Here is a 57,671-nt window from a genome sequence, read left to right on the forward strand (position 1 = left end):
ACAGGTGATCCTGAAAAGCACTATATATCGAATACGCCGCCAAAGAGGCCGCAAACAGTAAGTGAGGTCCCGTCTGTTCGCGAAATGCGGCATATGCTCGGATTTTCGCCTTTATAGAAAGTATATAGTGCCTAGCAGAAAAAAGGGGCGGAGCCTGAGATATCCGTCGAATGACGCTAGTTTTTCCAGTGAGTTAAATAGTATTTTCGGCGCAGCCTCGATCCGTTGCTGCAGTCCATTCACCGCACACGTCTCGCGACATAGGTCACCGCGATGGCGGCCTGCGTGAGCGGGCCGGCGTTGTCGCTGACCGATGTTGAACGACGCTTCGGAGGCACCATCGCGCTGCGTCACAGGATCAAGCGCGCCGATCGCCTGTTGGGCAATCGGCATCTGCACCGGGAGGCCAAGTCGATCTATCAGGTGTTGTGCCGCGTGACGCTGGCGCGCGTGCGCGAACCGCTCATCTTGATCGACTGGTCGGATCTGAAGGCCGACCAGTCGCTGCACCTGCTGAGGGCGTCGCTGCCTGCGGGCGGGCACAGTCTGACCCACTACGAGGAGGTGCACCTGGAGAAGAACTCAACAACCCGGCAGTGGATGCGCGCTTTCTGTGCCACGTGAGGACCCTGATGCCGCCGGGGGCGGCGCCGATCGTCATCGCCGATGCGGGGTTCAAGATCCCCCTCCATCGCGACGTCGAAGCGCTGGGTCGGGCGGGTGCGCGGACGCGAACTCGTGTGTCTGAAGTCCCGCTGGAGCAGTTGCAAGAGGCTCTTCAAGCGCGCGACGGCCACTCCGACGGCGCTCGGCGAAGGCGAGTGGGTGCGTAGCAATCCGCTGCGCGCCGTCTTCACCTTGGTGCGCCGGCCGCCCAAGGGAAGTCGCGGCAAGACCGCCTTCGGCAAGCGAGCGCGCTCGAAGGCGAGCGAAATCGGTGCCAGACCACGAAATCGCCGGAGGAGTTGCCTCATCCTCCCAGTCCCAATTTCCTGAGCGGCCGCTTCATCTCGTATCACAGTCCCTGGTTCCGGGCGACTGAGCGGTTGCTCCTGGCCGACAACGACCTTTCGGGGCCGCAAGCCAGAGCGGCCGCGACTGACCGCTGATGGGGCAAGCCGGAAAGTACTGCCAGGAGCGAGAGTGATTGCAACGGGTCAAGAACGAACTCTTCCAGCACCTCTCGTCCGGTGCCGCAGTGCGGAAAGATCGGCGGAAGTCAGGAAAGCGAGTCTTCGAAATCCGTGACGAGGTGATGTTGGAAACAACACACGGTTTCGTCGTCGTGCAGATTGCCATGTGTTACCGAGATGCATGTCGGGTCGCCGATGGCTCACAAGGCCCTCAGAATCGCCTCTCGGGTTCCGGGCGGACTGTTTAGCAAGTGCGCCAGCAAGGGTGCAACGGTGCCTATTGATCTTGGGTCGCCGAAAATGTAGGCGAACCATCGGAGCGTCTCGCAGGCAGGCATCATCCGGTTTGGCCGCCGTTGCAAGCAGCCGATCCAATTGCTCTGCATCCGGTCGCCAGACTCCATCTTCATGACGCTCATGGCTCGTCCAACCGCGCGCCCAGGCTGCCGCATGGCTCATCAGGGCGCTGCCGGACAGGCGCTGGAGAGGGCGCGGGCCTGGGTTTCTGGACCCGCCGGCGGCCTATTGTAGGGGCCAGGGTAAGGGGACCAAGGTCGCCGGGCTACTCAGGCTCGCCGCATCGGGCTCTTCGGTCTTGGGAGACACGCGACGCCCGACCGGCCGGTATCCTGCGGCAAGCTGGGGTCGGCCGCGGGATCGGTCGAACGGCTTTGTTCGTGACTCCGGCAACCGTCTCTCGTGGCGCAAAGCGTTACGGGGCATGCGTGACACCGCAGAGCGGATGTCACGAGTTCATTCAGGAACGACTGTTGACGATTGCACCGGACCACGACCGGACATCCAGGCAGAAATGACGCCCGTGCTTCAGCGGTGCGGTCCCGCGCAGGCGACGGCATTCGGATCCCGGCCGATGCCGTTGGTGTAACCACGCGCCGGGACGAGCGCGTCGTAGTCGGATTCGAAGCCGGCACGCAGGAGGGCCTCGCGCAGCGGTGACTCAAGTGCCGGGAGGCCGTCGATCTGTTGGATGGCAAGCCGCTTACGCCCGCGCTGCGGTACGCGATGCAGGGCGGCGAGCGCAAGCGCCAACTCGCCGCCGTCTTCGCTGATCGAGCTTGGAAACCGCGTCAACTGGCGCCCGGCCGAGCCGAGATAGAGCACCGGTTTGCCCGCGACCAAGATCACGTAAGCACCGCTGATGCGTTTGGGCACCGGACCGCAGCCCGGGTCGGGCCAGGGCAGGAGCGTGCCGTACGGGTTGGCCGGGTCGATCGCGGCGAGGATCCGGACCGCGTCGGCGCCGAAACCCTCGATCGGGGTCTCCTCGATTCGGGCGCTGCGCAGCCGATCGATCGCGCCGTTCAGCGCGAACTGGGCGCCGGAGAGCCCCTCGACGAAATAGCCTCGGCGCACTTGTCCGCCCTCCTCCATCTGTTTGAAGACCCGATAGAGCGGACCGAAGCCTCCCGGGATGCCCTCGGCCTGCACCGCCTCGCGGCTGACCACGCCGTAGCGCTCTAGCAGGATGCGCGCGCGGGCGAGCAGGCGCTCGGTGTCGCTCGCCTCGATGCGCAGATCGGCCACACGCGACCAGCGTCCGCCGGCCAGTGCGGTGCCGCGACCGCGCTTGGGTGCGCGCGTGCCGCCGAGCGCGCGAAGGGGCGCGAAGGTGTCGTTGGTGATCTCGCCGGCCCAGACCAGATCCCAAAGCGCGGACTCGAAGGCGTCCTTGCCGAGCTTCAGCCCGGCGCGTTCGAGGGCCTGCATCAGCTCCATCAGGAAGGAGGCCCCGCGGGTGCGCAGGTGGTCGAGCAGGATCCGGCGGACGTGGGAGGCATCCGCAGCGGTGACCCGAGTTGGCGTATCGTCGACGGGGGTGGTGGATGCGCTTGGCTGGTCCAACGGACTTGGCTCCTCGTCGGAGACACCCAGATCGGGACTCCCCCGCCGATAAAGCGCGATCCGCCCGTCCTTCGGCCCTGCCGCACCGCGTCCGACCCAGACGATCTGCCCGGTAGCCGCGAGAATGTCCAGATCCTCCGATCGGTAGCCCGGCACCCGGGCCGGCAGGAGCACGCGATCGAGCTGGGACCAGGTGACCGTCAGGCCTTCGAGCTGGAGTAGTGCCTCCATCAGGCGATCCGGCCCCTTGATGTTCTCGCCGATCCCGTGCCAGGCGGGCAGAAATCGCCCGAGGGTCGCCGCGTCGACCGGGGCGACCGCATCGCGCGCCTTTGCCAGGGTGCGGCGGCGCAGGCGGCGCAGGACCTCGGGGTCGCACCATTCAGGCTCGCTGCCGAGCGGTCGGATCTCGCCGCGGATCAGCTCGTCGCGCGTTTCCAGGAGACGCAGGACGGGTTCGAGCTGGGTCGCCCTCAGGCCATACCGTGCTGCGGGATCCCGCGTCGGAAAGGGGCCGTGCGTTCGGGCATAGCGGTGCAGAAGATGCTCCAACGGCGCATCCGCGGACACCAGAAATGCGTCGGGCAGTCCGGGCGGCGGGACCAGACCCAAGGCGTCGCGATAGAGACCGGCATCCTCGGCCGCGATCCAGCGCGGTCCGTCCATGAACCGCAGCGCGACCGCCCGGCGCTGCTCGGCCAAGGTCGCGAGCCAGGGGACGGGATCGCCCTCGGCGCGCGCAGCCAGCTCGGCGGAGGAGAGGTCGCCGAGACGTCGCAGCAGGTCATGCAGCTCGTCGGCATCGCGCGCCTTGCGCCCGTCGGCGGTGTGCTGAAGCTCGCTCTCCAGGTCATCCAGAACCGCGGGGTCGATCAGCTCGCGCAGCTCCGCCTGACCCAGCAGCTCGGCCAAAAGGCCGCGATCCAGCGTGAGCGCCTGGGCGCGGCGCTCGGCCAGCGGGGCGTCCTGCTCGTAGATGTAGGCGGCCACATAGGCGAAGACCAGCGAGCGCGCAAAGGGCGAGGCGCTGCGGGTCTCGACCTCGTGGACGCGGATCGAGCGGTTGCGGATGCCGGTCAAGACGTCCTTGAGACCGGCGAGGTCGAAGACATCGCCGAGCGCCTGTCGATAGGTCTCGAGCACGATCGGAAAGGCCGGATAGCGACGGACCACCGCGAGCAGATTCTGCGACTTGAGCCGCTGCGCCCAAAGCGGCTGCCGGCCCTTCGCCGAGCGACGCGGCAGGAGCAGCGCGCGGGCGGCGTTCTCGCGGAAGAGCGACGCGAAGAGCGCGGTGTCGGCGAGCTGCTCGGTGACACGCTCGTCCAGCTCCTCGGGTGCAGGCAGGAGGTCCGTCAGCTCCGGCAGCGCCTCGCCGTCCGCGAAGCGCAGCACGATGCCGTCGTCGGTGTACATGACCTGGATCTCGAAACCCTCGCGACGCCCCAGATGCCATTGCAGGGCCATGGCCCAGGGGGCGTGGATGCGGGCGCCGAACGGGGTGAGGATGCAGATGCGCCAGTCGCCCAGCTCGTCGCGGAAGCGCTCGATGAGGATGGTGCGGTCGCTCGGCACCTGGCCGGTCGCGGTGCGTTGATCCTGGATGTAGGCGGCCAGGTTCGACGCCGCGAGCGCGTCCAACGGAGTCTGCTCCCGAATCCAAGCGGCGGCACGCTCCGCGGGGATGGCCGCGACCGCGCGCGTGAAGGCACCGACCGCCCGACCCAGCTCGACCGGCCGGCCCGGTCCGTCGCCGCGCCAGAAGGGCAGCTTGCCGGGCTCGCCCGGCGCCGGCGAGACCAGCACCCGATCGCGCGTGATCGCCTCGACACGCCAGGTCGAGGCGCCGAGCAGGACGCAGTCGCCCGCCTTGGTCTCGAAGACCATCTCCTCGTCCAGCTCGCCGATGCGCGGCCCTTCCTCGCCGAGATGCACCGAATAGTTGCCGCGATCCGGAATGGTGCCGGCGTTCAGGCGGGTGATCATGGCGGTACCCTTGCGCACGCCGAGCGTATCGGCGGTCCGATCCCACACCAGAAGAGGCTTGAGGTCGGCGAAGTCGCTCGACGGATAGCGGCCCGAGAGCATATCCAGCACCGCCTCCAGTGCGGAGCGCGACAGCTCGCGATAGGGACCGGCACGAGTCACCAGGTGATGGAGATCCGCGACCGTGCGCTCGGTCTCGACACAGTGGGCGGCGATCTGCTGGGCCAGCACGTCCAGTGCATTGCGCGGCATCCGAAAGGGCTCGAGCTCCCCGGCGAGCATGCGTGCACCGATGACGGCGCATTCCAGCAGATCGCCCCGGAACTTGGGGAAGATGCGCCCGGTGCTGACCTGCCCGACCCCGTGCCCGGCACGCCCGACGCGCTGCAGCCCGCGCGCCACCGAGCCGGGCGACTCGACCAGCAGCACCTGATCGACACCGCCCATGTCGATGCCCATCTCGAGCGAGCTGGTGGCGACGATGGCCTTGAGGTCGCCGCGCTTGAGCCCCTCCTCGATCCGGGTGCGCTGCTCGAGACTGACGCTGCCGTGGTGGGCGCGGACCAGCTCGGGACGGTCGGTCGAGACCGACTCGTCCGGATCGAGGTCCGCATCGGCCAGCGCGTTCAGCCGCTGACAGAGGCGCTCGCAGAGCCCGCGGCTGTTGACGAAGACGATGGTCGAGCGATGCGAGCGGATCTCGGCGAGGATGGCCGGATGGATGGCCGACCACAGGCCCTTCTCGGCGGATGCTTGGGGTTTTGCTTGGCGATAGAGCTCGCCGAGGATGGAGCCGCCTTCGGGTTGGGGCACGAGGATCTCGGGCGGGCGCTCCATATCGGGGACCGGGACCTGAACGCGCAGATCGAGATTCGGCGGGGCGGCGGCATCGACGATCTCGACCGGCCGATCGCCTCCGAGATAGAGCGCGGCCTCCGCCAGCGGACGCACGGTGGCGGAGAGCCCGATGCGCTGCGGGTCCCTCGCGCAGCGCTCGGCCAGACGCTCCAGCGACAGCGCCAGATGGGCGCCCCGCTTGGTCGGGGCGAGCGCGTGCACCTCGTCGATGATGAGTGTATGCACCCATGCGAGGTTGGCCGCCGCCTTGGAGCCGAGCAACAGGTAGAGCGACTCGGGCGTGGTCACCAGGATCTCGGGCGGCTCCTTGAGCTGCTGCTGCCGCTCCTTCGCCGGCGTATCGCCGGTGCGGATGCCGACCCGCGGCAAACGCACCGGCACGCCCATCGCCTCCGCGGCGCGGGCGATCCCGGCGAGCGGGGCGCGCAGGTTGCGCTCGATGTCGTAGACCAGGGCCTTGAGCGGCGAGACGTAGAGCACCTGGATACCGGCGGGAGCCGACTCGGTGTCGGCGATCGGCGCGCCCTGCATCAGCCGATCGATCGCCCAGAGGAAGGCCGCCAGGGTCTTGCCGCTGCCGGTCGGGGCCGTGATCAGCGCGTGCCGACCCGAGGCGATCACCGCCCAGCCCCGGAGCTGGACCTCGGTCGGTGCGTCGAAGTTCTGTGCGAACCAGCGGCGGGTGGCGGGGCTGAAGGCATCCATGGGAGGCAGATGGGGGAGATTGGCCCGGTCTTCGAGTCGCCGACCATGGTCAGGCCAAGGTTATACGCGATGCCCGATCGGCTCGGAGTGAGACTAGAATAGCCACGCAGCGTGCAGCACGCCGATTGAATCCGGCCCGCGACCGCTCGGAGCACCGCGGAAGCCGCTTGGGACAGGGAGCAGATGGGGAGATTCAGATCCAGATCGACGAGCATGGCACGGAAGAACCCGATGAAGACATTGACTCAAGGTCTCGGCTGGCTGCTCTGGGTCTGTGTGGCGGCGGCCGGCGCTGCTCCCGGCCCGGACGACATCGAGATCCCGGTGCTCCCCTATCTCAGCACAGAGCGCCTTCTGACCCTTTACGAACCGCTGCGCCGACATCTCCAAGAGACGCTGGATCGGCCGGTCCGGATCGTCACATCCCCCGATTATCGGAGCTTCGTCGCGGACACGGCGCAAGGCGACTATCCGCTCGTCCTGAACGCGGCCCATATGGCACGACTCGCGGAGGTGGATTCCGGTTACCGGTCGATCGTTCAGACCACCAATCCTCTCTACGCGCTGGTGATGGTCCGAGCCGAAGATCCCGTTGCCGAGGTCGCGGATCTGCGGGGCACCAAGATTGTGACCCCGGATCCTCTGGCGCTCATCACCCTGATGGGCCATCGGATGCTCAGGGAGGCGGGCCTGAGGCCGTGGACGGATGTCGAGATGCCGACGACCGACACCCACAACAATGCCTTGATGCTCTTGCTCGGCGACGAGTCGATCCGTGCGGCCATCGTCTCCAACCGGGCCTTTACGACCCTCGACGAGGACATGCGCGCACGCCTGCGAATCCTCGCCGACGGCGCAGATTTCGGCGGGATTCCCTCGATCGTCTATCAGATCGGCCCCGGCCACGAGGGCGCGGACCACGCCTTATTGACACGCGAGCTACTTCACTTCGCCAACGACACCCCGGCAGGGCGCGCCATGATGCTGACCCTGGGACATGTGGGGTTGCGCGAGGTCGCGGAGGCGGACCGACAGGTGATCGACCTCTTCCTGCCGGCAACACGAGAGGTCTTGGCTGCGCCATGAGGAGTCTTCTCGCGCGTGTCCCGATCGGCTTGCGATTCGGGTTGGTGATCCTGATGACCCAGGCCGCCTTGATCGCCTGGGTTGTCCACGACAACCAGCGTCTGAGCAATGCCGCCCTGACTCAGCTGCACGAGACGCGACTGACCGTCCTGACCGCGCTCCTGAGCGAGTCCTTGACCCCTTTGCTCGTGCAGCGCGACATCGCGGCCCTGCAGGAGTCGCTCGACCGGTTCGGCGATCTGCCGGAGGTGCGTTATCTCGAGGTCGACGACGCACGGGGAAGGCGCCTGGCCGAGTTCACCCATCCGCATCCATCGAGGTTTCCCGCCGGCGGAGACCTCGACCCTCCTCCGATTTCGCAGGACGCGGCCCAGTGGGAGACGGCCATCCCGCTGCAGCTCGTCGGCCAAACCTACGGCACCCTCCATGTCGGTATCTCCACCGATATCTTCGCCGAAACGCGACAGGGCTTGATCGAGCAGAGCCTGCGCAACGGCATGATCGGGCTGGGGGGGCTCCTACTCGTCATCGTCCCGCTCGCCTTCTGGGCCAGCCGTCGACTCGGGCACCTGGATGCCGCTGCGCGGGCGATCGCGGAAGGTAATCTCGGTCGCCGTCTCGACGAGACCGGCGACGACGAGATCGGCCGCCTGGCCGTCTCCTTCAACCGCATGGCCGACGCGCTCGGGCAACGCGAGTCCGCCTTGCGTGATGCGAAGGCCGACCTCGAGCGCATCGCGACATCGAAGTACCGGATCCTGTTCGAGGCGACCACGGATGCGGTGATGCTGTTCGATCGCGACCATGGGCTGTTCGACTGCAATCCCGCCGCGCTGCGCCTGCTCGGCTGCGATCGCGAAGCGCTGCTCGGCTCACGGCCGAGCGACCTGTCGACGACACCCTTGCCCGTCGGTGCCCATGTCCTCGCGCCCGCTGCGCGGGCGGGACATACGGGGGAGAACAGCGGCTTCGACTGGTGCTTGCGCCGTCGAGATACCTGCGATCCGGTCGAGGTCGAGGTGCTGCTCACCTCGGTGCAGCTCGACGGCTCGACGCTCCTGCAGATGGTGGCCCGCGATATCGGCGCACGCAAAGGGGCCGAGGCGGCGATCAAGCGCTCCGAGGAGAAGTACCGGTTCCTGCTCGAGTACAGCTACGACATCATCTACCTCTTCGCAACCGACGGCAGTTTCATCTTTGTCTCGCCGAGCTGGTCGCGACTGATGGGGTATTCGGTCGAGGAGACCCTCGCCACTCACTTCTCGGTGTATGTCCATCCAGAGGACCTGCACATCTGCAACGAGGCATTCAGCGCCGTCGTCGAGACCGGCGAGATGCGTCGAAATATCGAATATCGCGTCCGGCACGGTGACGGCACCTGGCGCTGGCACAGCTCAAGCGCCATGCCGTTTCGCGACGAGAACGGCACGATCGTCGGCTTCCAGGGGATCGCGCGCGACGTCACCGAGCAGAGAGAGACCCAAGAGCAGCTGCGCATCGCCGCAATCGCCTTCGAGGCCCAGGAGGGCATGGTCGTCACCGACGCCTCAGGGGTCATCCTGCGGGTCAACGGCACCTTCACGCGGATCACCGGCTACAGCGCCGAGGAGGCGGTCGGGCAGACCCCCCGACTGCTCAAGTCCGCACGCCACGACGCCGCGTTCTACAAGGCGATGTGGTCAAGCATTCTGGAGACCGGCTCCTGGGAAGGCGAGGTCTGGAACCGTCGTAAATGCGGCGAGATCTATCCCCAACGGCTCACGGTCACGGCCGTTCCCGGCCCCGACGGCAGGATCACACACTACGTCGGAACCCTGTCGGACATCACTCAACGAAAGGCCGCCGAGGAGGAAATCCGCGAGCTGGCCTTCTTCGACCCCCTCACGCGTCTGCCCAACCGTCGTCTCCTGCTCGACCGACTGAATCTCGCCCTCGCGAGCAGCCGCCGCCACGGCGACTGCGGCGCGCTCTTCTACATCGACCTGGACGACTTCAAGACACTCAACGACACCCTGGGTCACGACCAAGGCGATCGCCTGCTGCAGCAGGTGGCGCTGCGTCTGACGGAGCGAATTCGCGAGTCCGACACGCTTGCCCGTCTCGGCGGCGACGAGTTCGTGGTGATGATCGAGCATTTGAGCCCGAACCCGCTGGAGGCGGCGCAGCAAGCCGAAACGCTCGGCAACGGGCTTCTCGGCGTGCTGCGCCAGCCCTACGACCTGGACGGGCAGACCCACTACAGCGCGGCCAGCATCGGGATCACACTCTTCGATCCGCAGCCGATGCGTGTGGAAGAGCTGATGAAGCAAGGCGACATGGCGATGTACCGGGCCAAGGCCGCCGGGCGCAACACCATGCGCTTCTTCGACCCGAGCATGCAGTCGGAGATCAGCGCCCGTGCAACCCTCGAGGCACAGCTGCGCTGCGGTCTGCGCGACGAGCGGTTCATGCTTTACTACCAGGTTCAGGTCGATCGCGACGGGGGAATCATCGGTGCCGAATGTCTGCTGCGCTGGCAGGACCAGCAGGGCTGCTTGATCTCGCCGGCGGTGTTCATTCCGCTCGCCGAGCAGAGCGGCCTGATTCTACCGATCGGGCACTGGGTTCTGCAGACCGCCTGCACGCAGTTGGCGGCGTGGTCCGTTCGGACCGAGACCGCGCAACTCACCCTCGCCGTAAACATCAGCGCACGTCAATTTCGCCGGACGGACTTCGTCGACCAGGTCTTGGCCTGCATCGAAGGCACGGGCGCGAATCCGTCCCGACTCAAGCTCGAGATCACCGAGAGCCTCCTGCTCGACGACGTTGAGGACACCGTCGGCAAGATGATCGCCCTGAAGGCCCGAGGTGTGGGTTTCGCGCTGGACGACTTCGGCACCGGCTACTCATCCCTGTCCTACCTGAAACGCCTGCCCTTCGATCAGCTCAAGATCGATCGTTCCTTCGTCCTGGACGTCCTGACGGACGCCAACGCCGCCGCGATTGCCCGAACCATCATCGCGCTCGGCCGAACGTTGGAGCTGGCCGTGATTGCCGAAGGCGTGGAGACCGAAGAGCAGCGCGACTGGCTGGCCGCTCATGGCTGCCATGCGTATCAGGGCTATTTCTTCGGGCGGCCGGAGCCGTTGGAACGTCTGTCGCTGGAGACGCAGAAACCCCTCCTCTAACCCGCTGCGCGGGCTTTGATCCACCGAGCGCGAAGCGCAAACCATGCCGTCGCCTCGGCGCCGAAAGGCCCGGGCCTTGGGTTGAACCGAGACCCGGAGCCCTGTAGGGTAAAAAAGCTGTCGTCGACGTTCGGGTCTCCACCTGGATGATCCGGCGCGATTCATCGTCCCCATGCCCGCCGGATTCTCAGGCTCGCCCTGCCGGTCGATCGGGACACGCGGCGTCTTTTGCCGCAAATCCAGTTGCGAGGCCGACCCCGGGCTTCGCACATCAAGCTTCCGTCAGGACCATCAGGGCCATGCCCGCAGAACAATCCGTCAAGATCGCCGTGCGCGGTCTCACCAAGGTCTTCGGCGACGAGCCGAAGGACGCCCTGGCCCTTTTGCGCCAAGGCGAAACCAAGCAGGCCATCTTCGAGAAGACGGGGCTGGCCGTCGGCGTGGCCGATGCCGACTTCGATGTCCTCGAAGGCGAGATCCTGGTCGTCATGGGCCTGTCGGGCAGCGGCAAGTCCAGCCTCATCCGCTGCCTGAACAGACTCAACGAGCCGACCTCCGGGCAAATCCTGCTCGACGGCCGGGATATCGTCCCGCTCGGGCACCGGGAGCTTCTCGAGGTGCGTCGGAACAAGTACGGCATGGTCTTCCAGCATTTCGCACTCTTCCCGCATCGCAGTATTCGCGAGAACGTCGAATTCGGTTTGGAGATCCAAGGCTGTGGCGTCGAGGAGCGCGCCGAGAAGGCGTTGATCGCCTTGAAGCAGGTCGGTCTTGAAGGCTGGGAGGACGCCTCTCCCGCGCAACTCTCGGGCGGGATGCAGCAGCGCGTCGGCTTGGCGCGCGCCCTGGCGGTCGACCCGGACGTCCTGCTGATGGACGAGGCATTCTCCGCCCTCGATCCCCTGATTCGCCGCGACATGCAGCAGGAGCTCGTCGCACTGCAGAGCCGTGTCCGCAAGACCATCGTGTTCATCACGCATGACCTGGACGAGGCGCTGTTTCTCGGCAACCGGATCGTCCTGATGAAGGACGCCCGGATCGAGCAGGTCGGCACCGCCGAGGAGATCCTCTCCAACCCCGCCACGCCATACGTAGAGCGATTCGTCGCGGAGGTCGACAAGACCAAGGTGCTGACCGCGAGCGCCGTCATGCGACGCGCGCGCAGCGTCGCCTTCGTCAGCGACGGACCGCGCACCGTCTTGCGCAAGATGGAAGACGAGGACCTCAGTTTTCTCTGCGTCGTGGAGACCGACTTTCGGCTGCGCGGCATCGTCCGGGACGATGCCGCGTTGGACGCAGCCAAGCGCGGAGAGAAATCGATTACCTCGATCATGGAACCGGGCGTCCAACCGGTCGGTCCGGACACCCCGGTCCGCGACCTGTTCGGCCTGCTGGCCGAGACGACCATGCCCGCCCCCGTCGTCGACGAGGCGGGGCGCCTGCTCGGTGTCGTCGTGCGTGCGTCGCTGCTGCAGGGGTTGGCTGAATCCATCGGCGGCAACGGCAACGCAAGCACATCCGACATCGCATCCGAGATCGCGGAGGCGGCAGCATGATCGAGATCCCGCGACTTCCCCTGGCGGAATGGATCGACGACGGTCTGGATGCCCTGACGGGGCAGTTCGCCGGCGCGACCAAGGTGGTCTCGGACCTGATGGAGACCGGGATCGAGGGCACCGTGGAGGCGCTCATGTGGCTCCCGCCGGGTGTGACGATCCTTCTGGCGGGCCTACTCGTGTGGCGACTGACCGGGATCCGCACCGCGCTCTTCGCCTTGGCTGGCTTGGCGTTGCTGTGGAACCTCGGACTCTGGGAGGCGACCCTGCAGACCCTGGTGATGGTCCTGATCGCGACCCTGATCGCCGTGTCCGTCGGCGGGCCGCTCGGCATCCTCGCCGCCCTCTCTCCGAGTGCCTACCGGATCATCTTCCCGGTCTTGGACTTCATGCAGACCATGCCGGCCTTCGTCTATCTCATCCCGGCGATCCCCTTTTTCGGTCTCGGGCCGGTCGCGGCGATCTTCTCGACCGTGATCTTCGCGATGCCGCCGGCCATTCGGCTCACGACACTCGGGATCCGTCAGGTTCCGGCCGATCTGGTCGAGGCGGCCGATGCCTTCGGGGCCACCCGACGTCAGAAACTCTGGAAGGTCCAGCTCCCCTTGGCCGTCCCGACCATCATGGCCGGGATCAACCAGACCATCATGCTTGCCCTCTCGATGGTGGTGATCGCCGCCATGATCGGCGCACAAGGCCTGGGCGGCGAGGTCTGGCGAGCGATCCAACGCAACGAGGCCGGGATGGGCTTCGAGGCCGGGATCGCCGTGGTCATTTTGGCCATGCTCCTGGATCGGATCACCCAGGGGATCGGGCGACGCGGCAAGGATCAGCCGAGCACCTGAACCCCGCAACACATCAAAAAGAGGTAAGACACCATGATCAACAGATACGCTGTCGCCGTGCTTGCGGCACTCGCCGCCGTCGCGACCCCGGCGCTCGGCGCGGACAAAGGCAAGGTCGAGCTGGCCTATGTCGAGTGGTCAAGCGAGGTGGCCAGCACCAACCTCATAAAGGCCGTACTCGAGGACATGGGATACGACGTGAAGATCACCCCGGTGTCGGCCGCCGCCATGTGGCAGGCCGTGGGCAGCGGCGATGTCGACGGCCTCGTCGCCGCCTGGCTGCCGACCACCCATAACCATTACCTCGAGCAGGTCTCGGACACAGTCGAGGACCTCGGCCCCAACCTCGTCGGGACTCGGATCGGATTGGTCGTGCCGGCCTATGTCGAGATCGACTCGATCGTGGATCTCAACGGTGCCGCCGAGCGTTTCGACGGCAAGATCATCGGGATCGATCCCGGCGCCGGACTGATGAGCAAGACCGAGCAGGTACTGGAGGACTACGGGATCACCGATCTGAAACTCGTCGAAGGCACCGGCCCCATCATGACCGCCGTACTGGGTGACGCCATCGACAAGAACGAGTGGGTCGTGGTGACCGGCTGGACGCCCCATTGGAAGTTCGCCGAGTACGACCTGAAGTATCTCGACGACCCAAAGGGCGTCTACGGCGGCGAAGAGGAGATCCACACCGTCGTCCGCGCCGGCTTGAAGGAAGACATGCCGGAAGTCTACGCGGTCCTGGACAACTTCAACTGGACGCCGGATCAGATGGCCGAGCTGATGGTGTTGAATCAAGAACGACGCGCCGACCCGCTGAAGAACGCGAAGCTGTGGATCGCGGAGCATCCGGACGTCGTCGCGTCCTGGATGCCGAGCGCCGAGAGCGAGTGAACGAGGTAGCGCGATGAGACGGAACGAACTGTATACGCGCGCCGGGACCGCTCGGCATCGGGCGATCGGGACGCTGCTGCTCGGGATGCTGTGTGCGCTCCCGGCGGCGGCCTCGGCCGATGTCGATGCGCTCGAGCAGCGTGTCGCGGAGCTCACACGCCAGCTCGAGGAGGCTCGGCGCGCACTCGCCGCAGCGAAGGACGAGCCGATCGGCACGGGCGCGCTCGATACCGGAGCAGACGACGCGACGGTTGTCTCGCAGAAGATGATCGCCCCGGGCGTCGTCGCCGAGACGGATGAGGCCCCGGACGAATCCGCCCCGGAAAGCACGGTGCTCAAGATCGGACCCGTGACCGTCGGCGGCGCCATGCGCGTCAACTATGTCCTCGGCAGCTACAAGGTGCAGGAGGCCGTCGCCGGGCCGAACCGCGGCGGCAACGGCGGCAACATCGAGCTGGACACCTTTCGGATCAATCTCGCGCTCGACTATGAAAACATCATCGGTCGGCTCGAGTACCGCTGGTATCCGGCCGGGACAGGCAAGAGCTACAACTTCCTCCATACCGGCTGGCTCGGCTATCGGTTTGCGGACGACAGCGAGGTCCAGGTCGGTGTCAATCGCGTGCCGTTCGGACCCGGTCCGTACGGCGTCTCGCAAAGCTGGTTCTTCGATCAGCACTACTATGTCGGCCTGGCCGACGACATGGATCTCGGCATCAAATACAGCACCGCCATCGGTCAATGGAAGCTGGACGCGGCCTACTATCCGTCGAGCGAGGGAAGCTATTTCGGTCGTAGCTTGAACAGCACGCGCTACAGCTACGACGCGGTACGTTGGGAGGAGTCGGTCGATGCCGACGGCAATGTGTCGTACGGCGGCGAGCACAACGGTTTCGACGAGCGCAATCAGCTCAACCTGCGCGCCGTCTACAGCCTTGCCGACACCGCCATCCCGACCGATGTAGGCGTCTCGCTCCAATACGGGCAGCTCAAGGGGCAGAGGACCGACGACGGCAGTCATTGGGCCGCTTCAGCCCACATGGTCAACCGGATGGGTCCGCTCACGATCGCCTCGCAACTGACCCGCTACGAATACGCTATCGACAGCGACAATCCCTGGGGCACGGATCAACTGATCCCGATGGGCGCGTACGACTTTGCGTGGCCGGTCGCGACCAAGGCCTGGATTCCGGCTGTCTCCATCAGTTACTTGGTGGAAACGCCGCAGATCTCCTGGCTTGACTCCGTGCTGCCCTACGTCGAGTACAGCAGCATCGTGAAGGACGAAAGCGACTTCAACGACAGCCAGATGTGGGTCGCCGGTGCCGCGTGGGCCAGGGGCGGCTGGTACATCTACAGCGATCTCGCCTATTCCAACGGCAATTACTTCGTCGGGAACGAGGCCAGCGGAGGCGGCATGGATGATTACGGACGAATCGACGGCGTCGGGGACTTCGGCGTGAACGGCAACGACAAATGGAACTATCGCTTCAACCTCAATCTCGGGTATTACTTCTAAACGGCGTGCGGCGCGGCATTTAGGTTTCGGATCGATGTCCAAGACGTCGGTCCGTCAGGTCGTGCGGTTCACGCACTCATTGGTTTATCGCCCGAATCGGGCGGCTCCGCTCACGCAGCGGTGAGGCGCTTGCTCAGATCCGACGGCGTCTTCAGCCACCAACATCACTCCCGCTCAGGGAGCCAGGAGGTGACATGAAGCTCGAACGCACCAAGCAAGACTACGGGACCAATCCCTTAAAGGTCCGCGACACCAATCATTATCAAGCCGAATATATCCAATCGTTCGTGGAGAAATGGGACGAACTGATCGACTGGGACGGACGCGCCCAAAGCGAAGGCGATTTCTTCATACGACTCCTCGAGGAGCATGGCGCGCGCAAGGTGCTCGATGTGGCCACCGGGACCGGCTTTCATTCGGTGCAACTCCTGCGGGCCGGTTTCGAGGTGACCAGCGCAGACGGCAATCCCGTCATGCTGGCGAAAGCCTTCGAGAATGCACGACGCAACGAGAAGATCCTGCGGACCGTACAAGCCGACTGGCGATGGCTCAATCGCGACGTCCACGATTATTACGACGCCGTCATCTGTCTGGGCAATTCATTCACCCATCTGCACGACGAGAACGATCGCCGCAAGGCCTTGGCAGAATTCTATGCCACGCTGCGCCACGACGGCATCCTGATCCTCGATCAGCGCAACTACGACGCCATCCTGGATCATCAGATTCCCCCGACGCACAACTACTATTACTGCGGCGAAAATGTCCGTGCTCAGCCCGAGCATGTCGACGACACGCTCGCGCGCTTTCGCTACGAGTTTCCCGGCGACCACGTCTTCCATCTCAACATGTTCCCCTTGCGCAAGGATTACACGCGCCGACTGCTCCACGAGGTCGGATTCCAGCGCGTCACGACCTATGGCGACTTCAAGGAGACCTATCGCGACGACGAGCCGGACTTCTTCATCCACGTCGCCGAGAAGAGCTACGTGGAAGGAGGTGACGACGCATGAGCGACACCTACTCCGCTGTCGTCGAAACCGCGCGCACCTATTACAACAGCGACGATGCCGACAACTTCTACTTCCACGTCTGGGGCGGAGAAGACATCCATATCGGGATCTACGACACGGCGGACGAGGCGATTGCCGATGCGAGCCGTCGCACCGTCGAGCGGATGGCGGCGCTGGTGCCCGGTCTGGGACCAGACACCCGGGTGCTCGACATGGGCGCCGGTTACGGCGGGGCAGCACGCTGGCTCGCCGGACGGTTCGGCTGTCGCATCACGGCCCTGAACCTGAGCGAGCGCGAGAACGCGCGCCACCGAGAGATGAACCGTGAACAGGGTCTCGACCACCTGATCGAGGTGGTGGACGGGAGCTTCGAGACCGTCCCCTCACCCGACGCGCGCTACGATCTAGTCTGGTCGCAGGACGCCATCCTGCACAGCGGGCGGCGCGAGCAGGTCATCGCGGAGGTCGCGCGCGTGCTGCGACCGGGCGGACGCTTCGTGTTCACGGATCCGATGCAGGCCGACGACTGCCCGCTCGGCGTACTCGAGCCGGTGCTCGCGCGGATCCATCTGGACAGCTTGGGTTCCATCGCGACCTACCGCGCGGCGGCCGCCCGTTACGGACTCGCGCCGATCGAGGTGATCGAGATGACGGACAACCTGGTCACCCACTACAGCCGCGTGCGCGAGGATCTGATTCAGGCGCGCGAGACGCTCGGCGGCAAGGTCTCCGATGCCTATATCGATCGCATGATCGCCGGTCTCGGGCATTGGGTCGACGCGGGAACCTCCGGCTATCTTCGGTGGGGAATCCTACACTTCAAGAAGGCCGCCGACTGAGGGTCATCGGTGCCGGACGTCATCGCGCCGGGAGACGCCGATCGTCCGGCCTCGCACCCGAGAAAACAGCGCGCACCTCGACCTCGGGCGACCCAGGTCGCCGCGTCCGGAGACGGACCTGATACCGAAGGATCACGACCATGAACGACACCAACGAATCGGCCCCTGCAACGGGAACCAAACCCTGGATTCAATGGAATCCCCCGGTCTTCATCATCTCGGCGGTGTTGACGCTGGCCTTGGTGCTCTTCGCCGCCCTCGCCACGGAGACCGCCGAACCCCTGTTCAAATCCATTCAGGATTGGGTGATCGAATCGGCCGGTTGGTTTTACGTGATGGCCGTGGCCGGTTTTGTCGTCTTCGTGATCGCGCTCGCCGTCTCGAGTCTCGGGCACATCAAGCTCGGACCCGATCACTCCGAGCCGGACTACAGCTACGTGTCCTGGTTCGCGATGCTGTTCTCCGCCGGCATGGGGATCGGTCTGATGTTCTTCGGCGTGGCCGAGCCGGTGATGCACTTCGTCGCCCCGCCGGTCGGCGACCCGGAGGTCGCCGAGGCCGCACGTCAGGCCATGCGGATCACCTTTTTCCACTGGGGTGTGCATGCCTGGGCCATCTATGCCGTCGTCGCGCTTTCGCTGGCCTATTTCGCGTTCAGGCACGGCCTGCCCCTGACCATTCGCTCCTCGCTCTACCCGCTCATCGGCGATCGTATCTACGGCCCGATCGGCCATACGGTCGACATCTTCGCCGTCTTGGGGACCATCTTCGGCGTGGCGACCTCGCTCGGATTCGGGGTGATTCAGATTAACTCCGGGCTCAACTATCTCTTCGATGTGCCGACATCGATCGGCGTTCAGGTGATATTGATCGCCGGCATCACCGCCATTGCCACCCTCTCGGTGGGGCTCGGACTCGACGCGGGGATCCGGCGTATCTCGGAGTTGAACATGATCCTGGCCGTGGCATTGATGGCCTTCGTCCTGATCGCCGGGCCGACCGTCTTTCTGCTGCAGACCCTTGTTCAGAACACCGGGATGTATCTGTCGAATCTGTTCGAGATGACCTTCAATCTCTATGCCTACGAGCCGACCGACTGGATCGGTGGCTGGACGCTCTTCTATTGGGGCTGGTGGATCGCCTGGGCGCCCTTCGTCGGCATGTTCATCGCGCGTGTCTCGCGTGGGCGCACCATCCGTGAATTCGTCACCGGCGTGCTGCTGGTACCGCTGGGCTTTACCTTCATGTGGATGACCTTCTTCGGCGACACAGCCATCCACATGATCATGGTCCAAGGGATCACCTCGCTCGCCGCCGCGGTGGCGGCCGATACCTCGGTGGCGCTCTTTCAGTTCTTCGAGCATCTGCCGTTTTCGAGCGTATCCGCGCTGCTCGCGACCCTCTTGGTCGTCACCTTCTTCGTGACCTCCTCGGACTCCGGATCCCTGGTGGTGGACATCCTGACCTCGGGCGGCAAAGAGGAATCACCGCTCTGGCAGCGCATCTTCTGGGCGGTCGTCGAGGGCGTAGTCGCCGCGGCCTTGTTGGTCGCAGGCGGGCTGGCCGCACTGCAGACCGCGACCATCGCCAGCGCACTGCCCTTTACGATCGTGATGATCCTCATGTGCTGGGGCTTGCTCAAGGCGCTGCGCATCGACGCGATCAAGCATCTGAGCCTGCGCGAGGCACGGGTGACACCGGGCGGTCCGCAGAGCCCGGTCAACTGGCGGCGCCGACTGCGCGCACTCGTGCACCAGCCGACCCAAGCCGAGGTGTTGCGTTTCATCAGCGACATCGTCAAACCCGCCTTGAGCGAGGTCGTCGAGGAATTGGGGAAAATGAGCCTAGATGCCGGGCTCGTGGAAGGCGAAGACGGCCGTGTCTGGGTCGAGGTCCGCCATGGGAGCGAGATCGATTTCTTCTACTCGGTCCGCCCGCGCCCCTATGAGTCGCCCAGCTTCGTGCTGCGCGACACCCGCGCCAGCCGGGCGAAGGCGCTCGAGTATTTCCGCGCCGAGGTCCACCTGCGCGAAGGCGGTCAAGACTACGACCTCATGGGGTGGAGCACCCAGGACATCATCGGCGACGTCCTCGACCAGTACGAGCGGCACATGCACTTTCTGCAGACGGTGCGTTGAGGTCTCGGCAGTCCCCGGCCGGGAAGGCCTGTTCGCAAGCGCGAAGCTGGACGCATTTAGCCCGGTAGCCCGGTAGCGCGGTGGCTTGCGGGTTGGCATCTGATGCACCAGCATCACCGCATCAACTGCTCGAGAAGGTCATGCGCACGACACTGGATATCGACGATCAGGTTCTGAATGCCGCAAAGGAGATTGCTCCGCGCCAGCGCAAGACGGCCGGTGCGGTCATCTCGGAGCTCGCGCGTCGTGCCTTGACACAACCCTTACCGGAGCAGCAGGCCCCATTGTTCGAGCCGCAACCGTTTTGCGGTTTCCGTCCCTTGGCATCCGAGGGCCGGGTCGTGACCGACGACCTCGTCGAGCGCCTGCGCGAGCAGGACGAGGGCTGATGCGCGCATTGCTCGACGTGAACCTGCTGATCGCGCTGCTTGATGCGGCGCATATCCGCCACGACCGCGCCCGGGCCTGGCTCGAGGCCAACATCGAGCAGGGGTGGCATCCTGCCCGCTGACTCGGAACGGCTGCATTCGCATCCTGTCCCAATCCGCCTACCCAGGTGCACAGCCGCCCGCGGCGATCGCGACGCGACTCGCGCAAGCCGCAGCGACACCCTGGCACTCGTTTGGCAACATGGCCTGCGTCTACTCGAACCTCGGCACCTGGATCGGCGGCACGTGCTCGACTCACGCCAGTTGCCCGATGTCTATCTGCTGGCACTGGCGGTGCACCATGGCGGTCGCTTGGTGACTTTCGATCGTGCGGTGCCGCTCGCCGCCGTGCCTGAGGCCACCAAGGCGCATCTGGAATTGCTTTAAACCGCACCGGCTCCAATAGTCGTCAAATCCGGCGGGGCCAATCCCATCCAAAAACATCGCATACCTCGCTGGGCGCGGTTTAGGGTCGCCGCGTAAAGCGCGATGGGCGGGCCATGAGCCCTTCGATGCGCTGGCGGATATCGCGCAGGCTCAGGCGCCCGACCGGCTGGCGGCTCGCAGCCCTGGCCGCATCCGCGGCGTCGACGCGCTCCTTCACGATGCGGGCGAGACGCTCGGCCAGTTCCGGGCGTTTGGCCAGCAAAGACCGCAGGCAATCCAGGTCGATCCGGATCAGGTTGACGTCGCTCTTGGCCCGCAGCTCCAGGAAGGAGGGCTCGTCGGTCAACATGGATGTGATCCCCAGATGGTGGCCCGGGCCGAGGACCTCGGTCACCTTGCGGGTGCGATCCGGCAGCGTGATGGCGGCCTCCACGAGTCCGCCGACGATCACGTAAAAGGCATCGCTCGGCGCGCCTTCGGCGAGGATGACATGACCGCTGTCGAAGTGAGAGTAAACACTGCGCGCGGCGACCTGCTCGAGCTCCTCCTGCGTGAGCAAGCCCGCCACATCCAAGCCCTTGAGCGCGAGCAAGATCGTCGGCGGCTCGGCCTGGACCACGGCGGCTCGACGCGTATGCAGCTCATGGACCTCCGGCGCGATGCTGATCCCGGCGCGTTGCATGGCCCAATGAATCTCGCGGAACAGCTCCTCGCGACCGCGAAACACCGCGGGATAGTTCTTCAAATGGACCCACACCATGTACTGGTAAGGAATGGTGGTCGCATCCGCGAGACGAACGATCGGGTGGGGAAACTTGAGGACGCTTTCGCACCGCAAGGCCGCGTCGAGAATAAGTGCCGTGGCAAAGCGCGGATCGACCTCGGCCGGGATCCGAACGAAATACCAGGGCGCAAAGAGATGCTGGTCGTCGTGCAGATTTTTCAGCGGCTCGCCGGCCATCTTTGAATTCGGGATGACATGGGTGGCATTGTCCCAACCACGCAGGCGTGTGGCACGCCAGTTGAGGTCGATGACTTGACCGACGGTGCCGTCGCGCAGCTCGACCCAATCACCCATCTTGAACGGCCGCTCGATGCCGAGCGCGATCCCGGAGAAGAGATCCCCGAGTGTGCGCTGGAGCGCAAGGCCGAGCACCGCGGCGGCGACACCCGTGGAGAGCCAGATCCCGGCAAAGGAATAGCCTCGCTCCCACATCAAGATCGCAATCCCCACGAACATGAGCGCAGCATAGATCAAACCGACGACCAGCTTCGGCACGCGCTCGGGTAGTGCATCGTCGGCCTTGCGCAGGATCATCACCTCGATCAGGCGAGCCAGCAGCCAACTGGCGACCAGATAGCACACGACGAGGGTTGCGGTCCGAACCCCGGCATTGGCATTCTCGAACTCAAGCCACGGCGTGAGCAGCAGAAGCAGACTCCCCGCCACCAATACCAATAGTGGCCACAAGAGCAGATCGCCGACGGCGAGCATGATCGGAGCGCGTTTGCGCAACCAGCGGCCCTGCAGCGGCCCTGTCCCCAGGCGCCAAAGCATGAGCGCGAGCGCCACGCCGAGCAGAATGGGCCAATGCAGTTGAGCGAGTCGTTCAAATAGGATCATCTTCTCTCCGGGCGGTCTGCATCAGGCCGACGGCACGCACCGGGCGGGCAGATTCAACGGCGAGTGCTCGCGGCGTCACCGCGAGCGGATCAGTGTTGGCAGTGCACGCAATAAAAACTCGAGCGCTGCCCGATGCGTCGCTGGCGGATCGGCGCGCCACAGGCGACGCAGGGCTCGCCGGTGCGGCCGTAGACCCGCAGGGACTGGGCGAAATAGCCGGGGTTGCCGTCCTCTTGGACGAAGTCGCGCAGGGTCGTGCCGCCCTGCCTAATGGAGGCTTCGAGCACGCCGCGGATCACCTCGGCGAGACGACGGTAGCGCTCCAGGCCGATCCGATGACAGGCGCGAGCGGGATGAATGCCGGCCAGGAAGAGCGACTCGTTCGCATAGATGTTCCCGACCCCGACGACGACGGAGGCATCCATCAGGAAGATCTTCACGGCGACCCGTCGTTCTCGGCTCAAACGATGGAGATGATCGCCGTCGAACGCCGTCCCCAGCGGCTCGGGACCCAGGTCGCACAGCAGCGGATGATGGGCCTCGGCAAGCTCGGGCGTCTCCGGAAGCCACAAAAAAAGACCGAAGCGGCGCGGGTCGTGAAACCGAAGACAACGCCCGTCGGAGAGCACCAGGTCGAGGTGGTCGTGTTTCTTCGGCGGACTGTCCGCGGGGACCACCCGCAGGCTGCCGGACATCCCCAGATGGATGAGCAAACTGCCCTGGTCCAAGCCGATCAGGAGATATTTGCTGCGTCTCGACAATGAGCGCACCGTCTGACCGGCCACGCGCTCCGCAGTCTCGGGCGGAATCGGTCGACGCAGCCTCGGATCACGCACGATCAGACGCTCGATGCGACTGCCCTCGAGGTAGGGGCGGATGCCGCGGAGCGTGGTCTCGACCTCCGGAAGCTCGGGCATCAGGGTTGCCCCCTCGACGGATCGGGATCCGCATGCACGGGACCCGCATCGGCAGGATCCGGGGCGAAGGGATCCAGACCAAAGCCCTCGGGGAGGTCTCGACCCGCCTCGACCCCGAAACCCTCCTGCTCGACACCGTCCCGAGTCAGCACCTCCTCGCGAAGCACATCATGCGGGCGCAGACGGACCTCCGGCGGCGAGCCGAGCGGGAGCTCACCGGAGAGTGGCGCGTCCGGGTCCATCAGGGAATCCAGCGTACCCGGCGATTCGCGCCACTCGGGGTCCGGGGCGAAGACGTCTGCTTCCGGACTCGACGCGGGCTCGGGCCAGGTGGAGTTCGTCGTCACGGCGTCCTGCTCGGAGATAGGCGCCGCAACCGAGACCGGCGGGGTCGGGTCGATCGCGCTCGGATCCTCGATCAGCTCGGCGGGCTCGCCAAGCACGTAGGTCAGCCTCAGATCCGGTCGCGTCCAACGGCGACCGTCCTCCGACACCCGATAGCGCACCCGCGTCCCGTCCGACGCGCTCAGCTCGAGCAGCGTACCGGTCGGCTTGCCGATCAAGGGCTCGATGCGCTCGGCGACCAGGCTCTCGAGACGGCCCAAGGTCTCGCTGCTCAGCGGGACGGTCTCGTGCGTGGCGAAGACAGGCCCGAGATCGCGCGGGAGCGGCCCGCGCGCCACATAGTCGATCGGCGGCGCGATCAGCAGATGCTGGAAGCGGTCCGGGATGAGGTGGACCAGATCGTCGCTCGCGACATAGCGCCATTGCTCGATCGGGTCCAGCCCGCCCATCGCGATGTCGGTCGTGTCCAGGCGCAGACGCAGCTTGACCGGGTCCAGACCCAGCGCATCGAGCGCGGCGGCCTGCGCCGGGACGCTGCGCAGGAGCGGCGCGTCGCGGATCGTCAACAAGGCAGCGACGCGGTCCGGGTCGGCATCCACGTCCCAGGGCGAGCGTATCCGCCAGCCGGAGGCGAGACGCTCGAGCGCGATGGTCGGCTCGCCCTCGCGGACAATCTCGATCAGGTGCGGCTCGGGCGCACCCGAGCCGGCCAATCTCGCCGGGGCTTGCGTGACGGCGAGCTCGTGACGAATCGCCCAGGCGAGTGCCGAGAGGACGAGGATCAGGACCAGGTTGAGGATCCAGCGCGCCATCATGTCCCTCTCCAGCGCAGCCAGCGGATACCGAGCCCGATCAAAAGGAAGAGCGCGGGGAAGATGACCAGCGACCCCAGCCCGACGCGCAGCCGTTGCTGCTCGTCGAGGACGAGCGCGTCCGGCCCGAGCGGATCGGGCGGGAGCAAGGTGAGATCGCCCGGGTCGCTCAGCCAAGCCAGCAGGGCAAGCGCGAGCGCCCGATTCCCGTAGGCGCCGATCTGGGCGTTGCTCGCGAAGTCGCCGTCGCCGACCACCAGGACGCGCTGCTCGCGGCCATCCTCCGGCACCGGACGACTCAGGGCCAGGAGGACCGGGAGCGGACCGGCCTGTTCCCCGATAATCTCGTCGCGGTCGATGAGCCCATCGAGCCGACCGATCTCGTTCCAGCTCCGCGCGCCGGTCGCCAGATAGGTGTCCAGCATCCATCCGGGAGCGGACTCGGTCGCGAAGGCGATGCTGCCCGGCAGCAGGGCCGGGACGTCGAGATCGGCCGAGAAGGGGTGCTCCGGATACTCGGTGATGACCGCGACGGCCGGGGTTGCGACACCCAAGGCGGCGGCGTCCGCGTCCACGACAGTGCCGGGCAGAATGCTCAGCCCCAGATAATCGACCAGGGGCTCGAGCCCGTTGAGCGTTCCGGGATCCAGTAGCCAGAGCAGATGACCGCCCCGATCCAGATACTGGATCAGGCGCTCGACGACACCCGGAAAGAGCGTGATGCGCGGCGTGGAGAGCACCAAGATCCGAGTGTTGATCGGTACTTCCTCGACCCGGCCGAGATCGAGCGGACGCGCGAGAAATCCGCGCTCCGACAGCTCGCGACCCAGACGCCCGAGGTCCAGCCCCGCCTCGCCCTGGATGGCGCGCTCGCCGTGACCCTCGATCACGGCGACCCAGGGGATGCGGCCGGCACCGAGCCGGGCGATGGCGGCACTGATCGCCCGCTCGCCGACCTTCGCGACGATTTCGCGTCGCCCGCGATAGTCGAGCACGATCTGGCCGATCAGCGTCACCTCCGCATCGCGCGCGCGCTCCGGGAAGAGCTGGGGGTCCACGACCTCGATCAGCATGCCGGGCTGTGCCTGTCGATAGCGCGCCAGCAGCCGCTCGATCCCCTTGCCGAGCGGACTCGCGGGGTCAGCGAAGACGGTGGCGCGCAGCGGGCCGTCGAGTCGGGCAAGGATGGCCAGACTCTCGGGCGTCAGGGTGTTGGCGCCGACGGCGGTCCAGTCCCAATAGCGGTCATGGCGTGCGATCAACCAGCCGCCCGCGATCAGTACGGCGAGCAGAAGCACGAGGAACAGCGCATCCGCGAGCGGGCGCTCGAGGCGTCGCAGCTGCGCCGTCGCGAATGGCAGGATGCGTTTCACCGCAGAACCCGGTTCGCGAGTCGACGGTGGGTCAGGGCCAGAAAGAAACCCGTGAATCCGAGCAGATAGGCCAGATCGCTCAAACGCACGGCCCCGAGCAGAAACCAGAAGAGATGCTCGTTCCAAGAGAGCCAGCCGAAGAGCGAGAGATCATGCGCACCCAGCGTCTCGACCCGGCCGATGACGGAAAAGACCAGCAGGATCGAGAAGGCCGCGATGACGGATGCACCCGTTTGAGCGCTCAGGCTCGAGGCATAGAGCCCCACGGCGCAGAACATCGTGCCGACCAGCCAAAGCCCGAGCGTGGCCGCAGCCATCTGACCCGGCTCCAGCTCGGCATTGCCGGCGAGCAGCGCAATGTTGAGGACCGGCAGCAGACAGAGCGGCGTCATCAGGAGCGTCAGCGCGAGAAACTTCCCCGCCACCAGCTCGCCGGCACGCACCGGCGCGGCGGCCACCAGCTCGAAACTGCCGTCGCGAAACTCCCCGCTGAACATCCGCATGGCCATCAAGGGCACCGCGAGCATGAGGATCACCGCGCCAAATCCGAACAGGTTCAGCGCCAGCTCCACAGTCAGACTCGCGACCCGCTCGTCGGCCCCCAGACCCGTGAAGTCGTCGACCACCTTCAGAAAGATCCAGGCGAGCACGAGCTGAGCGCCGCCGAGCAAGATCCAGGGCAAAGGCGACACCAGCGCGCTGCGCAGCTCGCGACCCGCGATCACGCCGATCATGCCGTCCCTCCCGCGCCGATCAGATCGAAGAAGACGCGCGCCAGGTCCGGGGGCTCCGGACCCAGCTCGCAGAGATCCAACCCGGCGGTCAGGATCTGACGGGCCAGATCGGCGGACTCGGCGCCCTCGGCCAAGATCACCCGAAATCGGTCCTTATCCAGTGCGATCGCGGCCTCGACGCAGGCGATGCGCTCGAGTCGCTCGGCACCCGAACAGACACCGGAATCGCCCCTCGGGCGCAGGCGCACCCGCCAGAGCGCGGTCGGACCGAGCGCGCCGAACCGGTCGCTGCGCAGCATCCGGCCTTGATGGAGCACCAGGACACGATCGCAGACCGCCTGGACCTCCGACAAGATGTGGCTCGAGAGGATGATCCCGCAGTCGCGCGACAGCTCGCGAATCAAGCCGCGGACCTCGCGGATCTGGAACGGATCGAGCCCCTCGGTCGGCTCGTCGAGGATCAGGAGCTTCGGGCGATGCAGGATCGCTTGGGCAATCCCGAGCCGCTGGCGAAAACCCTTGGAGAGCTTGGCGATGAGCGTGCGACCGACCGCGTCGAGCCCGCAACGCTGCTTCGCCCGATCCACCGCATCGGCCACATCGGCGCGCGGAACCCGATGTAACCTGGCGCAGTGGCGCAGATACTCGTCCACGCGCAGCTCGGGATAAAGCGGCGGGCGCTCCGGCAGATAGCCCAGATGCCGCTTTGCCGCGACCGGGTGCCGCGCAAGATCGATGTCCAGGATCTCGACCCGGCCACCGCTCGGCGCAAGTGTCCCGCTCAGCAGGCGCAGACAGGTCGTCTTGCCGGCCCCGTTCGGCCCGAGCAGACCCAGCACCTCGCCCTGCCGCAGCTCGAGATCGAGACCGCACAAGGCCCGACGGGCTCCGAAGCGGCGGCTGAGATCGGTGACGCGGGCGAGTGTGTCCATGACGAGTGAACGATACCCTGTGCGTGCGGCGTTGCCAAACCGCTCCCTATCGGATCGGTGGACGGATCAACGATCACCTTGAATAATGTCGGGGAATCGTCCCGAGCGCCGGCTCCAGCGGTCGTCACGTCTGCCGGGGCCGATCCCATCCAAAAAACATCCCATACCGCGCTGGGCGCGGTTTAGCAGACCCCCGGAACAGAGAATCGCACATGTGGCTGAACCTGGTTTTCCTGTTGTTGCTCGCGCTCGTCATCATGCCTACGGCCGTTCTGCTCTTCGGGGTCACCCGGTGGCAGGCCGGCACGACACGGCTGCAATCACGTCTCGAGGCCGGCCGCGGCAGGATCATCCCCAACACCTATGACTCGAGCGAGCTGGAAGGGCTGCCCGCGCCCGTGCAACGCTACTTTCTCGCGAGCTTGAAGGACGGCCAACCCATCATCTCAGCTGCAGAGCTGGGGCTCGAAGGCGAGATCGACCTCGGGCGTGCTCGGGGCAAATGGTCCCCCGCGATGGCGACCCAATCGGTGGTCATGCAGCGTCCGGGGTTCCATTGGGACGCCCGGGTGCGCATCGCCCCGGCGACCAAGGTCTTCGTGCTCGATGCTTATATTGCCGGCACGGGCGTGTTGCAGGCCGCGCTCTTCGGCCTGTTTCCGGTCATGAAGGTTCCGAGCAGCCCGGAGCTGACACATGCCGAGCTGATGCGCTTCCTCGCCGAGGCCCCCCTGTACCCGACCAAGCTCCTGCCGAGCCAAGGGGTGGTTTGGGAGCCGATCGACGATCGCTCGGCCCGTGCCACGCTCGCCGACGGCGATCTGAGTGTGTCGCTCGTCTTCGACTTCGACGAGGCCGGTCTGATCGGCGGCGTGCGCGCGAGCGGGCGTTACCGCGCGCTGAACGGAAAGATGGTCCAAACGCCCTGGGAGGCCAGCTTCTCGGACTACAAGGAACGCAGCGAGATGCGGATCCCGGTGCAGGCCGAGGTCGCCTGGATCCTGCCGGAGGGGCGCAGGCCCTACTGGCGCGGTCGGGTAACCGAGGTGATGTACAAGTTCTCCGCCTGAACGGCATCGCTTGCGGGCCATCGGTGAGTCCTTCGAGCACCCGAGCGACAACCCGCCGCTGAAGCGAGGGCGAGCAGCCCGTCCGACAGGCCGAGCGGCCGAGGCAATCAACCGGGTCTACGGCACCTCGCCCCCCGATGGCTCCGGTTGCGGCAAACGCTGCTCGAGGGCCTTCGAACGGGCGAAACGCTGATAGGTCCACTGTTTTTCGTACGCGCGCTCAAGGGTGTAGAGCAGCGAATTCACCATCCTCCGAGGCAGGACCAAGGCGTCGGTCCGCAGGACTTCGCGCCCGTTCTCCTCGAAGAAGAGCAGCGCGGGGAGGTGCGACAACCCCGACGCGGCGTACCACGCCGCCGGCGTCGTCCGTGTCCCGTCGGGCGCCAGCACAGATGTCTCGGCGTCTCCGGCATCGAGCCGGACGATCTCGAAACCCTCCAACAGCCGGCGTACCTGGGGCAGCGCCAGTACCTCGGTGTGAAAGACCTCGCACCCGGCGCAACCGTCGGTCTCGAAGATCACGAGCAAGGGTTGCCGGGCCGCGATGCGGCTGCGATCCAAGGCATAGGGGGGAGCACCGAAGCGCGGATCGGGGGCCAAGCGGTAGGTCGATCGCGCCGTCTCGGACTCGCTCGCGCGCTCGGCAAGGAAATCGCGAAAGGACTGCCCCCGATCATAGGCGCCCTCCAGGTAGTCCAGCACCAGCCCGAAGCGCTCCGGGTCTCGATAGCCGATCGCGCGATACAGGAGCTCACCGTTCGTGGCGTAGAAGAGTAGGGTCGGCGCGAACCCGGCTCCCTCGCGCTCGGCGAACTCCTTCACACGCATCGGTTCCCCGCCCGGGCCGACCATCTCCGCATCGCTGAACATCTCCAATCCGATCACATCGAACCGGGATCTGACCTCGGCGGCGATGGCCTCGTCGCCGAGGGTCCTGCGGATGAACTGCGCGCAGTAGGAACAGCCCTCGGTCGTAAACAGCACCATGATCCCCTCTTTACCCTCCGCCTGTGCATCTGCAAGGTCGTCGCGCAGATCCAGGAAACTCTCCTTGAACCAGCCCGGATAGGCGACGTGCGCGAGCACCGAATCATCGAAGTCACTCGCCGAGACGACGGACGGAGCTGCAAGCCAAAAGAGCGCGAGCCACAGGAGCATGAGCCGGATGCGCACGACGAGCAAAGAAGGGTAGGCGATATGACGGGGCATAGCGGACATCCGATTTCATTGATTTTCCAACAGTATAGGGATCCTCGCGTCGATCAGGTCCGGCGTCGTCGAAGCGTCGTCAAAAGGTCGTTTTGTCGCCGGCCGTCGTTTTGATCGGGCTGCTACACATACCCTATAGCCCGGGCAAGGCGCTCGGGTTCTTCGTTCGAGGATCACGAGAGGGCAAGGCGATGAAACGCATCTACACCGGATTTTTTCTCGCACTATGGCTCGGTTCGACCTGGGCGCAGGCGCCGGGAGCCTTGGTCGATGCGGCCTGGATCGCGGAGAACAGCTGCCTGGAGGATGTACGCGTGCTGGACATCCGCAGCAAGAAGATCGACGGCGAGTCGCGATCGGAATACTTACTCGGCCACATCCCCTGCGCGATGCATACCGACTATGTCAAGGGAGGCTGGCGGGCCAAGAAGGGAACCGTGCCCGGTATGCTGCCGCCCGTCGACGAGCTCGAGCGCCTCATCGGCGCAATGGGCATCGACGGGACCACGCATGTCGTGGTCGCGCCGCTGGGCGAGAACGCCAAGAGTATGTCGGCCGCGACGCGGGTCTATTGGACTTTCAAGCTCTTGGGTCACGATCGGGTATCTATCCTGAACGGCGGGACCCGTGGCTATGCCGCTGACAAGTCCCGGCCGCTCGAGACGGGCACGGCGATACATGTGCCGAAGGAATTCACCTCCCGGATGCGGCACGAGATGATCGCGGACCACGAGCAGGTGGCAACAGCCGCGGCCGATGGCGTCGTCTTGGTCGACTATCGCCGTGCCGACGAGTATCTCGGCATCACGCGCAACGGCAAGACGCAAAAGCCGGGCACACTGGCGGGCGCCCGCAACCTGCCGATCGAGTGGCTGACGCTCGACAACGGGGGCACGCTGCGTTCGCCCGAGTCGTTGCGTCGCTTGACGGTCTTGGCGGAGATCGACCCGGAGGCCCCGCAGATCGCCTTCTGCAACACCGGCCACAATTCGGCGCTCGGGTGGTTCGTCTCGAGCGAGCTTCTGGGCAATGCACAGTCGCGACTCTATGACGGCTCGATGGCGGAGTGGAGTCGGCTGGACGAGCGGCCTCTCGAGCGGAAGGTCACCGCAGCCGATTGACGGCGCAAGCGGCGACCGCCGGTGTGGTTGTGCGGGCGCAACGATTCGGATGATGGCGGCGATTCGGGTACGGCGCTCAGTCCGGCAGTCCGGCGCGCCGCAGATCCTCCAGGAAACGATCGCGATAGATCGGATCCTTGATCGGAAAGGCGCGTCGGACATGGGACACGGAGAAGGCCGGGTCCAGCGCAAGGATCTCGCGGGTCTCCCACTCGGCATCCCCAGGTCGATCGGCCGCGGCATAAGCCGCCGCGAGCCAGACGCGACTCAATTGAAAACTCGGACTCATCTCGACGGCGGCCTCGAAATCGGCCAAGGCCCGGTCGATGTCGCCGTTCTCGTAGTGGAGCGCCCCGCGCACGAGTCGGTAGATTGCCGGCACGCGGGGATTCAGACGGACCGCACGCTCCATGCTGACCCATCCGTCGTCGGCTCGACCTGCGAAGTGAAGGATCCAGGCCAGCAGCGCATGGGCATCGGCATAGTTGGGCTTGATCGCGATCGCCTTCTCGGCGCTGCGCATGGCGGCGGCATAGTGGCGCCGAAACAGCTCGATCTGGCCTTGGACGAAATGGATTTGAGGGACCATCGGATCAAGCGACCTCGCTTTGGCGATCAACTCTTCCGCCTTCGCGAGCCCGTCCTCCGCACCGAGGTCCCATCCGTCGAACGCATCGCGCCCATAGACCAGTGCGAGGCCGGCATAGGCACGGGCGAATTCCGGGTCGATGGCAATTGCTCGGCGGTAGTGATCGATCGCCATTTGGGTATCCTGGAGCGAACGTCTTCCATGGTGGTCGAGTCCGCGCAGAAAGGCATCGTAAGCCTCGATGCTCGGGACGTGACTGCGACCCAACCTCGCGCGATCGCTCGGGGCAATCTCGACCTCGATCGCCGAGAGGATGCTGGCCGCGATCTCGTCCTGCAGCGCGAAAAGGTCATCGACCCGCCGGTCATAGCGTTCCGCCCAAAGATTGCTGCCGCGCAAACCATCGACGAGCCGCACGTTGATCCGAATCCGATCCGCGGAGCGTTGAACGCTGCCTTTAAGGACATAGTCGGTGCCAAGCTCGCGGGCGATCGTACGCTCGTCTTCGGTGCTGCCCCGATAGGCAAAGGCGGAATTGCGGGCGACCACCCAGAGACCCGAGAGCTGCGACAGATCGGTCATCAGGTCTTCGGTGATCCCGTCGGCGAAGTAGTCCTGCTCGGGAACGGCGCCTAGGTTGACGAAGGGTAGCACCGCGATTCCGGGGGTCTGTGCCGGTGCCGGAACCGTGCCGCCGCCGTCGGACAGCGTTGGATCGCCACCGTTCGGGAGGAGAAGCCAGAGACCGATCAACAGGAGCGCGACGAACGGAATCAAGACGCGAAAGGCGATCGACGATCGGGTTTGCGCGGCACGTCCGACGGGGAGATTCGGCTCATCGGGCACCGCGTCGCGGACCTCGGCAATCAGGCGGTAGCCGCTCTTGGAGAGTGTCTCGATGTAGTGCGGGTGACGGGCCTCATCGCCCAGTGCCTTGCGCAGCTTGATGATGGCGCTGGTCACCGCATCGTAGGTCACGACCATCCCGGACCATGCCTGCGCCTCCAACTCCTCGCGCGAGACCACGGCGCCCGGCCGCGAGGCGAGAAAACAGAGGACCTGCATGACCTTCGGCTCGAGCTTGACCCTCCTGGTCCCGCGATGAATCTCGTTGGAGCGTGGATGGACCTCCCAGTCGCCGACGGCGAAGGGTGCATCAAGCCGCGAACAGGTCTCCGGATCGGGGGTCCTCGCCAAGGGTGAAGCCTCTATCGGCGTTGATTCGAGTCGCTTTCGTCTTAAACCGCGCCCGTTGAAGTATACGTCATGTGTTGGAATGGCTTGGCCGCGCCAGCTGCGACGACTCTCGGAGCTGGCACGGTTTAAGTTTAGACGTTGACCGAGGTCTTTCTTCCCGCAGGGCGCACGCGTACGCCGCTGCCCGCGCTGTTCCAGCAAGACCGGGCCGGCCTCGCTCATAAACCCCGCTACGTTGCCGATGGGAGCCGTTGAGTGGAGTGGACGTAGGACAAGCGTAGCGCAGTCCACCAGCGCCGGCGTGGCGTTCGGTGGACTGCGCTCTCGCTCGTCCTACCGGTCGGGCTTGTGAAAACGCCCGCCGGACATTGTCTCCGGTGCGATGGAGAGGTCCGAAAACAAGAGGATCAAGGTGACGCGGTGTCAGATTTGCGGCGGCATGAGTGGGACATGACCGCCGCGTCGGCGAATCCAATTGATTCCGTTCAGGACGCGCCGGTTACTCGCGAGTCGGCGCTCGAGCGCGTACTTACCGGGAAAGTCGCTCAGCACCAGGCCCATCATCATGGTGAGGATCCCCTGACCGGGCAGCACCAGCATCAGGATGCCAGCCAGGACCAAGACCCAGCCGACCAGATTCTTGAGCAACCGCAGGCTCAGATAGGCGACCGGATGGAGGCTCTGCATCCGCGCTGAATGCCGTTGCGGGTCCACGAAATAATCCTCCGGGATCCGCGCCAAGAGAAACGGCAAGGAGATCAGAGATCCGACGAACACCAGGACTGAAAGTCCGGCCAAGGACAGCAGCAGGCCCTGATGGGCCTCGATCCAGCTCAGATCGATCATTCGAATCTCCTTGTTCGTTCTAAACCGCGTCAGCTGCGACGCAGTCGAGTCGTACAACGTCCGGGACATCGGCCGATCGGTGCCTGTCCCGCCGGACGCGGTTTAGCTCAGCAGATCCGCGGCAACTGCTCGCCGGCAAGCCAATCGACGATTCGGCTTCCGCCGAAACCGGTCTCCATCTGCACGAAGCGATGCGGGTCCTCGACGACCTCGCCGATGATGGCCGATTCCATCCCGAGCGGATGGGCTTGCATGGCATCGAGTAGACGCAGGGCCTGATCGGGCGGGCAGATGGCGATCAGCTTACCCTCGTTGGCGACATAGAGCGGGTCGAGTCCGAGCAGCTCGCAGGCGGCGGCCACCTCGGGGCGAACCGGGATGGCGTCCTCGCGAATCTGCATGCCGACGCCCGACTGCTGGGCCAGCTCGTTGAGCGTCGTCGCCAAGCCGCCGCGGGTGGGGTCGCGCAGACAGTGGATGTCCGAAACAGCCGCGATCATGGCGGCGACCAGCTCATGCAGAGCGGCACTGTCGGAGCGGATCTCGGTCTCGAAGCCGAGATTCTCGCGCTTGGAGAGGATGGCCACACCGTGGTCGCCCAGGCTCCCGCTGACCAGGATCACATCGCCCGGCTGGGCGCGATCGCCCGAGATCAGGATGCCCTCCGGGACCACGCCGATCCCGGTGGTGGTGATGAAGACCCCGTCGCCCTTGCCGCGCTCCACCACCTTGGTGTCGCCCGTCACCACCGGCACGCCCGCGGCATTCGCGGCTTGCGCCATGCTCTCCACGATACGGGCCAGATCGCCGAGCAGGAATCCTTCCTCCAGGATAAAGCCGGCGGCCAGATAGAGCGGCCGGGCGCCGGACATGGCAACATCGTTGATGGTGCCGTGCACGGCGAGCGAGCCGATGTCGCCGCCCGGGAAGAAGAGCGGCGAGATCACATGACCGTCGGTGCTCATCACCAGACGACCGGGCGGCGGGGTGAAGAGCGCCTGGTCGTTGCCCAGCGTCAGGAGTTCATGGTCGAGATACCGCTGAAAGAGCTCGCCGATCAGTTGAGCCATCGCGCGCCCGCCGGAGCCATGGCTCATGTCCACGGCGCCCTTCTTGAGATCGAGTCGCACGGGAAAGCGCCGATCGGATGTCATTCTGAAACCTCGTGGTGAGACGACTGGGTCAGCCAGGGGAAGCCTCCTGCCTCCTGCTATCAGCTATCAGCTATCAGCTTCGGCTTTCAACCTCTGGCTGGCGGCTGGCGGCTGGCGGCGCTGGCAGCCCTGAACCGCCCGTAGCTCCAATAGGCCGCACAGGCGCCCTCGGAGGACACCATGCAGGAGCCCATGGGGTTGTCCGGGGTACAGGGGTTGCCGAAGAGCTTGCACTCGGTCGGTGTCTTCACGCCGCGCAGGATGGCCGGGCACTCGCAGCCCTTGATCTCTTTTGCGGGGGCGATCTCCACCGGAAAGCGCTCCTCGGCATCCAGGTCCGCGTAGGCGTCGGCCAGCGCCAAGGCGCTGTTCGGGAGGAAGCCGAGCCCGCGCCATTCGAACTCGGGGCGGATCCGAAAGACCTCCTCGATCAGGGCCTGCGCCTTGCGGTTGCCCTCCTCGCTCACCGCACGGGTGTACTGGTTCTCGACCTCGCAACGCCCTTCGTTGAGCTGCCTCACCAACATCAAGGCGGACTGCATCACATCGAGAGGCTCGAAACCGGCGATGACGACGGGCACGCCGAACTGCTCGGGCACGAAGCGATAGGGCCGGCTACCGATGAGCGTACTGACATGGGATGGGCCGAGGATGCCGTCGAGCTGCACCCCGTCGGGTCCGGCGCTGCTCAGGATCGTCTGCAGCGCCGACGGGGTCAGCACATGGTTGCAGAAGACCGAGAAGTTGGTCAGCCCCTCGGCGCGCGCGCTCTTCACGGCGACGGCGGTGGGCGGCGTGGTGGTCTCGAAGCCGATGGCGAAGAAGACGACCTGCCGATCGGGGTTCTCGCGCGCGATCCGCAGCACATCCCGGGTGGAGTAAATCATGCGGATGTCCGCGCCCTCGGCTTTGGCCTTGAGGAGACTCTTGCGCTCGCTCGCGGGCACGCGCATCAGGTCGCCGTAGGTACAGAGCGTGACGTCGTGCTGCGTGGCGAGCGCGATCGCATGGTCGATCCGGGCCATGGGCAGCACGCAGACCGGACAGCCCGGGCCATGAATGAAACGCAGGTTCGGCGGCATCAGGTGCTGCACGCCGTAGCGGAAGATGGCGTGTGTGTGACCGCCGCAGAACTCCATGAGGCGATAGTCGCGCCCGGGATGCGCCTCGGCGGCGATCGTCTCGGCGAGCCGGCGGGCGAGCCCTTTGTCGCGGAACTCATCGATGTATTTCAACGTTGGCCCCCGGTTGCCTGGACGCTCGACGTCGGCCCGGGCTCGCGCTCCAACTCTTCCTCGAGCAGCCCCATCTCGGCGATGATCTCGAGCGTGCGCTGCGCCTCCTCTTCGCTGATCTTGTTCAGGGCGTAGCCCACATGGACCAGAACATAATCGCCGACGGCCGCGTCCTCGATCAGGGCCAACGAGATCTCTTTGCAGACGGGTCCGAGCGCAACCTTCGCAGTATCGGCGGCGACATCGATCGAGGTGATGCGTGCGGGAATGGCAAGACACATGGACAAAAGACCTCGCAGGATAAAACGCGTCCGGGGTGATCAACAGGCGCGGAGATTCGGGGCCAACCCCGTCGTCAACCGGAACCGCGGCTAATCCGCGCCGGCTCCAACGGTGGTCAAGTCTGCCGGGGTCAATCCCATCCAAAAACATCGCAGACCGCACTGGTCGCGGTTTGAACACGTTTTATATCAATAAATTAAAAATCTTAAAACGCGCCATCCACAAGGGTATCAGACTCGCCCCCACACTGCGCCTGAACGAGAACCTCGCATGGCGCGCGGGGCGCGTTTCAACAGGTGAGCTTGAAGGCCACGCAGGGATCGATCGCCATGATCAGAAGCTCGGCCTGTCGACGCAACTGCTCCTCGGGGCCGGACGGCAAACTCTCCAGCGCGCGGGCCACGACGCCGCGCGGGTGAAAATTCCACTCCGTCGGCGCAAGGATTCGATACTCGCGGACCCGGCCGTCCTCGACCTGGACGACATGAGCCAGAAGACCGCGTGCCGCGAAGACCCGCCCGAGCCCGATCCCGTTGCCGCTCGCGACCCTCGGCTGCGTGGCGGCGCTCCCCGCGGAACTGCGGCTCAGCTGCCGCAAACCGGTTGCGACGTCCGCAAGTTGAGCGGCAAGGCGAACGAAGAGACCCGCCCCGTAGACCTCGATGAGCGGCAGGGGATGAACGCGCGTGAAGGGGCTGGTCTCGCGGGGTTGGCCCTCCCAGGTCGGACGTGCGACGAAATCGGCCCAATCCGGATCACTCATCCGCGCGATCAGATCCTCCTCGGAGAGCCTCGGCAGCGCGGTGATCGGGGTCTGTCCAAGCGACGCCTCTCCCGATTCCAGCAGGGAGCGCAATAGGCGAGCCGCCAATGTCTCTGTCTTGCGGCACCAGCGTTCGAAGCCCGAAGGATCGCCGATCAGGTTCAACCAGTGCTCGGGCGTGACCCCGAAAACCTTTTGCGTCAGCAGATCGGTCAGATCGGTGAGCAGGACATCGAGGCCGGGGGTTTGACCCGACGCCGCGCTCACTCCGGCGCTGAACAGATCGCCGGCGGGGTCGAGCCGCGCGAGGATACGATTCGACAAGGCAAGGACCGCCGCCATCTCGTCACGACTCGGCGGCTCACCCAAGATCGGTGGCCAATCGAGCAGGATTCGCCACAGGTGCTCGCGAATTGTCTCCGCTGCAATCGCCGCCTCGCGCCGTCCTCGGATACGCGGACTCGGCAACACCCCGGACGCCTGCTCGAATGCCGCAGCACAGGCGCCGGCTTGGGCGCGGGCGCAGATCGAGAAAAGCAGCGGCAGGCGCGCCATCGTCTCCTCGGGCGTGCGCCCGGAGAAGGCCGACGCGGCCGCGACCGGACGCGTCGAGGCGATCGTGCAGTGGAGACCACCCGAAGACGGCGTCAATCGAATATCTAGACTTCCACCCGGATCGGACATGCGGCTCACGGACCTCCGGATTGGCGATGCAGGACTTGCAGTGTAGCCGATCGGGCTTCAGGATAGCTCAAACCGCGTCCGAGGTGCGGGCCGGACCGAGGCGTGAGATGAGACGCGCGGCTCAGCCCGGATGACTTGGAGACGACGCGGTTTAAGGATTTGAGAAGCGACTGAGTCGATGCTTTAGTTTTGAGTTCAACGCCGGGTTCGTCGAACCCCTTGCGCTTCACCCCACCGCAGACCAGGTCGTTGCAGACGCCGTCTCGCTCCTTGTTCCATCCTCGTCGCATTCCAGCAGGCCTAACCCACGTGCTCACACCCGAACAACTTGCCGCCCTTCGTCGAGACATCGTCTTCAATGCCGAACTCGGCGGATGCGCCCTGACGCTTCACAGCACTTGGGGTCTCTTCTCGCCGCGCGAGATCGACGAAGGCACCCGTCTGCTGCTGGCGCATCTGCAGGTCCGACCGGACGACGATTGCTTCGATCTCGGCTGCGGCTACGGAGCGATCGGCTTGGCGATGGCAACACTTGCCCCGCAGGGTCGAACCCTGATGGTCGACAAGGACTTCGTGGCAGTGGATTACGCGACGCGCAACATCAGGCTCAATCGCCTGGAGAACGCACGCGCGCAGCTCAGCAACGGATTCGATCAGGTCGACCCGGAGCTGCGGTTCGACCTGATCGCGAGCAACATCCCGGCGAAAGTGGGTAAGGAGCTGCTCGCGCTCCTGCTGCACGACGCGCACGCCCGCTTGCGCCCGGGCGGTCGTCTTTATCTGGTGACCATCAACGGGCTGCGCCAATACATGAAACGCAATTTGGCCGAGGTCTTCGGCAATTACGCCAAGCTCAAGCAAGGTGCGCATTACACGGTTGCGCTCGCCGAGCGGGCTCATGCGCGTGGCGGGGTCGGGTCCGACAGCTGACCTTGGCCGCCGCGCCGAAGAGCGTCGATTCGGATTACTGCTCCTCGATGAGGTCCAACAACCGGGTCGCCTCCTGACCGACACCCGTGTCGGCACCAAGATCACGGGCGTGCTCGAGCGCCCTGCGCGCCTCCGCCGCATCGCCGGCCTGCAGGCTTACGAAGCCGAGGGTCAGCCAGATGCGCTGGTGCGCCGCATCCTTGGCCGCGCCGGCTCGCAACCGGGTCAGAGCGCCCTCGGTATCGCCCATGTAATGCAGCGCCAATCCGAGATCGTTGTGGGCCTCGACATCGTCCGGCCTGAGCTCGAGGAGACGGCGATAGACGGGCACGGCCTCGCTGTAGCGGCGCTCCACGAAGAGCGCGTCGGCCTGTTGGGCCAGGAGATCGGGGTTGGTCTCGGTGATGCTCTGCGGGATCGCGGTCGGCGCCGGACGCGGAGCGGTCTGAGGCGGCATCCCGTGCGGAGCGGCCGGCGCCGCGGCGACGCCAGGGCGCACGGCGTGGCGGATGTAGTAGTCGCGCGTGACCGCAAAGATCGTAAAGCCGTAGAAGAACAAGAACACGGCAAAAAGCAGCCACTGCAACGGAGAGAGTCTGGGCATGGTGTCGGGCAGGTTGTCGGCGGAGAGGTCGGGCGATCCTATGACGGAATCGCAGACAAAAAAAGATCGCGACGGCAGGGTGTGTAGCTGCCGTGGCGACCTAACTGGCTTGCTGCCTGTGTGCGGCTCCGACTCAGGACCGGCAGTCGGTTCCATCGGCCTTGTCGGCGCCGCGTATGCGTGAAGGACGAGTTGTACCGGCATCGTCGCGGTTGATGAGCGCGATCAGAAAGCCGGCGCAGAGAATAGCCGCGATCAGACCCGTGATCGTCAGTGCATCGAAGCTCATGCGTGTCCCCTCTATCCGTCGGATGACTGCTCCAAAGATCCGCAGAGCCGATGATCGAGACGGACTCGACCAGGACCTAAGCGTTGGGCTCTATCTTGCGCGCAAGGCATCAATAGAGTATTTCAGTCAGCTCTAATGTTGTTACAAGTTGTTACGACCCCTCGACCCAGACTGAACGAGACCTTGCCGAGATGCCCGATACACCGATTCAGATCTTGGTCGTCGACGATGATTTGGCCTTGCGCGCCCTGCTCGGCGAATATCTCGCAGGAGAAGGATTCAGCGTGGCCGGAGCGGAGGACGGCGTGGCGATGGATGCCTGGCTGGCGGAGCATGAGACGGACCTGGTGATCCTCGACCTGATGCTCCCGGGCGAGGATGGACTGAGTCTGGCACGGCGACTACGCGCGCGTGCGGATATCCCGATCATCATGCTGTCGGCCCGCGGCGGCGACATCGACCGGATCGTCGGCTTGGAGGTCGGCGCCGACGACTACATGCCCAAACCCTTCAATCCGCGCGAGCTTCTGGCGCGCATCCGTGCTGTGTTGCGCCGCCGAGCCCCAAGCGCGCCACCCGAGCCCCGCGAGGACGACGGCGTCATCCGATTCGGACCCTATCGACTCGACCTTGGCCAACGCGAGCTGCGACGCGGGGACGAGTCCGTCGTGCTCACCTCGGGGGAGCTCGAGCTGCTGCGGATCCTTGCCGAGCATCCGGATCGCGTCCTGGATCGCGATCTGCTGCTCGACCTGCTCAAGGGCTACGAGCGCTCGCCGTTCGATCGCAGCATCGACGTGCAGATCGCGCGCCTGCGCGCCAAGATCGAGCCCGATACCAAGCGACCCCGCTATATCCGCACCATCTGGGGCAAGGGCTACATGTTCACGCCCGCCGGGGACGCATGAAGCTCATTGCCAAGCTGATCCCGGCAAGCCTGTTCGGGCGCGCGCTGCTGACCTTGGTCTTCACCTTCGGCCTGTTCGGCCTCATCACCTTCTGGGTCATCAGCTCCTACGCGCTGACGCCGGTCGCGCAGCGCTCCGCGTCGGACCTGGCGAGCATCATGGTGCTCTCGGCTCGGACCCTGCGTCAGCTCCCGGCGGAGATGCGTGACGATTATCGCTCCAGGCTGGCGCGGGAGTACCAGATCCGACTCGCCGAGGAGCGTCCGCTCACGGACGTCAACCTGTTTTTTTTCCCTTATATCGGCCAACTCAAACGCGCCCTGGAAGAACGACTCGGCGGCGAGGTGGAGATCGTGACCAGTATCGCCAACAGCGAGCGATGGTTCTGGGTCGCCCTGGACGCGAGCGGGGAAACGGTCTGGGCGGGGTTCCCTCGCAGTCGGGTCGAGACCCGACCGATCGAGGGCCTGTCCGTCATCATCGGCGTGGCGATGTTCTTGATCGTCGGCAGCGCGCTGATCCTGGCGGGGCGCATCACCCAGCCGCTCAACCGGCTCGCCAAGGCCGCCGAGCAGGTCGCGCTCGGCTACTCGCCTGCCGTCTTATCCGAAAGTGGCCCCAAAGAGCTCGCAAACCTTGCACGTCAGTTCAATGCCGCCAGTCGACGCATCCGCGAGCTGATCGCGAACCGTACCCTGCTGCTGGCCGGGATCTCGCACGATCTGCGCACACCGCTGACGCGCCTGCGTCTCGCCGTGGAGATGCTGCCGCGCGGCAGCGCGCCGGCGCTCGTCGCCCGGATGGAGCGCGACATCGAGGAGATGAACGCGCTCATTAACCAGGCCATCGACTTCGGAAAAAGCCTCGAGACAGGACATCGCAAGGAGGTCGACCTCACTGCCTTGATCGACGACCTGGCCGCCGGTCGACCGCGGGTGATCTGGCAGCGCACTCGATCGTGCCGCTATCGCGTCGACGCCTTGGCGTTGCGCCGCATCCTGAGCAATCTGCTCGAAAACGCCCTGCGCTACAGTCAAGACCTGGTCGAGATCCATCTCGACTGCGAGACAGCGACGCCCGTACTCTTCGTGCTCGATCGCGGGCCGGGGATCCCGGAAGCCGAGCGTGATGCGGTCTTTCGTCCCTATTACCGCCTCGAAACCTCGCGCAGCCGTCTGACCGGCGGTACGGGCTTGGGCCTTGCTGTGGCTTACCAGCTCGCCTTGTCGAACCAGATGGAGCTGCATCTGGGCGCGCGTCGCGGCGGCGGCACGGTCGCGAGCGTTCGCTTGCCGCCGCTCGAGCTCGGTCCTGCTCATGTGCTGCGCAGTAGCAAGGCGGTTGACGCGCCGTCCGAGGGTGCCTAAATTCCGCCCTGACATCCATCAATCCGCTCGACCACCCGGAGCCCTTCGCGATGCTGCAACCTGGCGATCACGCGCCCGCCTTCACACTCCCCAATGCAGATATGGGGCGGGTGAGCCTCGATCGGCTCCTCGGGCAACGCAATCTGGTGATTTACTTTTACCCGAAGGACGACACACCGGGCTGCACGATGGAGGCGCTCGACTTCACGGACCTGCAAGCCGACTTCGACGCCGCCGAGACCGATGTCGTGGGCATCAGCCGCGACACCTGCACCAGTCACGGCGCCTTCCGCGACAAATACGGTTTGACCGTTCAACTGCTCGCCGATACCGAGGGCGAGGCGTGCGAGGCTTACGGCGTGTGGCGCGAGAAGGAGGCGCACGGCGAGAAGCGCATGGGGATCGTCCGCTCGACCTTCATCGTCGACAAGGGCGGCGTGATCCGACACGCGCTCTACGACGTCAAACCCAAGGGTCATGCCGCCCAAGTCCTGGAACTGGTCCAGTCACTCTGACAGGCAACCGGGAGCGGCCATCGAGATGCTCTCGCCGCCGACCGAGCAGAGAGACCCGATCTCCTCGGTCGATCCGGAAGCCGCGGCCGGCTCGGGGTCGGACTCGCCCTCGCCGGCGCCCGACTCGGAGACCTCGCGCAGCGTGAAGCTGCGCGCCTACATCCTGATCTTCCTCCTGATCTTCGGCCTGACCCCGCTGGTGTTGGCCGTGCTGATCAACCTCCCGCTGGTGCTGGATCGCACCGCGATGTTCTACCAGCGCGCCTATCTGCAGAACCTACGTGCCGACTTTCGCGACCTCGACCAGCACCTGGCCAGTCGTCACGAGATGATCCGGCTGCTCTCGAAGCTGCCCGAGCCCGGCCTGATCCTCGGTGAGCAGGGCGATGCGGATCAGATCGATGTCGGTCGCGCGCGCTACACCGCCTGGATCAATCAGATCGTCGCCGATCAACGCGACATCATCCAGATCCTCTTCGTCGGCGACGACGCTCAGGAACGTTTCTGGCTGGCTCGCGATGCCCGCACGCAGGAATGGCGACCGACCGCCGCGCCCCCGCAGGTCCCGAATCGCGAATTCCTGACCGCGGGGCTCGATCTGCAATCCGGCGCGGTGATGGTGAGCCGCATCCGCATCGACCCCTCGGCGGGCGTCGAGGATCCGCGCCAGCTCATGACCCTGAGCCTGGTCAGCCGGATCGGCGGGGAGAAGCCGGAGGACCCACGGGGCGTCGTGGTCATGACCATCGATGTCGGCGGGTTGGCCCAGTTCTATCGGGACACGCTTTGGGTGAATCACGACGGCAGCTATCTGCGTCCCGGTCAGCCGGCAAGCGGCCAGCCCGAGGCCTTCGACGCCTTCCCCGGCTTGGCCGAGATCTTTACCGGCGGCACCCTCGCCGTTTGGAAGGGCCGTCAAGGTCGCCAGTTGCTCTGGGTGCCCATGTTCCTGACCGAGGACGGGGTGCCGCTCTGGGTGGGTCGGGCGGTGGACCCCTCGCCGATCGAGGAGTTTCGCGACGCCCTGATCGTACGCGTGCTCTCGATCATCTTCCTTCTGGTCCTGGTGGTGATGGTGCTGGCGCGATGGATCGCGGCACGTGCCGAGCATTTCGGCGAAGAGCTCCGGGGCGGCATCGGACAGGTGCTGCGCGACGGTCGGCCGCTGCGCTTCAGTTGGCGCGGGCCGCGCGAGATCCGCGAACTCGGCGAGCAGCTCACTGCGCTGGCCCAGACCCACGCCGAGCACCTGCAGGCGGCGCAAGCCCATACCCGCGAGCTGGAGCGATCCAACCGCTACAAATCCGAGTTTCTGGCCAACGTCAGCCATGAGCTGCGCACGCCGCTGAACTCGATCCTCCTGCTCTCGAAGATGTTGGCCGCCGAGACCGGCGGACTTAATCCCGGACAGCGACGCCAAGCGCAGGTCATCCACGAGGCCGGACGCGACCTGCGGACCATGATCGACAACATCCTGGATATTTCGCGGATCGAGGCCGGGCATGTCGCCGTGACGTCCGACTGGGTCGAGCTGCGTCCGATGCTGGAAGAGCTGATCGAGCTGGTCGAGCCCATGGTGTCGGAAAAACCCGTCGTGCTCGATCTCGCTATCGACCCGCTCGCCGCGACGCAGGTCTATACGGACCGCGACAAGCTGCGACAGATCCTCAAGAACTTTCTCTCCAACGCCGTGAAGTTCACCGAGCAGGGTCGCATCACCCTGGCGGTCGAAGCGGGAGAGGATCCCCGACGGCAGGTCGCGCTGAGCGTCGCCGACACCGGAATCGGAATCCCGCACGACAAACAGGAGATCATCTTCGAGGCCTTCCAGCAGGCCGACGGCTCGACGCGCCGTCGCTACGGCGGCACCGGCCTGGGACTTTCGATCAGCCGCGAGCTGGCCCTGTTGCTCGGCGGACGTATCGAGGTCGAAAGCGCACCGGGGGCCGGCGCCTGCTTCACCCTCTTCATGCCGCTCGCTGCCGTTGCCGTCGAGCCCGACGCGGTCTCCCCGGCCGCTCCCGCGAGCCCGCACGTCACGCCGCTTCCGCCCGAGGACTCACCCGGTGCGCTGCGCCCGACCTCGGCACGGGGTGCCGGCGCAGGCGCGAGCGGCGGCTGGGTCCTGATCGTCGAGCGCGACGTCAAAACCCTCGTTCAGCTCGCCTCCGAGCTGTCGCGGCGCGACCTGCGTGTTCAAACCGCAGCAGATCTGGACGAGGCACTCGAGACACTGCAGGACGAGGGCGAAGGCTGCGAGCTGGTGCTGCTGGCCGCCGGGGTGTCCGACGAAATGACCTGTGCTACGATTCGGACACTGTTGAGCCGAAATACGGGGCCTCACCCGGCCGTTGCCGTGCTCGGCGATCGATCGGCCAAGACCCGGGTTGCCGACTGCTTGGGTGCGGGCGCCGTCGAGTTTCTATCAAAACCCATCGATCCCGATCAACTCACGGCGCTGCTTGCCGAGGTGCTGCCGGATAGACGTGCTCCGGAGACATCCGCAGTGATCCGCGAGCCGATCGTTTGACCCGCCGAGTCCAGCCCGCTGCGGCTCCGGGTGTACAAGGGCAGACGACATGACCCGCTACGCCGGCTTCAAGCTGCTGATCGTCGACGACCACGCGCATAATCTCTTCACGCTTCGAACCTTGATCGAGAGCGAAATGGATGTCGAGGTCCTCGAGGCCACCTCGGGGCAGGACGCCATCGACCTGACTCATCGGCACCCGGACATCGACCTCATCATCCTCGATGTCCAGATGCCCGAGATGGACGGCTTCGAGACCGCGTCCATGCTCAAATTGCGCAAGCGCACGCGCGATATCCCGATCATCTTCCTGACCGCAGCCTTCAAATCGGAAGAGTTTCAGCAACGTGGATTCGCCGTCGGCGCCGTCGACTATCTGCTCAAACCGATCGACGACAACCTTCTGATCAACAAGATCAGCACCTACTTCAGGCTGATCGAAAAGGAGCGCGAGCTCAACCGCACACTGGAGCAGACGGTCGCGGAACGCACGAGCGAGCTCGCCGAGGCACGGCAATACCTGGAGAACATCATCACGCATATGGGCGAAGCGCTCTTGGTCTTGGATCCGAGCGGCACCATCAAACACACCAATCCGGCAGCATGGAAGATGCTTGGCTACCGCGGGGACGATCTGCGCGGCATGTCGATCGGAGACGTTTTCGAGGAGGAAGGCGACGCCGAGGCCGGCGCCTTTATGGGAACCTGGCTGGAGGCGCTGATCCGAACCGGAGCCCTGAGCCGGATCGAGGCCCGATTCATCGCTCGCGACGGGCGCCGAGTGCCGATCCTCTTCTCGCGCACCGCAGTGAAGGATACCGAAGGGCGGATCAGCGATATCATCTGCATCGCCAAGGATATGACCGGTTATGTGCGGGTCGAGGAGAACAGGAACGCGAGTGCCGTGCCGACAGGGGTATCAGGAACGACACGATAAGATTGAAGCCCCTAGGGAGGAGCAAGCATGAGTGAACCGATGGTCCCCGAGACCCCCGAAGACGATGAGAACACGACCCTGACCGCCAATGCCCTGAAGGCGATGGCCCATCCTCTGCGATGGAAGATCCTCTGCTCGCTCGGCGACAAGGAGCTCTCCGTCGGCGAGATCGTCGACCGCACCGGGACCTCGCAAAGCAACATTTCCCAGCACTTGGAGCAGCTGCGCAACAAGAACATCGTCGTCGCCCGCAAAGAGGCCAACCGGATCTATTATCGGATCCGCAACGATCAACTGCTCGACCTCATCGGCATCATGCGCGACGTTCTGTGCCCGGCGAACCTGGACGACCGATTCCCCAAATAGGCCGCGTATCCCGTGTGCCTTCGGCGTTGAGCAACAGCCCTGCGTGGATGCCCGCCTGAATCGGGACTCGCGGCCCGGGGCCGTCTCTAAGATAATGGCGGCCCATTCCATTCAGGACGCTCCCCTCATGCTCGATCCCAACACCTGGTTCTCCGAGGTCGCCGCCGCGGACGGCGCCGCCTTCTCGCTGCGGATCTCCTCGAAGCTCCACGAGGAGCAAAGCCCCTATCAGCACATCGAGATCTACGAGACCGAGGGCTTCGGCAATCTCATGGTGATCGACGGCTGCACCATGCTCTCGACCCGCGACAACTTTCTCTATCACGAGATGATGTCGCACCCGGCGCTCTTCACGCATCCCGATCCCAAGCGTGTCTGCATCATCGGGGGCGGCGACTGCGGCACCTTACGCGAGGTGTTGAAGCACCCAGGTGTGGAGCAGGCGGTTCAGATCGACATCGACGAGCGGGTGACGCGTCTCGCCGAGATGTTTTTTCCGGAGCTCACGGCCTCCAACGGGGATGCCCGCGCGCACCTCTTGTTCGAAGACGGGGTGCGCTGGATCCAGGAGGCGGATGCGGGCAGTCTGGACATCATCATCGTCGACAGTACGGACCCCGTCGGGCCCGCGGTCGGTCTCTTCACCAGCGACTTCTATGCCGACTGCCGCCGCGCCTTGGGCTCGGGCGGCATCCTGGTTCAGCAGAGTGAATCCCCGCTGTATCACATGCGCATCCTGGCCGAGATGCATGCCGCGATGCGCAGCGCCGGCTTCCGCGACACCCGCACGCTCTTTTTCCCCCAAGCGATCTATCCGTCCGGCTGGTGGAGCGCGACGATGGCGGGCACCGACCTGTCGCTCGAGGATTTTCGTGCCGAACACGCTGCTCGTAAGGCCTTCGACACACACTACTACAACGCCGAGATCCATCGCGCCGCCTTGGCGCAACCCGAGTTCTTCCGTCGTGCGCTCGCCGAGATCGCAGACTGAGCCCAGTTGTTCGGGCCTTCCGACGCATCGGATGGCGGCCGCAGGTGAAGCCGGGTCCGGCGCTCCCGGGGGCGCCGAACACCGCGTGTTTGTTTCACGGCGTCTCAGCCGGCTTTGATGGGTTTCGCTGCGCTCTACCCATCAACTCGGGGAGCAAAAAAATGGGGCCCGACGGGCCCCGAAGAATTCACAACGGCACAAAGCGGACGATCAGGAGGCTCCGCGGGCCCCGACAAATTCGGGGTAGGCCTCCAGGCCGCACTCCCCGATGTCGACACCCTCGTACTCCTCTTCCTCGCTGACTCGGATGCCCATGATCAGCTTGAGGATCAGCCAGACGATGAAGGAAGTCACGAAGACCCAGCCCAGAATGGTGCCGAGACCGATCGCTTGAGCGGCGAAGCTGGCGTCGCTGTTGGTGATGGGCACCGCCATCAGACCCCACATTCCGACGACACCGTGCACGGAGATGGCGCCGACCGGATCATCGACCCGCAGCTTGTCCATGGTCACGATGGCAAAGACGACGATCACGCCACCGATGGCACCGATCATGGTCGCGAGCAAGGGCGAAGGGGTGAGCGGCTCGGCCGTGATGGCGACCAGGCCGGCGAGGGCACCGTTGAGGGCCATCGTGAGATCGGCCTTACCGAACAACAGCCGCGCCGTGATCAGACCGAAGATGGTGCCGCCGGCCGCGGACATGTTGGTATTGACGAAGACCGCCGCGACCGCATTGGCATCCTCGATATTGGAGATGACCAGCTGCGAGCCGCCGTTGAACCCGAACCAGCCGAGCCAGAGGATAAAGGTGCCGAGTGTGGCGATCGGCATATTCGCACCCGGGATGGCGTTGATGGAGCCGTCCTTGCCGTACTTGCCTTTGCGCGCGCCCAGCAGGAGGACGCCGGCGAGCGCGGCCGAGGCGCCGGCCAGATGCACGACGCCGGAACCTGCAAAGTCAAGGAAGCCCAGCTCGTCGAGGAACCCGCCGCCCCACTTCCAGTAACCCTGCATCGGGTAGATGAAACCGGTCATCACGACCGCGAAGAGCAAGAAGGCCCAGAGCTTCATCCGCTCGGCCACGGCGCCCGAGACGATCGACATGGCGGTGGCCACGAAAACGACTTGGAAGAAGAAGTCGGCCATCGCCGAGTAGTAGGTCTCTCCGTCGCTGCCCATGACCTCGTCGACGCTGTTGTCGCCGCCGAACATGAAGCCCCAATCGATGGCGGGGATGAATCCGTTGCCGTCGGCCGGATACATGATCCCGTATCCCACCAGCATGTACATGATCGAGGCGATCGCAAAGAGCGCGATGTTCTTGGTCAAGATTTCGGCGGTGTTCTTGGCGCGGACCATCCCGGCCTCGAGCATGGCGAAGCCGGCGGCCATCCACATGACCAGCGCGCCCGAGATCAGAAAGTAAAAGGTATCGAGCGCGTAGCTCAACTCGGTAATTGCTTCCACGAGAGAATCTCCAAGAGGTTCGAGGCGAGGCAGGGCCGAGGCGGACGCATCCGCCTCGGCTGGCGGCTTAAAGGATGTAACCGCGCTCGCCGTGCTGGGAAAGATCGAGACCTTCGGTTTCCTGCTCCTCGGTGACACGCAGACCGATCACCAGATCGACCAGCTTGAGGATGATGTAGGTCAGAATCACGGTGTAGACCAAGGTGAAGAGAACCCCCTTGGTCTGGATCCACACCTGCCCGAGCATACCCATGCCCTCCTGCAGACCGGTCCCGCCGAGCGCGGCCGAGACGAAGACGCCGGTCAGGATGGCGCCGACGATCCCGCCGACCGCATGGACGCCGAAGACGTCGAGCGAGTCGTCGTAACCCAAGGACCGTTTAAGCCTAGTCGAAGCAAGGAAACAAATGATCCCCGAAGCGGCACCGATGGCGAGTGCACCGAGCGGACCTGCCGTTCCGGCTGCAGGCGTGATCGCGACGAGTCCGGCGACGGCACCGGTCGCGATCCCCAGTACGCTCGGCTTGCCGTGCGTCAACCATTCGGAAAACATCCAGGCCAGAGCCGCAGCCGCCGTGGCGACCTGAGTCACCAGCATGGCCATTCCGGCGCTCTCGTTTGCAGCAAGTGCACTGCCGGCATTGAAGCCGAACCATCCCACCCAAAGCATCGAGGCACCCAGGAGGGTATAGCCCAGGTTGTGCGGAGGCATGGCCGTGTTCGGATAGCCCCGACGTTTGCCCAAGACCAGAGCGGTGACGAGACCCGCGATGCCGGCATTGATATGCACGACGGTACCGCCTGCGAAGTCGAGCACGCCCCAATCCCACATCAGAGCCCCGTCGCCACCCCAGACCATATGGGCAATCGGCAGATAGACGATGGTGAACCAGATCGCCATAAACCAGAGCAACGCCGAGAACTTCATTCGCTCGGCGAAGGCGCCGACAATCAGCGCAGGGGTAATGATGGCAAAGGTCATTTGGAAGGTAGCAAAGACCGTCTCGGGGATTGCTTCCGTGAGACTCTCGCGTGTCACTCCGCCGAGCAGAACCTTATCCAGCCCGCCGATGAAGGTGTTGATATTGATGGCGCCCTGCTCCATGCCCTGCGCCGAGAATGCCAGGCTGTAACCGTAGAGAACCCAGAGGATCGACATGAGCGCAGCAATGGCGAAACACTGCATCAAGATCGAAAGGACGTTCTTGGCGCGGACCATTCCGCCGTAGAAGAGCGCCAAACCCGGGATGGTCATGAATAGAACGAGCGCGGTCGCGGTCAGCATCCAGGCCGTATCGCCGCTGTTCAGAACAGGCACCTCCTCGGCCAACGCCAGCGCAGGCGTCAGCAGCAAGAGAGCCGCCAAGGCGGGTTCGGCCAGTCGTCGCGGTTTCACTATATGCATCATTGCGATCCTCTCGGCGACGATTAGAGTGCGTCCGATCCGGTCTCGCCGGTGCGAATGCGGATCACTTGTTGCAGGTCGAAGACGAAGATCTTGCCGTCGCCGATCTTACCCGTCCGGGCTGCGCCGCTGATGGCCTCGATGACCTTCTCGACCATTGCGTCGTCCACCGCGATCTCCACCTTGATCTTGGGAAGGAAATCAACGACATACTCTGCGCCGCGGTAGAGTTCCGTATGACCTTTTTGGCGTCCGAAACCCTTGACCTCGATGACGGTGATACCGGATACGCCGATATCTCCGAGTGCCTCGCGGACGTCGTCCAGCTTGAACGGCTTGATGATGGCAGCAACCAGTTTCATTGCACTTGAGCTCCTGTAGAGACCAAGGGTGGATGGACCCTTGACCGAGGGATTGGAATCACGAATGCGAGGCGGGGTGATTTAGAACTCCTTCAACCAGCCGACCCAGAACTGCGGATCCTCATCGTAGGTATCGCGTCCGACCTGGTCGTAATTCAAACTAAAGGTGCCGAAATCACCGGCCTCGCGGCTGATCGTCACACCCCAATGACCGTAGTCGTTGCCGCCGTCGTTGTAGTCGAAGTCATAATAGCCGCCGCGAAGGCCGAGCCCGAAATCGTAGGGCAGCGCGAACTCGAGGCCGGCGTAGTAGTACCAGTCGCCCTCGACAAAGAGCGCTTCGCCGGAGGGGACGCCGGGGGCATCGTCGGCCTGACCGTATACGGTATAGGCCAAGCCGAGCGTGAGCCACTTCCAGGTCGCACTGCCGCCGAGCTCCGCGAAATCGAGATCCTCGCCATCGGGGTATGCGTAGTAGATGGCATTGACGTCGAAGCTGAGATCGTCGTTGATGGCCATGCCGTAGCCGAAGTAGCCGTCGATCTCGTAAGCGGGCGACTTGATGGTGTCCACGAGATCAACCGTCACCCCGTCGATGTTGAGCTCGTATTGGTCAACGTCGCCGAAATCGACGTTGGAGATCCATGCACCCGCATAGAAACCGCTGCCGTGCTCGTAGTCGACCCCGCCCTGAACGGCCGGTCCGTCGTCGGTCTGCGTCAGCCCGCGGAAAAAGTAGTTGCTGACCACACCGATATTGGCGCTGAAGTTGTGCGTATCGTCGGCGGCGGCGATCTGGAAGGTGCCGGCGCTCATGCTCAGCGCCCCAAGCGCCAGGACGGTTCCGATGCGTCGTGTTGTCATTGCTGTGTGCCTCTCGATGATGCGGGCTTGCGGGTCGAGGTTGAAAAATACCGACTGGTGCCCGGATGACCTTGCCGGTTGTGACATTGTGATGTGGTCACAGCAGATAGCGTGCCATACCTCGATGCACCCACCGGGAAGAGGTATTTCGGCATCATGTTCCAAACTCGCAACAAGGATTCGCACCAGAGTGGTGCGTAAGCGAATGGCTCGGAGATCGGCCGCACCAAAAACGCGCGCCGATACAGCCCCTGACTGAAAGCCGGCGCACTTACCCGGCGGCCCGTCCTATAATGGTGGCCGCATTCGGAGCGATGAAGTCATCGCGGGATCGGCCTTCGCATCCCAGCATCCACGTCGGACCCACCGGTCAAGCACAGACCGCAGCACAGAGGAACTCCCATGTTGGATCCCAAACAGCTCGACGATCTCGCCCAGCGCCTCGCATCGGCGATGCCGAAGGGCATCCAGATGTTGCAGGAAGACATCGGCCGCAATCTCCGAGCCTCGCTCGAATCCGGCCTGGACAAGCTCGACCTGGTCACCCGCGAGGAGTTCGACGTCCAGTCCGCCGTCTTGGCCCGCAGCCGCGAGAAACTGGCGGTGCTCGAGGCGCGCATTGCCGAGCTGGAGCGCGCGCTCGCAGCCGGGCGAGCAGGGGCGGATTGAGGCATCGATCCCGAGCAGGGCCGTGGCCCTTTGTATCCTGCACAGCCGCGCACGGGTCGGCATTCATGCCCCCGCCGTCACGGTCGAGGTCCATCTCTCCGGAGGGCTGCCCTATCTGTCGATGGTCGGACTGCCCGAGATGGCGGTTAAAGAGAGCAAGGACCGCGTGCGCGGCGCCTTGCTGAACGGCCGGTTCCAGTTTCCGATGGGACGGGTCACCATCAACCTTGCACCGGCCGACCTTCCGAAGGAGGGCGGTCGCTTCGATCTGCCGATTGCGCTCGGCATCCTCGGTGCCTCCGGCCAGATCGTCACCGAACGGCTGGATCGCTACGAATGGATCGGCGAGCTGGCACTCTCTGGGGGGTTGCGGCCGGTCAACGGCGTTCTGCCCGTCGCCGTGGCGGCGCGCGAGGCGGGCCGTGAGCTGATTCTGCCGGCCGAGAATGCCGCCGAGGCGTCGCTGGTCTCGGGGCTCGAGATCCGGCCGGCGCGGCACCTGATGGAGGTGTGCGAGCATCTGAACGGGACACGTGTGCTGCCGACATTCGTGGCGGGCGAACGGGTTTTCGTTGAACCGACGTATCCCGACCTCTCGGAGGTCAGGGGCCAGGAGCATGCGAAACGGGCCTTGGAGATCGCTGCCGCGGGCGGCCACAGCCTGCTGTTGATCGGCCCGCCGGGCACCGGAAAGTCGATGCTGGCGAATCGGCTCCCCGGGCTCTTGCCGCCGCTGAGCGAGGACGAGGCGCTCGAGGCGGCTGCGATCCGCTCGGTGAGCGACCGCGACCTGTTCGACCCGGCGCGCTGGCGCGAGCGTCCGTTTCGCTCGCCGCACCACACGGCATCCGGGGTCGCGCTGGTGGGCGGCGGAAGCAACCCGCGACCCGGCGAGATCTCGCTTGCGCACCAAGGTGTCTTGTTTCTCGACGAGCTGCCCGAGTTCGACCGCAAGGTGCTCGAGGTCTTGCGCGAGCCCTTGGAGTCCGGTCATATCGACATCTCGCGGGCTGCGCGGCAGGCCCGTTTCCCGGCGCGATTCCAATTGGTTGCGGCGATGAACCCCTGTCCATGCGGTTATCTCGGCGACAACAGCGGACGCTGTCGTTGTACCCTTGACCAAGTGGGACGCTATCGTGGACGCATCTCCGGACCGCTGCTCGATCGCATCGACATGCACGTCGAGGTCCCGCGACTGGACCTCTCTCGGCTCGGCGAATCCGCCTCCGAGCAGCGAGAGACGACAGCGCTCGTGCGACAGCGCGTGGATCGCGCACGCGCACGCCAGATTGCGCGCGCGGGCAAGGCCAACCATGCCCTCGGGCCCGCCGAGATCGAGCGCGACTGCGCTCTGGAGCCCGACGGGCAACGCATGATCCAACAGGCAATCACCCGTCTGGCCCTATCGGCGCGGGCCTATCACCGCATCCTGAAGGTCGCCCGAACGATTGCGGATCTCGACGGTTTGGCTCGGATCGAGCAGCGGCATCTCGGCGAAGCGATCGGTTATCGTCGACTCGATCGCGGCAATCCGACGCCGTGATTAAACCGCGTCCAGAGCGAGATGCTGATTTTCAAGTGAGTTCGACATTTGGCGCATCCACGGCACTTAGCGGGGATGCGGTTTAAAATAATATATTTTTTAATCGATTAAATCGCGCCGACTCCAGCAGACGTTACCTCTGTCGGGGCCGATCCCATCCAAAAACATCCCATACCGCGCTGGGCGCGGTTTAGACCCACACCATGCTCCAGCTCCAATCACTCAGCCTGCGCCGCGGCCCACACCTCTTGATCGAGGGTGCCGACGTCACCGTCTATCCGGGTCAAAAGGTCGGGCTCGTCGGCTACAACGGCTGCGGCAAATCGACCCTCTTCGCGCTGTTGCTCGGGGATCTCCAGGCCGATGCCGGACAAGCGACGATCCCGGCCGGCTGGGAGGTTGCCCACGTCGCCCAGCACACCCCGGACAGCGAGGGTGCGGCAATCGACTTCGTGCTCGACGGCGACGCGGAGCTGCGCCGCATCCAGGCCGAGCTGGCACGGGCCGAGGCGGCCGGCGATGGCCTGCATCAGGGCGAGCTTCTCGGGCGGCTGGAGGCCATCGACGCCTACGGGGCAGAAAGCCGTGCCGCGCGACTCCTGCACGGGCTCGGCTTCGCACCCGGCGACGAGCGCCGCCCGGTCAACAGTTACTCGGGCGGCTGGCGGATGCGTCTCGCCTTGGCGCGCACCTTGATGTGCCGATCGGATCTGCTGCTGCTCGACGAACCGACCAACCACCTGGACCTCGACGCAGTCATCTGGCTCGAAGGCTGGCTGAAGGCGTATCCGGGAACGCTCCTGCTGATCTCGCACGACCGCGACTTCCTCGACGCCGTGACCGGGCACATCCTACATCTCGACCATCGGCAACTGACCCTCTACGCGGGCAACTACTCCGCCTTCGAGCGCCAACGCGCCGAACGGCTCGCCCAGCAACAGGCCGCAAGCGAGCGCCAACAGCGCGAGATCGCGCACATGCGCAGCTTCGTCGAGCGCTTCCGGGCCAAGGCCACCAAGGCACGTCAAGCGCAAAGCCGCCTGAAGGCGCTCGAACGCATGGAGCTGATCGCACCGGCCCACGTGGACTCGCCCTTTCGATTCGAGTTCGCCCCGGCCGAGAACCTGCCGCGACCATTGCTGCGCCTGGACGCGATCGCGGCGGGCTACGGCGACAGGCCCGTGATCGAGGGGGTTGGACTCAGCCTCAACCTCGGAGATCGCATCGGACTGCTGGGGCGCAACGGGGCCGGCAAATCCACATTCATCAAGGTTCTGGCCGGGGAGCTGACCCCGTCGAGCGGGCGCTTGGAACGTGCTCAGGCCCTGAAGATCGGCTATTTCGCCCAACATCAGATCCACCAGCTGCATCTGGACGACAGCCCGCTCGGCCATCTGCGACGTCAGGATCCGGGCGCAACCGAGCAGGCCCTGCGCAGCTATCTGGGCGGATTCGGCTTCGAAGGCGATCGCGCACTCGGCCCGGTCGGCCCACTCTCGGGCGGCGAGAAGGCGCGGCTGGTGCTCGCGCTGCTCATCCGCCAGCGCCCCAATCTGCTGCTGCTCGACGAGCCGACGAACCATCTGGACCTCGAGATGCGGCATGCCTTGACCGAGGCGCTCCAGGGTTTCGATGGGGCCTTGGTGCTGGTTTCCCACGACCGTCACCTGCTGCGGGTCACCGCCGACACGCTGCTCCTGGTCGACGCCGGCGCGGTGCGACCGTTCGACGGAGATCTGGACGACTACCCGGCCTGGCTGGCCAACAACGACTCGAGTCGCGGCTCTGCGGCAACGCGCCCGACCGGGGCACAATCGGTCGCCGCAAGCGACGGCAGCGACCGTAAGCAACAGCGTCGTCAGGCGGCGCAATCGCGTCAGACACTACAGCCGTTGCGACAGCGGGAGAGAACACTGGAAAAGCGCATGGAAGCGCTTGCAACCCGCCGCGCAGCACTCGAGCAGACACTCGCCGATCCGGACCTCTACGCCCCGGAGGCCAAGGTCAGATTGCTCGCGCTGCTCGAAGAGCAACGCCAGGTCTGCGCCGACCTGGAAGCCACGGAGGAGGCATGGCTCGAGGTCAACGAGGCCATAGACCAGGCTCGATAGTTGCTTAATTGACCCGACGAGACCGTCAAGGAGACCTTCACGCAACGACCGATTCCGCTCGACCGAGCTGATCACGCCTCTCGCACCCGACGCGATTCGGCACCTCGGCCCGAGTTCCACCCCAACCGATCAAGGATCCAGTGGCGCCATGTCACCGTTTAAAAACATCATCAATGCCCGACCGAACGAGCAATTCTTCGACCTTCCCCCGCTGCCGATGACCCCGGAGGGCATCGCACGCGATTTCCAGCACTACTACGCCTATACCTTCGGGCGGGATCGCGACTGCCAGTCTGCCTACTATCCCTACAAGGCGCTCGCGATCGCACTGCGCGACCGTCTCATGGAGCGCTGGAAAGGCACTCGACACGCCTATGAGGACGCCGGCTCCAAGCGCACCTACTATCTGTCGCTCGAGTTCTTGATGGGGCGCACCCTCTCCAACGCGATGCTCAATCTCGGCGTCGGCGATGCGGCCGCCAAGGGACTCTACGACCTGGGCATCGCACTGGAGGAGATCGCCGGCAACGAGCCCGATGCCGGATTGGGCAACGGCGGCCTCGGGCGGCTCGCGGCCTGCTTTCTCGATTCCTGCGCCACCCTGCAGCTTCCGGTCAGGGGCTACGGACTGCACTACGAGTACGGAATGTTTCGCCAGCTGATCGAGAACGGCAACCAGATCGAGGAGCCCGATCATTGGGTACGTGACGGCAACCCATGGGAGTTGGAGCGCCCCGAATTCACCCAACGCATTCAGTTCGGCGGCCACACCGAAACCCACAAGGACAACGACGGGCGCGATGTCGTGCGCTGGGTCGATACCAACGACGTCCTTGCCGTCCCCTACGACATCCCGATCCCCGGTTATCACAACGGCACCATCAATACCCTGCGGCTCTGGAAGGCCGCCGCGACCGACGAGTTCGATCTCGGCGAGTTCAACTCGGGTAGTTATCCCGAGTCGGTCGCGCAGAAGAACGCCGCCGAGCACATCACCATGGTGCTCTACCCCAACGATGCCAGCGAGAACGGCAAGGAGCTGCGCCTGCGCCAGCAGTTCTTCCTCGCCAGCGCCAGCATCAAGGATGTGCTGCGCGACTGGATCCGTCTGCACGGCAAGGATTTCAGCGGCTTTGCCGAGAAGAACTGCTTCCAGCTCAACGACACCCACCCGGCCGTTTCGGTCGCCGAGCTCATGCGTCAGCTCATGGACGATCATGGGCTCGAATGGACGCAGGCCTGGGCCATCACCCGCAAGACCATGGCCTACACCAACCACACCCTGCTGCCCGAGGCGCTCGAACGCTGGCCCGTGCGGCTCTTCGAGCGGCTTCTGCCGCGCATTCTGCAGATCATCTACGAGATCAATGCCCGTTTTCTCGCCGAAGTGGCCACTCGCTGGCCGGGCGACAACGACCGTCTGAGACGCATGTCGCTGATCGAAGAAGGGTACGAGTCACAGGTTCGGATGGCCTACCTGGCGATTGTCGGCAGCTTCTCGATCAACGGGGTCGCCGGACTGCACTCCCAGCTGCTCGTCGAGGGTCTGTTCCGCGATTTCTACGAGCTTTGGCCGGATAAATTCAACAACAAGACCAACGGCGTCACCCCTCGGCGCTGGCTGGCCATGTGCAATCCCGGGCTGCGCGAACTCCTCGACGAGACGATCGGCACCGAATGGGTGCGTGATCTGGGCCAGCTCGAACGCCTCGCGCCTTTTGCCGAGAACGCGGATTTCCGCGAACGCTGGCATCGCATCAAGCAGGACAACAAGCGCTGTCTCGCCGCCACGGTGGAGCAGCTCTGCCGGGTCTCCTTCCCCGTCGACGCGCTCTTCGATGTGCAGGTCAAACGCATCCACGAGTACAAGCGTCAGCTCCTCAACGTCCTGCACGTCATCCATCTCTACAACCGCATCAAGCGCGGCGACACGCGGGACTGGACACCGCGCTGCGTGCTGATCGGCGGCAAGGCGGCGCCCGGTTACCAGATGGCCAAACAGATCATCAAGCTGGTCAACAACGTCGCCCGCGTGGTCAACGGCGATCCGGAAACCGAGGGCCTGCTGCGGGTCGCCTTCATCCCGGACTACTGCGTCTCGCTGATGGAGGTCATCGCGCCCGGCACGGATCTCTCCGAGCAGATCTCGACGGCCGGCAAGGAGGCCTCAGGCACGGGCAACATGAAGTTCATGATGAACGGCGCCATCACCATCGGCACCCTGGACGGAGCGAACATCGAGATCCGCGAGCAGGTCGGGGAAGAGAACTTCTTCCTGTTCGGCCTCACGGCCGCCGGGGTCGAGTCTCGGCGGGTCCACTATGACCCGAACGGTATCATCGCCAGCGACTCGGCGCTCCTCGAGGTCATGAGCTTGCTGGAGTCCGGCCATTTCAACCAGTTCGAACCGGGGATCTTCGATCAGATCATCCTCTCGATCCGCAACGCCCATGATCCCTGGATGACCGCCGCGGATTTCCGCAGCTACATCGACGCGCAAGAGCAG

47 protein-coding genes (1 of these 47 running past the window's edge) are annotated in these 57,671 nt (G+C 65.0%); 27 read left to right on the plus strand and 20 right to left on the minus strand.

Translation table 11 applies throughout. The annotated features are described in order from the left end of the window. Positions 1-273 precede the first annotated feature (273 nt). A complete protein-coding gene (locus B4N44_RS17325) occupies positions 274-624 on the plus strand; it encodes a hypothetical protein (protein WP_296703510.1) in 351 nt (116 codons plus the stop codon). Between the two features lie 1,334 nt (positions 625-1,958). Here the strand turns inward: B4N44_RS17325 and B4N44_RS17330 are convergent. Then, the gene (locus B4N44_RS17330) at positions 1,959-6,545 is read right to left on the minus strand and encodes a DNA glycosylase AlkZ-like family protein (protein ID WP_296703514.1); all 4,587 of its coding nucleotides are present in this window, start codon (positions 6,543-6,545) and stop codon (positions 1,959-1,961) included. 231 nt (positions 6,546-6,776) lie between these two features. Here B4N44_RS17330 and B4N44_RS17335 point away from each other — a divergent pair, with 231 nt between their 5' ends. The 12 genes from B4N44_RS17335 to B4N44_RS17390 all read left to right on the plus strand — a co-directional run bounded on the left by B4N44_RS17335 (position 6,777) and on the right by B4N44_RS17390 (position 20,417). Beyond that, a complete protein-coding gene (locus tag B4N44_RS17335) occupies positions 6,777-7,631 on the plus strand; it encodes a phosphate/phosphite/phosphonate ABC transporter substrate-binding protein (RefSeq protein ID WP_296703516.1) in 855 nt (284 codons plus the stop codon). Further along, positions 7,628-10,798, plus strand: a complete 3,171-nt coding sequence (locus B4N44_RS17340; RefSeq protein ID WP_296703535.1) for a bifunctional diguanylate cyclase/phosphodiesterase — start codon at positions 7,628-7,630, stop codon at positions 10,796-10,798. Before B4N44_RS17335 ends, B4N44_RS17340 begins: the two co-directional genes overlap by 4 nt. 299 nt (positions 10,799-11,097) lie before the next feature. Beyond that, on the plus strand, positions 11,098-12,354 hold the full coding sequence (locus B4N44_RS17345) for a quaternary amine ABC transporter ATP-binding protein (protein ID WP_296703537.1): 1,257 nt from the start codon (positions 11,098-11,100) through the stop codon (positions 12,352-12,354). Continuing rightward, positions 12,351-13,199, plus strand: coding sequence for an ABC transporter permease (locus B4N44_RS17350; protein WP_296703539.1), 849 nt, complete (start codon positions 12,351-12,353; stop codon positions 13,197-13,199). The genes B4N44_RS17345 and B4N44_RS17350 overlap by 4 nt, the downstream gene beginning before the upstream one ends. Positions 13,200-13,232: 33 nt before the next feature. Then, positions 13,233-14,093: a glycine betaine ABC transporter substrate-binding protein gene (locus B4N44_RS17355; RefSeq protein WP_296703541.1), complete on the plus strand. Its 861-nt coding sequence runs from the start codon at positions 13,233-13,235 to the stop codon at positions 14,091-14,093. A 13-nt stretch (positions 14,094-14,106) separates the two neighbouring features. After that, positions 14,107-15,612, plus strand: coding sequence for a hypothetical protein (locus B4N44_RS17360; protein ID WP_296703543.1), 1,506 nt, complete (start codon positions 14,107-14,109; stop codon positions 15,610-15,612). 194 nt (positions 15,613-15,806) lie between these two features. Further along, on the plus strand, positions 15,807-16,625 hold the full coding sequence (locus B4N44_RS17365) for a class I SAM-dependent methyltransferase (protein WP_296703545.1): 819 nt from the start codon (positions 15,807-15,809) through the stop codon (positions 16,623-16,625). Next, complete coding sequence (locus tag B4N44_RS17370; RefSeq protein ID WP_296703548.1) at positions 16,622-17,464, plus strand: SAM-dependent methyltransferase; 843 nt, start codon at positions 16,622-16,624, stop codon at positions 17,462-17,464. The genes B4N44_RS17365 and B4N44_RS17370 overlap by 4 nt, the downstream gene beginning before the upstream one ends. Before the next feature lie 140 nt (positions 17,465-17,604). Next, positions 17,605-19,602 (plus strand): BCCT family transporter, encoded by a 1,998-nt coding sequence (locus B4N44_RS17375; protein WP_296703552.1) that lies wholly within the window; start codon positions 17,605-17,607, stop codon positions 19,600-19,602. A 140-nt stretch (positions 19,603-19,742) separates the two neighbouring features. Next, positions 19,743-19,991: a hypothetical protein gene (locus tag B4N44_RS17380; protein ID WP_296703555.1), complete on the plus strand. Its 249-nt coding sequence runs from the start codon at positions 19,743-19,745 to the stop codon at positions 19,989-19,991. Next, entirely contained in the window at positions 19,991-20,113 is a 123-nt protein-coding gene (locus B4N44_RS17385) for a hypothetical protein (RefSeq protein WP_296703556.1), read from the plus strand. The genes B4N44_RS17380 and B4N44_RS17385 overlap by 1 nt, the downstream gene beginning before the upstream one ends. A 163-nt stretch (positions 20,114-20,276) precedes the next feature. Then, positions 20,277-20,417 (plus strand): hypothetical protein, encoded by a 141-nt coding sequence (locus B4N44_RS17390; RefSeq protein WP_296703559.1) that lies wholly within the window; start codon positions 20,277-20,279, stop codon positions 20,415-20,417. A gap of 79 nt (positions 20,418-20,496) precedes the next feature. Here the strand turns inward: B4N44_RS17390 and B4N44_RS17395 are convergent, their stop codons facing one another. The 6 genes from B4N44_RS17395 to B4N44_RS17420 form a co-directional block, all read right to left on the minus strand. Beyond that, positions 20,497-22,041 (minus strand): mechanosensitive ion channel family protein, encoded by a 1,545-nt coding sequence (locus tag B4N44_RS17395; RefSeq protein ID WP_296703562.1) that lies wholly within the window; start codon positions 22,039-22,041, stop codon positions 20,497-20,499. An 89-nt stretch (positions 22,042-22,130) separates the two neighbouring features. Beyond that, on the minus strand, positions 22,131-22,958 hold the full coding sequence (gene mutM / locus B4N44_RS17400; RefSeq protein ID WP_296703564.1) for a bifunctional DNA-formamidopyrimidine glycosylase/DNA-(apurinic or apyrimidinic site) lyase: 828 nt from the start codon (positions 22,956-22,958) through the stop codon (positions 22,131-22,133). Continuing rightward, positions 22,958-24,118, minus strand: a complete 1,161-nt coding sequence (locus B4N44_RS17405) for a hypothetical protein (RefSeq protein WP_296703567.1) — start codon at positions 24,116-24,118, stop codon at positions 22,958-22,960. Before B4N44_RS17405 ends, mutM begins: the two co-directional genes overlap by 1 nt. Then, positions 24,115-25,488 (minus strand): GldG family protein, encoded by a 1,374-nt coding sequence (locus B4N44_RS17410; protein WP_296703569.1) that lies wholly within the window; start codon positions 25,486-25,488, stop codon positions 24,115-24,117. Before B4N44_RS17410 ends, B4N44_RS17405 begins: the two co-directional genes overlap by 4 nt. Continuing rightward, positions 25,485-26,222, minus strand: coding sequence for an ABC transporter permease (locus B4N44_RS17415; RefSeq protein WP_296703572.1), 738 nt, complete (start codon positions 26,220-26,222; stop codon positions 25,485-25,487). Before B4N44_RS17415 ends, B4N44_RS17410 begins: the two co-directional genes overlap by 4 nt. Further along, entirely contained in the window at positions 26,219-27,154 is a 936-nt protein-coding gene (locus B4N44_RS17420) for an ABC transporter ATP-binding protein (RefSeq protein ID WP_296703575.1), read from the minus strand. The genes B4N44_RS17415 and B4N44_RS17420 overlap by 4 nt, the downstream gene beginning before the upstream one ends. A gap of 212 nt (positions 27,155-27,366) precedes the next feature. On the opposite strand from B4N44_RS17420, the gene B4N44_RS17425 reads away from it, so the two are divergent. Continuing rightward, positions 27,367-28,224, plus strand: a complete 858-nt coding sequence (locus tag B4N44_RS17425; protein WP_296703579.1) for a DUF6920 family protein — start codon at positions 27,367-27,369, stop codon at positions 28,222-28,224. Between the two features lie 117 nt (positions 28,225-28,341). On the opposite strand, the gene B4N44_RS17430 is transcribed toward B4N44_RS17425, so the two are convergent. Then, the gene (locus tag B4N44_RS17430) at positions 28,342-29,433 is read right to left on the minus strand and encodes a thioredoxin family protein (protein WP_296703582.1); all 1,092 of its coding nucleotides are present in this window, start codon (positions 29,431-29,433) and stop codon (positions 28,342-28,344) included. Between the two features lie 191 nt (positions 29,434-29,624). Between B4N44_RS17430 and B4N44_RS17435 the strand changes: the two genes are divergently transcribed. After that, the gene (locus B4N44_RS17435) at positions 29,625-30,554 is read left to right on the plus strand and encodes a sulfurtransferase (RefSeq protein ID WP_296703585.1); all 930 of its coding nucleotides are present in this window, start codon (positions 29,625-29,627) and stop codon (positions 30,552-30,554) included. A gap of 76 nt (positions 30,555-30,630) precedes the next feature. Here the strand turns inward: B4N44_RS17435 and B4N44_RS17440 are convergent, their stop codons facing one another. The 6 genes from B4N44_RS17440 to B4N44_RS17465 all read right to left on the minus strand — a co-directional run bounded on the left by B4N44_RS17440 (position 30,631) and on the right by B4N44_RS17465 (position 37,304). Beyond that, entirely contained in the window at positions 30,631-32,340 is a 1,710-nt protein-coding gene (locus B4N44_RS17440) for a winged helix-turn-helix domain-containing tetratricopeptide repeat protein (protein WP_296703588.1), read from the minus strand. 423 nt (positions 32,341-32,763) lie between these two features. Further along, positions 32,764-33,186 (minus strand): PGPGW domain-containing protein, encoded by a 423-nt coding sequence (locus B4N44_RS17445; RefSeq protein ID WP_296703593.1) that lies wholly within the window; start codon positions 33,184-33,186, stop codon positions 32,764-32,766. A 107-nt stretch (positions 33,187-33,293) separates the two neighbouring features. Beyond that, positions 33,294-34,340 (minus strand): hydrogenase expression/formation protein HypE, encoded by a 1,047-nt coding sequence (gene hypE / locus B4N44_RS17450; protein ID WP_296703596.1) that lies wholly within the window; start codon positions 34,338-34,340, stop codon positions 33,294-33,296. A gap of 86 nt (positions 34,341-34,426) precedes the next feature. After that, positions 34,427-35,575, minus strand: a complete 1,149-nt coding sequence (hypD, locus tag B4N44_RS17455) for a hydrogenase formation protein HypD (protein ID WP_296703599.1) — start codon at positions 35,573-35,575, stop codon at positions 34,427-34,429. Beyond that, positions 35,572-35,856 carry a HypC/HybG/HupF family hydrogenase formation chaperone gene (locus tag B4N44_RS17460; RefSeq protein ID WP_296703603.1) on the minus strand — a complete coding sequence of 95 codons (285 nt, stop codon included), beginning with the start codon at positions 35,854-35,856 and terminating at the stop codon, positions 35,572-35,574. The genes hypD and B4N44_RS17460 overlap by 4 nt, the downstream gene beginning before the upstream one ends. A 290-nt stretch (positions 35,857-36,146) precedes the next feature. After that, entirely contained in the window at positions 36,147-37,304 is a 1,158-nt protein-coding gene (locus B4N44_RS17465) for a nickel-dependent hydrogenase large subunit (RefSeq protein WP_296703606.1), read from the minus strand. A gap of 309 nt (positions 37,305-37,613) precedes the next feature. On the opposite strand from B4N44_RS17465, the gene B4N44_RS17470 reads away from it, so the two are divergent. Further along, positions 37,614-38,234, plus strand: a complete 621-nt coding sequence (locus tag B4N44_RS17470) for a class I SAM-dependent methyltransferase (protein ID WP_296703609.1) — start codon at positions 37,614-37,616, stop codon at positions 38,232-38,234. Positions 38,235-38,268: 34 nt separating this feature from the next. Here the strand turns inward: B4N44_RS17470 and B4N44_RS17475 are convergent, their stop codons facing one another. Both B4N44_RS17475 and B4N44_RS17480 read right to left on the minus strand, forming a co-directional pair. Further along, positions 38,269-38,838, minus strand: coding sequence for a tetratricopeptide repeat protein (locus B4N44_RS17475; protein WP_296703612.1), 570 nt, complete (start codon positions 38,836-38,838; stop codon positions 38,269-38,271). 133 nt (positions 38,839-38,971) lie between these two features. Further along, positions 38,972-39,127, minus strand: a complete 156-nt coding sequence (locus B4N44_RS17480) for a hypothetical protein (protein WP_296703615.1) — start codon at positions 39,125-39,127, stop codon at positions 38,972-38,974. A 191-nt stretch (positions 39,128-39,318) separates the two neighbouring features. Between B4N44_RS17480 and B4N44_RS17485 the strand changes: the two genes are divergently transcribed. The 7 genes from B4N44_RS17485 (at position 39,319) to speE (ending at position 46,741) form a co-directional block, all read left to right on the plus strand. Beyond that, positions 39,319-40,035 (plus strand): response regulator, encoded by a 717-nt coding sequence (locus B4N44_RS17485; protein ID WP_296703618.1) that lies wholly within the window; start codon positions 39,319-39,321, stop codon positions 40,033-40,035. After that, on the plus strand, positions 40,032-41,402 hold the full coding sequence (locus tag B4N44_RS17490; protein ID WP_296703621.1) for an ATP-binding protein: 1,371 nt from the start codon (positions 40,032-40,034) through the stop codon (positions 41,400-41,402). Before B4N44_RS17485 ends, B4N44_RS17490 begins: the two co-directional genes overlap by 4 nt. Before the next feature lie 50 nt (positions 41,403-41,452). Beyond that, positions 41,453-41,917 (plus strand): peroxiredoxin, encoded by a 465-nt coding sequence (locus tag B4N44_RS17495; RefSeq protein WP_296703623.1) that lies wholly within the window; start codon positions 41,453-41,455, stop codon positions 41,915-41,917. A gap of 142 nt (positions 41,918-42,059) precedes the next feature. Next, positions 42,060-44,447 (plus strand): ATP-binding response regulator, encoded by a 2,388-nt coding sequence (locus B4N44_RS17500; protein ID WP_296703672.1) that lies wholly within the window; start codon positions 42,060-42,062, stop codon positions 44,445-44,447. A gap of 49 nt (positions 44,448-44,496) precedes the next feature. After that, positions 44,497-45,384 carry a response regulator gene (locus tag B4N44_RS17505; protein WP_296703627.1) on the plus strand — a complete coding sequence of 296 codons (888 nt, stop codon included), beginning with the start codon at positions 44,497-44,499 and terminating at the stop codon, positions 45,382-45,384. 27 nt (positions 45,385-45,411) lie between these two features. After that, positions 45,412-45,750, plus strand: coding sequence for an ArsR/SmtB family transcription factor (locus tag B4N44_RS17510; protein WP_120796752.1), 339 nt, complete (start codon positions 45,412-45,414; stop codon positions 45,748-45,750). Positions 45,751-45,877: 127 nt separating this feature from the next. Next, on the plus strand, positions 45,878-46,741 hold the full coding sequence (speE, locus tag B4N44_RS17515; RefSeq protein ID WP_296703631.1) for a polyamine aminopropyltransferase: 864 nt from the start codon (positions 45,878-45,880) through the stop codon (positions 46,739-46,741). Between the two features lie 210 nt (positions 46,742-46,951). On the opposite strand, the gene B4N44_RS17520 is transcribed toward speE, so the two are convergent. From B4N44_RS17520 to B4N44_RS17535, 4 genes are all read right to left on the minus strand, one after another. Further along, the gene (locus tag B4N44_RS17520; protein ID WP_296703634.1) at positions 46,952-48,211 is read right to left on the minus strand and encodes an ammonium transporter; all 1,260 of its coding nucleotides are present in this window, start codon (positions 48,209-48,211) and stop codon (positions 46,952-46,954) included. Between the two features lie 67 nt (positions 48,212-48,278). Continuing rightward, entirely contained in the window at positions 48,279-49,616 is a 1,338-nt protein-coding gene (locus B4N44_RS17525; protein ID WP_296703674.1) for an ammonium transporter, read from the minus strand. A gap of 23 nt (positions 49,617-49,639) precedes the next feature. Then, positions 49,640-49,978 carry a P-II family nitrogen regulator gene (locus B4N44_RS17530; RefSeq protein WP_296703636.1) on the minus strand — a complete coding sequence of 113 codons (339 nt, stop codon included), beginning with the start codon at positions 49,976-49,978 and terminating at the stop codon, positions 49,640-49,642. Positions 49,979-50,059: 81 nt separating this feature from the next. Then, positions 50,060-50,842: a TorF family putative porin gene (locus tag B4N44_RS17535; RefSeq protein ID WP_296703638.1), complete on the minus strand. Its 783-nt coding sequence runs from the start codon at positions 50,840-50,842 to the stop codon at positions 50,060-50,062. Positions 50,843-51,244: 402 nt separating this feature from the next. Between B4N44_RS17535 and ubiK the strand changes: the two genes are divergently transcribed. The 4 genes from ubiK to B4N44_RS17555 all read left to right on the plus strand — a co-directional run. Further along, the gene (gene ubiK / locus B4N44_RS17540) at positions 51,245-51,511 is read left to right on the plus strand and encodes a ubiquinone biosynthesis accessory factor UbiK (protein WP_296703641.1); all 267 of its coding nucleotides are present in this window, start codon (positions 51,245-51,247) and stop codon (positions 51,509-51,511) included. Positions 51,512-51,533: 22 nt separating this feature from the next. Further along, positions 51,534-53,054: a YifB family Mg chelatase-like AAA ATPase gene (locus tag B4N44_RS17545; RefSeq protein WP_296703643.1), complete on the plus strand. Its 1,521-nt coding sequence runs from the start codon at positions 51,534-51,536 to the stop codon at positions 53,052-53,054. A 203-nt stretch (positions 53,055-53,257) separates the two neighbouring features. Next, on the plus strand, positions 53,258-55,165 hold the full coding sequence (locus B4N44_RS17550) for an ATP-binding cassette domain-containing protein (RefSeq protein WP_296703645.1): 1,908 nt from the start codon (positions 53,258-53,260) through the stop codon (positions 55,163-55,165). Between the two features lie 148 nt (positions 55,166-55,313). Beyond that, on the plus strand, positions 55,314-57,671 hold the 5' portion of the coding sequence (locus B4N44_RS17555; RefSeq protein ID WP_296703647.1) for a glycogen/starch/alpha-glucan phosphorylase. 156 nt of this gene lie beyond the right edge of the window; only the first 2,358 of its 2,514 coding nucleotides appear in the window; its start codon is at positions 55,314-55,316; its stop codon lies off the right edge, out of view.

The organism is Thiocapsa sp. UBA6158 (assembly GCF_002423035.1).
Taxonomy (GTDB): domain Bacteria; phylum Pseudomonadota; class Gammaproteobacteria; order Chromatiales; family Chromatiaceae; genus Thiocapsa.

Excerpts from the sequence above, each read along its gene's own strand:
- B4N44_RS17395 (WP_296703562.1), bottom strand. The coding sequence starts at position 22,041 with ATGATCCTATTTGAACGACTCGCTCAACTGCATTGGCCCATTCTGCTC.
- B4N44_RS17430 (WP_296703582.1), bottom strand. The coding sequence starts at position 29,433 with ATGCCCCGTCATATCGCCTACCCTTCTTTGCTCGTCGTGCGCATCCGG.
- B4N44_RS17375 (WP_296703552.1), top strand. The coding sequence starts at position 17,605 with ATGAACGACACCAACGAATCGGCCCCTGCAACGGGAACCAAACCCTGG.
- hypE (WP_296703596.1), bottom strand. The coding sequence starts at position 34,340 with ATGACATCCGATCGGCGCTTTCCCGTGCGACTCGATCTCAAGAAGGGC.
- B4N44_RS17385 (WP_296703556.1), top strand. The coding sequence starts at position 19,991 with ATGCGCGCATTGCTCGACGTGAACCTGCTGATCGCGCTGCTTGATGCG.
- B4N44_RS17550 (WP_296703645.1), top strand. The coding sequence starts at position 53,258 with ATGCTCCAGCTCCAATCACTCAGCCTGCGCCGCGGCCCACACCTCTTG.
- B4N44_RS17530 (WP_296703636.1), bottom strand. The coding sequence starts at position 49,978 with ATGAAACTGGTTGCTGCCATCATCAAGCCGTTCAAGCTGGACGACGTC.
- B4N44_RS17525 (WP_296703674.1), bottom strand. The coding sequence starts at position 49,616 with ATGCATATAGTGAAACCGCGACGACTGGCCGAACCCGCCTTGGCGGCT.
- B4N44_RS17445 (WP_296703593.1), bottom strand. The coding sequence starts at position 33,186 with ATGATCGATCTGAGCTGGATCGAGGCCCATCAGGGCCTGCTGCTGTCC.
- B4N44_RS17435 (WP_296703585.1), top strand. The coding sequence starts at position 29,625 with ATGAAACGCATCTACACCGGATTTTTTCTCGCACTATGGCTCGGTTCG.
- B4N44_RS17460 (WP_296703603.1), bottom strand. The coding sequence starts at position 35,856 with ATGTGTCTTGCCATTCCCGCACGCATCACCTCGATCGATGTCGCCGCC.
- B4N44_RS17490 (WP_296703621.1), top strand. The coding sequence starts at position 40,032 with ATGAAGCTCATTGCCAAGCTGATCCCGGCAAGCCTGTTCGGGCGCGCG.
- B4N44_RS17415 (WP_296703572.1), bottom strand. The coding sequence starts at position 26,222 with ATGATCGGCGTGATCGCGGGTCGCGAGCTGCGCAGCGCGCTGGTGTCG.
- B4N44_RS17420 (WP_296703575.1), bottom strand. The coding sequence starts at position 27,154 with ATGGACACACTCGCCCGCGTCACCGATCTCAGCCGCCGCTTCGGAGCC.
- B4N44_RS17355 (WP_296703541.1), top strand. The coding sequence starts at position 13,233 with ATGATCAACAGATACGCTGTCGCCGTGCTTGCGGCACTCGCCGCCGTC.
- B4N44_RS17535 (WP_296703638.1), bottom strand. The coding sequence starts at position 50,842 with ATGACAACACGACGCATCGGAACCGTCCTGGCGCTTGGGGCGCTGAGC.
- B4N44_RS17380 (WP_296703555.1), top strand. The coding sequence starts at position 19,743 with ATGCGCACGACACTGGATATCGACGATCAGGTTCTGAATGCCGCAAAG.
- B4N44_RS17340 (WP_296703535.1), top strand. The coding sequence starts at position 7,628 with ATGAGGAGTCTTCTCGCGCGTGTCCCGATCGGCTTGCGATTCGGGTTG.
- B4N44_RS17370 (WP_296703548.1), top strand. The coding sequence starts at position 16,622 with ATGAGCGACACCTACTCCGCTGTCGTCGAAACCGCGCGCACCTATTAC.
- B4N44_RS17330 (WP_296703514.1), bottom strand. The coding sequence starts at position 6,545 with ATGGATGCCTTCAGCCCCGCCACCCGCCGCTGGTTCGCACAGAACTTC.
- B4N44_RS17350 (WP_296703539.1), top strand. The coding sequence starts at position 12,351 with ATGATCGAGATCCCGCGACTTCCCCTGGCGGAATGGATCGACGACGGT.
- B4N44_RS17475 (WP_296703612.1), bottom strand. The coding sequence starts at position 38,838 with ATGCCCAGACTCTCTCCGTTGCAGTGGCTGCTTTTTGCCGTGTTCTTG.
- ubiK (WP_296703641.1), top strand. The coding sequence starts at position 51,245 with ATGTTGGATCCCAAACAGCTCGACGATCTCGCCCAGCGCCTCGCATCG.
- mutM (WP_296703564.1), bottom strand. The coding sequence starts at position 22,958 with ATGCCCGAGCTTCCGGAGGTCGAGACCACGCTCCGCGGCATCCGCCCC.
- B4N44_RS17425 (WP_296703579.1), top strand. The coding sequence starts at position 27,367 with ATGTGGCTGAACCTGGTTTTCCTGTTGTTGCTCGCGCTCGTCATCATG.
- B4N44_RS17325 (WP_296703510.1), top strand. The coding sequence starts at position 274 with ATGGCGGCCTGCGTGAGCGGGCCGGCGTTGTCGCTGACCGATGTTGAA.
- B4N44_RS17495 (WP_296703623.1), top strand. The coding sequence starts at position 41,453 with ATGCTGCAACCTGGCGATCACGCGCCCGCCTTCACACTCCCCAATGCA.
- B4N44_RS17485 (WP_296703618.1), top strand. The coding sequence starts at position 39,319 with ATGCCCGATACACCGATTCAGATCTTGGTCGTCGACGATGATTTGGCC.
- B4N44_RS17335 (WP_296703516.1), top strand. The coding sequence starts at position 6,777 with ATGAAGACATTGACTCAAGGTCTCGGCTGGCTGCTCTGGGTCTGTGTG.
- B4N44_RS17465 (WP_296703606.1), bottom strand. The coding sequence starts at position 37,304 with ATGTCCGATCCGGGTGGAAGTCTAGATATTCGATTGACGCCGTCTTCG.
- B4N44_RS17405 (WP_296703567.1), bottom strand. The coding sequence starts at position 24,118 with ATGATGGCGCGCTGGATCCTCAACCTGGTCCTGATCCTCGTCCTCTCG.
- speE (WP_296703631.1), top strand. The coding sequence starts at position 45,878 with ATGCTCGATCCCAACACCTGGTTCTCCGAGGTCGCCGCCGCGGACGGC.
- B4N44_RS17505 (WP_296703627.1), top strand. The coding sequence starts at position 44,497 with ATGACCCGCTACGCCGGCTTCAAGCTGCTGATCGTCGACGACCACGCG.
- B4N44_RS17480 (WP_296703615.1), bottom strand. The coding sequence starts at position 39,127 with ATGAGCTTCGATGCACTGACGATCACGGGTCTGATCGCGGCTATTCTC.
- B4N44_RS17345 (WP_296703537.1), top strand. The coding sequence starts at position 11,098 with ATGCCCGCAGAACAATCCGTCAAGATCGCCGTGCGCGGTCTCACCAAG.
- B4N44_RS17360 (WP_296703543.1), top strand. The coding sequence starts at position 14,107 with ATGAGACGGAACGAACTGTATACGCGCGCCGGGACCGCTCGGCATCGG.
- B4N44_RS17365 (WP_296703545.1), top strand. The coding sequence starts at position 15,807 with ATGAAGCTCGAACGCACCAAGCAAGACTACGGGACCAATCCCTTAAAG.
- B4N44_RS17510 (WP_120796752.1), top strand. The coding sequence starts at position 45,412 with ATGAGTGAACCGATGGTCCCCGAGACCCCCGAAGACGATGAGAACACG.